General features: G+C 62.9%; 52 protein-coding genes and 1 pseudogene (1 of these 53 running past the window's edge). 24 read left to right on the top strand and 29 right to left on the bottom strand.

Annotated features, from left to right (window positions below; genetic code table 11):
* The first annotated feature begins 69 nt into the window (after nt 1-69).
* Nucleotides 70-1,287 carry an argininosuccinate synthase gene (locus tag KI242_RS24795; protein ID WP_011063107.1) on the top strand — a complete coding sequence of 406 codons (1,218 nt, stop codon included), beginning with the start codon at nt 70-72 and terminating at the stop codon, nt 1,285-1,287.
* Nucleotides 1,288-1,673: 386 nt separating this feature from the next.
* Entirely contained in the window at nt 1,674-2,300 is a 627-nt protein-coding gene (locus KI242_RS24790; protein WP_011063106.1) for a response regulator transcription factor, read from the top strand.
* 146 nt (nt 2,301-2,446) lie between these two features.
* On the opposite strand, the gene KI242_RS24785 is transcribed toward KI242_RS24790, so the two are convergent.
* The 8 genes from KI242_RS24785 to metG all read right to left on the bottom strand — a co-directional run bounded on the left by KI242_RS24785 (nt 2,447) and on the right by metG (nt 9,515).
* On the bottom strand, nt 2,447-2,626 hold the full coding sequence (locus KI242_RS24785; protein ID WP_011063105.1) for a hypothetical protein: 180 nt from the start codon (nt 2,624-2,626) through the stop codon (nt 2,447-2,449).
* Nucleotides 2,627-2,733: 107 nt separating this feature from the next.
* A complete protein-coding gene (gene nth / locus KI242_RS24780; protein ID WP_015636814.1) occupies nt 2,734-3,372 on the bottom strand; it encodes an endonuclease III in 639 nt (212 codons plus the stop codon).
* 7 nt (nt 3,373-3,379) lie between these two features.
* Nucleotides 3,380-3,976: an Rnf-Nqr domain containing protein gene (locus KI242_RS24775; protein ID WP_212805628.1), complete on the bottom strand. Its 597-nt coding sequence runs from the start codon at nt 3,974-3,976 to the stop codon at nt 3,380-3,382.
* The gene (locus tag KI242_RS24770) at nt 3,969-4,580 is read right to left on the bottom strand and encodes an RnfABCDGE type electron transport complex subunit G (RefSeq protein WP_194237120.1); all 612 of its coding nucleotides are present in this window, start codon (nt 4,578-4,580) and stop codon (nt 3,969-3,971) included. The genes KI242_RS24775 and KI242_RS24770 overlap by 8 nt, the downstream gene beginning before the upstream one ends.
* Nucleotides 4,577-5,569, bottom strand: coding sequence for an RnfABCDGE type electron transport complex subunit D (locus KI242_RS24765; protein WP_212805627.1), 993 nt, complete (start codon nt 5,567-5,569; stop codon nt 4,577-4,579). The genes KI242_RS24770 and KI242_RS24765 overlap by 4 nt, the downstream gene beginning before the upstream one ends.
* The gene (locus tag KI242_RS24760) at nt 5,556-6,761 is read right to left on the bottom strand and encodes an RnfABCDGE type electron transport complex subunit B (RefSeq protein ID WP_053159919.1); all 1,206 of its coding nucleotides are present in this window, start codon (nt 6,759-6,761) and stop codon (nt 5,556-5,558) included. The genes KI242_RS24765 and KI242_RS24760 overlap by 14 nt, the downstream gene beginning before the upstream one ends.
* A complete protein-coding gene (locus tag KI242_RS24755; protein ID WP_212806400.1) occupies nt 6,758-7,339 on the bottom strand; it encodes an Rnf-Nqr domain containing protein in 582 nt (193 codons plus the stop codon). The genes KI242_RS24760 and KI242_RS24755 overlap by 4 nt, the downstream gene beginning before the upstream one ends.
* Before the next feature lie 130 nt (nt 7,340-7,469).
* Nucleotides 7,470-9,515 carry a methionine--tRNA ligase gene (gene metG / locus KI242_RS24750; protein ID WP_212805626.1) on the bottom strand — a complete coding sequence of 682 codons (2,046 nt, stop codon included), beginning with the start codon at nt 9,513-9,515 and terminating at the stop codon, nt 7,470-7,472.
* A 162-nt stretch (nt 9,516-9,677) separates the two neighbouring features.
* Between metG and apbC the strand changes: the two genes are divergently transcribed.
* Nucleotides 9,678-10,772, top strand: coding sequence for an iron-sulfur cluster carrier protein ApbC (gene apbC / locus KI242_RS24745; protein ID WP_011063097.1), 1,095 nt, complete (start codon nt 9,678-9,680; stop codon nt 10,770-10,772).
* A gap of 101 nt (nt 10,773-10,873) precedes the next feature.
* Here apbC and KI242_RS24740 read toward each other — a convergent pair whose 3' ends face one another.
* Nucleotides 10,874-11,632 (bottom strand): SDR family oxidoreductase, encoded by a 759-nt coding sequence (locus KI242_RS24740; protein ID WP_011063096.1) that lies wholly within the window; start codon nt 11,630-11,632, stop codon nt 10,874-10,876.
* A gap of 164 nt (nt 11,633-11,796) precedes the next feature.
* Between KI242_RS24740 and KI242_RS24735 the strand changes: the two genes are divergently transcribed.
* The 4 genes from KI242_RS24735 (at nt 11,797) to groL (ending at nt 15,310) form a co-directional block, all read left to right on the top strand.
* Entirely contained in the window at nt 11,797-12,528 is a 732-nt protein-coding gene (locus tag KI242_RS24735; protein ID WP_015636806.1) for a HugZ family protein, read from the top strand.
* 66 nt (nt 12,529-12,594) lie between these two features.
* Nucleotides 12,595-13,071, top strand: a complete 477-nt coding sequence (locus KI242_RS24730; protein WP_011063094.1) for an FxsA family protein — start codon at nt 12,595-12,597, stop codon at nt 13,069-13,071.
* A gap of 252 nt (nt 13,072-13,323) precedes the next feature.
* A complete protein-coding gene (locus KI242_RS24725; protein WP_011063093.1) occupies nt 13,324-13,617 on the top strand; it encodes a co-chaperone GroES in 294 nt (97 codons plus the stop codon).
* Nucleotides 13,618-13,666: 49 nt separating this feature from the next.
* On the top strand, nt 13,667-15,310 hold the full coding sequence (gene groL, locus KI242_RS24720) for a chaperonin GroEL (protein WP_011063092.1): 1,644 nt from the start codon (nt 13,667-13,669) through the stop codon (nt 15,308-15,310).
* Nucleotides 15,311-15,451: 141 nt separating this feature from the next.
* On the opposite strand, the gene KI242_RS24715 is transcribed toward groL, so the two are convergent.
* Complete coding sequence (locus tag KI242_RS24715; protein WP_212805625.1) at nt 15,452-17,401, bottom strand: LTA synthase family protein; 1,950 nt, start codon at nt 17,399-17,401, stop codon at nt 15,452-15,454.
* A 204-nt stretch (nt 17,402-17,605) separates the two neighbouring features.
* Between KI242_RS24715 and colR the strand changes: the two genes are divergently transcribed.
* The 5 genes from colR (at nt 17,606) to KI242_RS24690 (ending at nt 21,383) form a co-directional block, all read left to right on the top strand.
* Nucleotides 17,606-18,289, top strand: coding sequence for a two-component system response regulator ColR (gene colR, locus KI242_RS24710; RefSeq protein WP_011063090.1), 684 nt, complete (start codon nt 17,606-17,608; stop codon nt 18,287-18,289).
* The gene (locus KI242_RS24705; protein WP_011063089.1) at nt 18,279-19,559 is read left to right on the top strand and encodes a HAMP domain-containing sensor histidine kinase; all 1,281 of its coding nucleotides are present in this window, start codon (nt 18,279-18,281) and stop codon (nt 19,557-19,559) included. The genes colR and KI242_RS24705 overlap by 11 nt, the downstream gene beginning before the upstream one ends.
* A gap of 195 nt (nt 19,560-19,754) precedes the next feature.
* Complete coding sequence (locus KI242_RS24700) at nt 19,755-20,438, top strand: class I SAM-dependent methyltransferase (protein ID WP_015636804.1); 684 nt, start codon at nt 19,755-19,757, stop codon at nt 20,436-20,438.
* 4 nt (nt 20,439-20,442) lie between these two features.
* Nucleotides 20,443-21,156 (top strand): lipopolysaccharide kinase InaA family protein, encoded by a 714-nt coding sequence (locus KI242_RS24695; protein WP_011063087.1) that lies wholly within the window; start codon nt 20,443-20,445, stop codon nt 21,154-21,156.
* Nucleotides 21,157-21,158: 2 nt separating this feature from the next.
* A complete protein-coding gene (locus tag KI242_RS24690) occupies nt 21,159-21,383 on the top strand; it encodes a hypothetical protein (RefSeq protein WP_041119677.1) in 225 nt (74 codons plus the stop codon).
* A gap of 62 nt (nt 21,384-21,445) precedes the next feature.
* Here KI242_RS24690 and KI242_RS24685 read toward each other — a convergent pair whose 3' ends face one another.
* The 8 genes from KI242_RS24685 to KI242_RS24650 all read right to left on the bottom strand — a co-directional run bounded on the left by KI242_RS24685 (nt 21,446) and on the right by KI242_RS24650 (nt 30,916).
* On the bottom strand, nt 21,446-22,543 hold the full coding sequence (locus tag KI242_RS24685; protein WP_053160069.1) for a DUF1513 domain-containing protein: 1,098 nt from the start codon (nt 22,541-22,543) through the stop codon (nt 21,446-21,448).
* Between the two features lie 2 nt (nt 22,544-22,545).
* On the bottom strand, nt 22,546-23,610 hold the full coding sequence (locus tag KI242_RS24680) for an imelysin family protein (RefSeq protein ID WP_123431357.1): 1,065 nt from the start codon (nt 23,608-23,610) through the stop codon (nt 22,546-22,548).
* A 43-nt stretch (nt 23,611-23,653) separates the two neighbouring features.
* Nucleotides 23,654-25,075 carry a di-heme oxidoredictase family protein gene (locus KI242_RS24675; protein WP_019092984.1) on the bottom strand — a complete coding sequence of 474 codons (1,422 nt, stop codon included), beginning with the start codon at nt 25,073-25,075 and terminating at the stop codon, nt 23,654-23,656.
* A gap of 200 nt (nt 25,076-25,275) precedes the next feature.
* Nucleotides 25,276-26,616, bottom strand: a complete 1,341-nt coding sequence (locus KI242_RS24670; RefSeq protein ID WP_011063082.1) for an imelysin family protein — start codon at nt 26,614-26,616, stop codon at nt 25,276-25,278.
* A 162-nt stretch (nt 26,617-26,778) separates the two neighbouring features.
* On the bottom strand, nt 26,779-28,830 hold the full coding sequence (locus KI242_RS24665) for a bifunctional diguanylate cyclase/phosphodiesterase (protein ID WP_011063081.1): 2,052 nt from the start codon (nt 28,828-28,830) through the stop codon (nt 26,779-26,781).
* A 303-nt stretch (nt 28,831-29,133) separates the two neighbouring features.
* Nucleotides 29,134-29,730: a Fe-Mn family superoxide dismutase gene (locus tag KI242_RS24660; RefSeq protein ID WP_011063080.1), complete on the bottom strand. Its 597-nt coding sequence runs from the start codon at nt 29,728-29,730 to the stop codon at nt 29,134-29,136.
* A 176-nt stretch (nt 29,731-29,906) separates the two neighbouring features.
* Nucleotides 29,907-30,509 carry a LysE/ArgO family amino acid transporter gene (locus KI242_RS24655; RefSeq protein ID WP_011063079.1) on the bottom strand — a complete coding sequence of 201 codons (603 nt, stop codon included), beginning with the start codon at nt 30,507-30,509 and terminating at the stop codon, nt 29,907-29,909.
* Between the two features lie 2 nt (nt 30,510-30,511).
* Nucleotides 30,512-30,916, bottom strand: a complete 405-nt coding sequence (locus KI242_RS24650) for an ACT domain-containing protein (protein ID WP_011063078.1) — start codon at nt 30,914-30,916, stop codon at nt 30,512-30,514.
* Nucleotides 30,917-31,026: 110 nt separating this feature from the next.
* Between KI242_RS24650 and KI242_RS24645 the strand changes: the two genes are divergently transcribed.
* The 4 genes from KI242_RS24645 to KI242_RS24630 all read left to right on the top strand — a co-directional run bounded on the left by KI242_RS24645 (nt 31,027) and on the right by KI242_RS24630 (nt 34,930).
* Nucleotides 31,027-31,926 (top strand): LysR family transcriptional regulator ArgP, encoded by a 900-nt coding sequence (locus tag KI242_RS24645; protein ID WP_123472907.1) that lies wholly within the window; start codon nt 31,027-31,029, stop codon nt 31,924-31,926.
* A 97-nt stretch (nt 31,927-32,023) separates the two neighbouring features.
* The gene (locus KI242_RS24640; protein WP_011063076.1) at nt 32,024-33,016 is read left to right on the top strand and encodes an NAD-dependent epimerase/dehydratase family protein; all 993 of its coding nucleotides are present in this window, start codon (nt 32,024-32,026) and stop codon (nt 33,014-33,016) included.
* Between the two features lie 106 nt (nt 33,017-33,122).
* On the top strand, nt 33,123-33,962 hold the full coding sequence (locus KI242_RS24635) for an ATPase (RefSeq protein WP_123472906.1): 840 nt from the start codon (nt 33,123-33,125) through the stop codon (nt 33,960-33,962).
* A gap of 122 nt (nt 33,963-34,084) precedes the next feature.
* Complete coding sequence (locus KI242_RS24630; RefSeq protein WP_015636798.1) at nt 34,085-34,930, top strand: cache domain-containing protein; 846 nt, start codon at nt 34,085-34,087, stop codon at nt 34,928-34,930.
* A gap of 87 nt (nt 34,931-35,017) precedes the next feature.
* Here the strand turns inward: KI242_RS24630 and KI242_RS24625 are convergent, their stop codons facing one another.
* Complete coding sequence (locus KI242_RS24625) at nt 35,018-36,535, bottom strand: MDR family MFS transporter (protein ID WP_212805624.1); 1,518 nt, start codon at nt 36,533-36,535, stop codon at nt 35,018-35,020.
* 396 nt (nt 36,536-36,931) lie between these two features.
* Between KI242_RS24625 and KI242_RS24620 the strand changes: the two genes are divergently transcribed.
* Nucleotides 36,932-37,846, top strand: a complete 915-nt coding sequence (locus tag KI242_RS24620; RefSeq protein WP_011063072.1) for a helix-turn-helix domain-containing protein — start codon at nt 36,932-36,934, stop codon at nt 37,844-37,846.
* Here the strand turns inward: KI242_RS24620 and KI242_RS24615 are convergent.
* On the bottom strand, nt 37,839-38,015 hold the full coding sequence (locus KI242_RS24615; protein ID WP_015636796.1) for a hypothetical protein: 177 nt from the start codon (nt 38,013-38,015) through the stop codon (nt 37,839-37,841). The two genes, KI242_RS24620 and KI242_RS24615, sit on opposite strands and share 8 nt — an antisense overlap.
* Before the next feature lie 141 nt (nt 38,016-38,156).
* On the bottom strand, nt 38,157-39,062 hold the full coding sequence (locus tag KI242_RS24610) for a LysR family transcriptional regulator (protein ID WP_011063070.1): 906 nt from the start codon (nt 39,060-39,062) through the stop codon (nt 38,157-38,159).
* A gap of 113 nt (nt 39,063-39,175) precedes the next feature.
* Here KI242_RS24610 and KI242_RS24605 point away from each other — a divergent pair, with 113 nt between their 5' ends.
* Together KI242_RS24605 and KI242_RS24600 are read left to right on the top strand one after the other, a co-directional pair.
* Nucleotides 39,176-40,060 (top strand): MBL fold metallo-hydrolase, encoded by an 885-nt coding sequence (locus tag KI242_RS24605; protein ID WP_053153498.1) that lies wholly within the window; start codon nt 39,176-39,178, stop codon nt 40,058-40,060.
* Nucleotides 40,061-40,129: 69 nt separating this feature from the next.
* The gene (locus tag KI242_RS24600) at nt 40,130-40,744 is read left to right on the top strand and encodes an NAD(P)-dependent oxidoreductase (RefSeq protein WP_015636794.1); all 615 of its coding nucleotides are present in this window, start codon (nt 40,130-40,132) and stop codon (nt 40,742-40,744) included.
* Nucleotides 40,745-40,848: 104 nt separating this feature from the next.
* Here KI242_RS24600 and KI242_RS24595 read toward each other — a convergent pair whose 3' ends face one another.
* On the bottom strand, nt 40,849-41,730 hold the full coding sequence (locus tag KI242_RS24595; protein WP_011063067.1) for a LysR substrate-binding domain-containing protein: 882 nt from the start codon (nt 41,728-41,730) through the stop codon (nt 40,849-40,851).
* A 159-nt stretch (nt 41,731-41,889) separates the two neighbouring features.
* Here KI242_RS24595 and KI242_RS24590 point away from each other — a divergent pair, with 159 nt between their 5' ends.
* Both KI242_RS24590 and KI242_RS24585 read left to right on the top strand, forming a co-directional pair.
* On the top strand, nt 41,890-43,527 hold the full coding sequence (locus KI242_RS24590) for a 5-guanidino-2-oxopentanoate decarboxylase (RefSeq protein ID WP_011063066.1): 1,638 nt from the start codon (nt 41,890-41,892) through the stop codon (nt 43,525-43,527).
* Entirely contained in the window at nt 43,524-44,972 is a 1,449-nt protein-coding gene (locus KI242_RS24585) for an aldehyde dehydrogenase family protein (RefSeq protein ID WP_015636792.1), read from the top strand. The genes KI242_RS24590 and KI242_RS24585 overlap by 4 nt, the downstream gene beginning before the upstream one ends.
* A gap of 7 nt (nt 44,973-44,979) precedes the next feature.
* On the opposite strand, the gene KI242_RS24580 is transcribed toward KI242_RS24585, so the two are convergent.
* Entirely contained in the window at nt 44,980-45,909 is a 930-nt protein-coding gene (locus tag KI242_RS24580; RefSeq protein WP_212805623.1) for an AraC family transcriptional regulator, read from the bottom strand.
* Nucleotides 45,910-46,239: 330 nt separating this feature from the next.
* On the opposite strand from KI242_RS24580, the gene KI242_RS24575 reads away from it, so the two are divergent.
* Together KI242_RS24575 and KI242_RS31920 are read left to right on the top strand one after the other, a co-directional pair.
* Complete coding sequence (locus KI242_RS24575) at nt 46,240-46,605, top strand: antibiotic biosynthesis monooxygenase family protein (RefSeq protein ID WP_011063063.1); 366 nt, start codon at nt 46,240-46,242, stop codon at nt 46,603-46,605.
* A gap of 9 nt (nt 46,606-46,614) precedes the next feature.
* Nucleotides 46,615-46,886 (top strand): annotated as a pseudogene (locus KI242_RS31920) (hypothetical protein).
* A 9-nt stretch (nt 46,887-46,895) separates the two neighbouring features.
* Here KI242_RS31920 and KI242_RS24570 read toward each other — a convergent pair.
* Nucleotides 46,896-47,525 carry a flavin reductase family protein gene (locus KI242_RS24570; protein WP_011063061.1) on the bottom strand — a complete coding sequence of 210 codons (630 nt, stop codon included), beginning with the start codon at nt 47,523-47,525 and terminating at the stop codon, nt 46,896-46,898.
* 164 nt (nt 47,526-47,689) lie between these two features.
* Entirely contained in the window at nt 47,690-48,103 is a 414-nt protein-coding gene (locus KI242_RS24565; protein WP_092137452.1) for a heme utilization protein, read from the bottom strand.
* 376 nt (nt 48,104-48,479) lie between these two features.
* On the opposite strand from KI242_RS24565, the gene KI242_RS24560 reads away from it, so the two are divergent.
* Nucleotides 48,480-49,235, top strand: coding sequence for a hypothetical protein (locus tag KI242_RS24560; protein WP_015636788.1), 756 nt, complete (start codon nt 48,480-48,482; stop codon nt 49,233-49,235).
* Between the two features lie 93 nt (nt 49,236-49,328).
* On the opposite strand, the gene KI242_RS24555 is transcribed toward KI242_RS24560, so the two are convergent.
* From KI242_RS24555 to KI242_RS24540, 4 genes are all read right to left on the bottom strand, one after another.
* Complete coding sequence (locus KI242_RS24555) at nt 49,329-50,651, bottom strand: MFS transporter (RefSeq protein WP_011063058.1); 1,323 nt, start codon at nt 50,649-50,651, stop codon at nt 49,329-49,331.
* A gap of 260 nt (nt 50,652-50,911) precedes the next feature.
* Nucleotides 50,912-52,246, bottom strand: coding sequence for a sigma-54 dependent transcriptional regulator (locus KI242_RS24550; protein WP_011063057.1), 1,335 nt, complete (start codon nt 52,244-52,246; stop codon nt 50,912-50,914).
* Nucleotides 52,240-54,006 (bottom strand): ATP-binding protein, encoded by a 1,767-nt coding sequence (locus KI242_RS24545; RefSeq protein WP_011063056.1) that lies wholly within the window; start codon nt 54,004-54,006, stop codon nt 52,240-52,242. The genes KI242_RS24550 and KI242_RS24545 overlap by 7 nt, the downstream gene beginning before the upstream one ends.
* A gap of 153 nt (nt 54,007-54,159) precedes the next feature.
* Nucleotides 54,160-55,272: the 3' portion of a fumarate hydratase gene (locus tag KI242_RS24540; protein ID WP_011063055.1), read on the bottom strand. It continues 411 nt past the right edge of the window; the window shows 1,113 of its 1,524 coding nt (coding positions 412-1,524); the start codon falls outside the window, past its right edge — the gene reads right to left on this strand; the stop codon is at nt 54,160-54,162.

Below are 55,272 nucleotides of genomic sequence, written 5' to 3'. Positions count from 1 at the left end.
GCCTCTGTAAATTATCCGCGTGGATCGGTAGACTTGACGGCTTTCCGTACAACCCCGTGGAGTGATGGCATGGCGGACGTTAACAAGGTCGTTCTGGCGTATTCGGGCGGCCTGGACACTTCGGTGATCCTCAAGTGGCTGCAGGATACTTACAACTGTGAAGTAGTGACTTTCACTGCTGACCTGGGCCAAGGCGAAGAGGTCGAGCCGGCCCGCGCCAAGGCGCAAGCCATGGGCGTCAAAGAGATCTACATCGACGATCTGCGCGAAGAGTTCGTGCGTGATTTCGTCTTCCCGATGTTCCGCGCCAACACCGTCTACGAAGGCGAGTACCTGCTGGGTACTTCCATCGCTCGTCCGTTGATCGCCAAGCGCCTGATCGAAATCGCCAATGAAACCGGCGCCGACGCCATTTCCCATGGCGCCACCGGCAAGGGCAACGATCAGGTGCGTTTCGAACTGGGCGCCTACGCCCTCAAGCCGGGTGTGAAGGTGATTGCCCCTTGGCGCGAGTGGGACCTGCTGTCCCGCGAGAAGCTGATGGACTACGCCGAGAAGCACGGGATCCCGATCGAGCGTCACGGCAAGAAGAAATCCCCGTACTCGATGGATGCCAACCTGCTGCACATCTCCTATGAAGGTGGCGTGCTGGAAGACACCTGGACCGAGCACGAAGAAGACATGTGGCGCTGGACTGTCTCCCCGGAGAAGGCCCCAGATACCCCGCAATACCTGGAACTGACCTACCGCAACGGCGATATCGTGGCACTGGACGGCGTCGAGATGACCCCGGCCACCGTGCTGGCGACCCTGAACCGCATTGGTGGCGAACACGGTATCGGTCGTCTGGACATCGTCGAGAACCGTTACGTGGGCATGAAGTCCCGCGGCTGCTACGAGACACCTGGCGGCACCATCATGCTGCGTGCTCACCGCGCCATCGAGTCCATCACCCTGGACCGCGAAGTGGCTCACCTCAAAGACGAGCTGATGCCCAAGTACGCCAGCCTGATCTACACCGGCTACTGGTGGAGCCCTGAGCGTCTGATGCTGCAACAGATGATCGACGCCTCCCAGGCCCACGTGAATGGCGTGGTACGCCTGAAGCTGTACAAGGGCAACGTGATCGTGACCGGTCGCAAGTCTGACGAGTCGCTGTTCGACGCCAACATCGCTACCTTCGAAGAGGACGGCGGTGCCTACAACCAGGCGGACGCAGCTGGCTTCATCAAGCTCAACGCCCTGCGCATGCGCATTGCCGCGAACAAGGGTCGTACCCTGGTCTGATGCTTTGAGTGGTTGAAGAAAGCCCCGCGATAAGCGGGGCTTTTTTTTGCCCTGGATAATTGCAGTGAGCGTCGGGGCCTAATTCAGATCAGCAAATGGCTGTTGGGCAAGGTAAGCCACTTCTTGATGGGCGAAGTACCAAGTACCGCTACTGAGAGTGCTTGTAGGTTGGAGTTTTATTAGTACGAAAAGTAGCTGATTTGACGATTGATCCTAGGCGGTTTGGATATTGAACCACTTTTATCTAGGTCGTTTTGTAAGGCAATTCGGTATTGTTTGTAAGGATCGTCCTCGTAAGGTCGTAGCCCTCTGTAGCACGGTGTCAGAGTCAATTCTCTGGGGTATTGTGCGGGCTCTAAAAAAACTCTCAGGACTGAGATGGACCTATGAAAAGAGTATTGATCGTGGATGATCACCCTGTTGTCCGTTTGGCTGTGCGCATGTTGATGGAGCGCCATGGCCTTGAAGTAGTAGCGGAAGCAGATAACGGCACGGATGCATTGAAGTTGGCTCTTGAATATGTTCCAGACATCTTGATTCTGGATATTGGAATTCCGCAACTTGATGGGCTCGAAGTTATAAACCGGCTGATGTCCAGAGGTATGTCGATCAAGATTCTGGTATTGACCCTGCAAGTTCCTGGGCCTTTCTCCATGCGCTGCATGCAGGCCGGTGCTGCCGGTTATGTGTGCAAGCAGCAGGACATCACCGAGCTGTTGAGTGCCGTGCGTGCGGTGCTTGCGGGATACAGCTACTTCCCCAATGAGGCCTTGCATACTTTTCGCTCAAGCCAGGGCATCAGCAGTGAGCAGCAGATGATCGAGCTGCTTTCAGGGCGCGAATTGATCGTATTGAAACAACTCACCAACGGCATGAGTAACAAGGAAATTGCCGAGGGGTTGTGCTTGAGCAACAAGACCATCAGTACCTACAAGCGCCGGTTGCTGGCCAAGCTCAATGCTCGTTCACTGGTTGATCTGATCGAGTTCGCTCAACGGCATCGGTTGATATGAGCCTTTAGAGCACGTGCGCATTGAGACGGTGTTGCTGGATGGGCTCGCTTGAGTGCCGACGCAGCCGGTCAGTGGGGGAGGCTGACCGGCCAGATTTGCGGCTGGGCACAGGTACAAAAAACCTCCATGGGGAGGTTCTTTTGTGACTAGAGGTCAAAGTCGTAATCGGCCAACTGTTTTTGCAGGCGCCGTTCCTCGAGGAGATTGTCGATGGTCCGGCGCTTGCTCAGATTGGTTTTCGCTACTTCGACCACCGGTTCTGCGTCATCTGTTTCAGCTGCGACGAAATCGTCTTCTACGTCCAGTTGTTCTTTGCCAGTACTCATAAGGTCGACTCCAGGCTAGGACTGCCATTGGCGCTCCTTATATCGATATTCTCCTGGCGGGTAAAAAAGATTTTTTCAATCGATCTATCGGCAAAATCAATGCTTGCTCAATCGTCGGAAGTCTTTTGCTTGTATTCGCACAGGTCTTCGATTCGACAGCTGCCACAGCGTGGCTTGCGTGCCAGGCAAACGTAGCGGCCGTGGAGGATCAGCCAGTGATGGGAGTCCAGCAGAAACTCCTTGGGCACGAACTTCATGAGTTTCTTTTCGACCTCGACCACGTTCTTTCCCGGGGCCAGCCCGGTTCGGTTGCTGACCCGGAAGATATGGGTGTCCACCGCCATGGTCAGTTGCCGGAAAGCGGTGTTGAGGACCACGTTGGCGGTCTTGCGGCCCACCCCGGGCAGAGCCTCCAGCTCTTCCCGGGTCTGTGGCACTTCGCTGTTATGGCGTTCCACCAGCAGGCGGCAGGTCTCGATGACGTTCTTGGCCTTGCTGTTGTACAGGCCGATGGTCTTGATGTATTCGGACAGGCCTTCGACACCCAGGGCGTAGATTGCCGCTGGGGTATTGGCTACGGGGAAGAGCCTGGCAGTTGCCTTGTTGACCCCGACGTCGGTCGATTGCGCCGAGAGAATCACCGCGATCAGCAGCTCGAACGGCGAGGAATAGGCCAGCTCGGTTTTCGGTTCGGGGTTGTCTTCGTGTAGCCGGCGAAAGATTTCCAGGCGTTTGGCGGCATTCATGGGTGATTCATTTCCTCGAAGGCGGTCGGTTTAAGGTCCAGGGGCCGGCCCAGGCCCGTTTTGCGGCCAGCAGCGCACCCAGCAGGATAAAACCGCCGGGGGCGAGGGTCAGCAGGCGTAGCCCCCCATATGGCAGCACGACCCAGCCGCTGCCTGCATCCGGCTGGCCGACAAGCCAGCCCAGATGGCTGCCCAGCGTACCAGCGCCCAGCAGCTCGCGCAGGGCACCCAGGCCGATCAGGGCCACACAGAAAGCGCCGGCCAGGCGCAGTCGGTTGCGGTGCTGGAAGAAACCCGCCTGTTCCAGTACCACGCATTGCAGGGGCAGCAGGCCCAGGTACAGGCTCAATTGCTGGTGCAGCTCATAACTCCAGGCCTGCAGCGCCAGCCACAGGCAACTGCCGAGGCTGGCGCTGAGCAGCAGGCTGGCCAGCCAGTGGTGGCGGGCCTCGATGGGCGGACGCAGCAAGCGCATGCCGGCGCCGTAGAGGCCGATCAGCAATACCCAGGCCAGGGCCAGGCCGATTGCCTTGACCCAGGAGTCCGTAGCCCCGATCAGGGTTGGCAGCATCAGCAGCCCCGGCAATGACAGCGGCTTATTCATGAGGCGTTCCAGGGAGCAGTTGTCCGCGGTGTTCGTCGAAGTAGCGCAAGGCATCATGCAAGGCACTGATCACCGCACGGGAAGTGATGGTGGCGCCGGCAATCTGATCGAACTGCCCGTTGTCCTTTTTCAAGGCCCAGGCGCTGTCGCCCGGATCATTGCGGGATTTTCCTGAAAACCCCTGGAGCCAGGCATTGGGCCAGCTGGCGATACGTGCTCCCAGCCCCGGAGTCTCATCCTGCCGGAGGGTCTTGCTGCCCAGCAGGCGCCCCTGGGGGTCGATAGCAATCAGCAACTCGATGGGGCCGGCGTAGCCTGTGACCTGGCTGCGCAGCAGCACGGCGCTGGGCCGGCCATTGCGGGTGGCCAGGTAGCCATCGAGCAGGCGACTGTTGCTCAGTTGCCCATCGGCCAAGGGCAATGGCTGGTCCAGGGGCTGGTTGTCATAGCTGCCGGCGGGCAGCACATCCAACAGCTTGCGTGCCTGCAAGGCCCGTTGTTCGGCTTCTATGCGTGGAGTGGCGGCATATTGCAGCCACAGGGTGGCACCGATGCCCAGGGAGCCGAGCAGCATCAGCAGCAACAGGCTGCTAGCCCCTTTCATGAGGGGCGCTCCAGCGGTTTTTCGGAGCTCAGGCGCTCCAGGGCCGGTACCGCCAGGTTCATCAGCAGCACGGCGAATGCGAGCCCGTCGGGGTAGCCACCCCAGGTGCGGATCAGGTAGGTGAGCAGGCCAACGCCAACGCCAAACAGCAGGCGGGCCTTGGCGGCCTTGGGGCCGGACACCGGCTCGGTGACGATAAAGAACGCACCGAGCATGCTGGCGCCGCTGAGCAGGTGGAACAGCGGCGAACCGTGGGAGTCGGAGCCGCTGCCGTTCCAGCACAGCAGGCTGATCAGCAGCAGGCTGCCAAGCATGCCCACGGGCGCTTGCCAGCCGATGACCCGCTGTTGCAGCAGAAACAGGCCGCCAGCGAGAAATCCGAGGTTGACCCACTCGGCACCACGGCCGCCGAAGTGACCGAAGGCGGGGTTGCCGGCAAAGAGTTCATCGACGGTCAGGCTCTTGTTGATCCGCAGGCTGTCCAGCGCCGTGGCCTGGGCCCAGGCGTCCGGGGGCGGGTTGCCTCCCAGGCCGAATACCTGTTGCAGCCCGCCGAGCAGATCCAGGGCATGGGGCGTGGGCCAGTGAGTCATGGATTGCGGGAAGCACAACAGGGCCAGCGCATAGCCCAGCATGGCCGGGTTGAAGGGGTTCTGGCCGACACCGCCATACACCTGCTTGCCCAAGAGCACGGCGCTGGCGGCAGCGCTCAGCGGCAGCCACCAGGGGCAATAGGGTGGCAGGGCCAGGGCCAGCAAGGTGGCACTGACCAGCGCACTGCCATCGCTGAGGGCAGGTTGCAGGTGACGCCGCCGCAGGAACAGCACCAAGGCTTCCATGGCCAGGGCCCCACTGGCTGCCAGCAGTAGATTCAGCAGTGGCCCCCAGGCATACAACCACAGCAGTACCAGCAGCCCCGGCAGCGTGGCCAGCAGCACGCGCTGCATGGCCTGGCGCAGGCGCGGGTCGACTGTTTCAGGGCACGTCATGGGCGTTTACCTGGCGCTCGGCTTCGCTCAGGCGGGCTTGGGCCTGGGCCAGTTGTTCGCGGCTGGTATCGGTCTGGCGTTGCAGTTTGCTCAGTTCGGCTCGGGCGTAGGCCAGTTCGGTCTTCAGTTGTCGCAGTTGTGGGGCGATCGGGCGTTTCTCGATCCGCTCCAGTACTGGTGCCGGTTTGCCACTGGCGTCTTCCGCGGCGTGCAGCGCCTGTTCGGCCGCCGCCAGGGCCGCGGCCAGGGTTTGCAGTTCGGCTTCGGGGGCTGCTGCGGCCTGGGCCTTTTTCAGTTCGGCGCGGCGCATCGCCAACTGGATCTTGGCTCGCTTGAGGTCGGCATCCCGGGCCACCGGCGCGGTCGGTGGAGGCGCCTGGGTTTCCAGTTGGGCCAGTGCCTGCTCGGCCACTTCGAACTGGCGCTGCAGGACGACCAACTGCGATTGCTGCTCGAAGGTCGGCGGATGACCGAAGGCCTTGAGGGATTTGTGCAATTGGGCGCGACTCATGGCCAGCTCGATCTTGGCCTTTTTCAAGGCGGCATCGGCCGCCGCGGCTTTCTGCGCGCGGACCCGCTCGATAGCCGACTGAACCGGGTCTTGGCTGGCGTCGCTGGCCTGGGTGGCGCGCTGGGCCCTGGCCTGACGTTCGGCCAGGCGCCGGGCCTCTTCGCGCTGCAAGCGATCATTGCGCTGCTCGAAGCGGCGCCGGGCGTGATCGCGTTTGGCGGCGCGAGCCTGCAACTGCTCGGCGCTGCTGGCCAGGCCGCCGACAATGGGCAGCACTCGGGCCATGGGCAACGGCAGCATGTCGATGCAATCCACCGGGCAGGGCGCCACACAGAGGTCGCAGCCGGTGCATTCGTCGATCAATACGCTGTGCATGAGCTTCGCCGCGCCGACGATGGCGTCTACCGGGCAGGCCTGGATGCACTTGGTGCAGCCGATGCATTCGGCCTCGCGGATATGGGCGATCTGCGCCGGGGCTTCGCCACGGCTGTGGTCCAGTTCTACCACCGGCAGCTGGAGCAGTTGTGCCAGGCCGGCGATGGTTTCCTGGCCCCCTGGCGGACACTTGTTGATGGCCTCGCCACTGGCGATGCCCTGGGCGTAGGGTTTGCATCCGGCGTGGCCGCACTTGCCGCATTGGGTCTGGGGCAGAAGGGCGTCGATGCGTTGAATCAGACTCATGTCTTGGGCAGTCCGTTGAAGCCGAAAAACGCCACTGCCAGCAGGCCGGCGCTGATCAGGTCGATCGGCAGGCCTTGCCAGGGCAGGGGAATATCGTTGGTGGAAATACGCTGGCGCAGGTCATTGAACAGGCTCAGTACCAACCAGAAGCCCAGCCCGGCACCCAGGCTCATGGCGCCGAGGGTCGCCAGCCCGAGGTTTTCCCCGCTGGCGATCAACAGCAGGCCGAGCATCCCGGCATTGGCCAGCAACAAGGGCCAGAGGCCATCGAATGGCAAACCGGGCAGGGCCCGGGGCAGCCAGTGTAGCGCCGGCCTGATCAGCAGCACACTCAGGGACAACCAGGCAAACAGCTGCAAGGACTGCAGCCCCCAGGGCACCAGCACGCCACGATAGAGGACATGGCCGAGTACGCAACTGACCAGCATCAAGACCGTCGTTGCCAGGCCCAGCGCATGGATCCGAAGCCGAGCGCTATCAGCTGAGGCCTGCAGCAGCGGGTCGACGCCCAGCGGCCACTGCAACACGAAGTTGTTGATCAGGGCAGTGCTGACAAGGGCGAGGAGGAAGTCGGTCATGGTCGGGGCCGGTACGGGCAGGCTGTCCTTCAAGAGTAGGCAAACTCCAGCGTCGGCGCAGGGCCCGCCAGATATGCAAATCCCCCCGCTGCGCCGGGCGCAACGGGGGGATGGGGTCCAGCCTGCAGCCTTACTTGATCCGCTGGCCGGGCTTGGCGCCGCTGTCCGGGCTCAGCAGGTAGATTTCTTCACCGCCAGGGCCGGCAGCCATCACCATGCCTTCGGAGATGCCGAACTTCATTTTCCGTGGCTTGAGGTTGGCGATCATCATGGTCAGGCGGCCATCGAGCTTGGACGGATCAGGGTAGGCGCTCTTGATGCCGGAGAACACGTTGCGCTGTTCGTCGCCGATATCCAGGGTCAGGCGCAGCAGCTTGTCGGCACCTTCCACGGCTTCGGCCTTGACGATCAGGGCGACACGCAGGTCGATGGCGGCAAAGGCATCGAAGTCGATTTCCGCGGACAGCGGGTCCTTCACCAGTTCACCGTTGCCTTTAGGGCCACCGGTGTCGGTCTGGCTGGCGGCCAGGTCTTCCTTGGAGGCATCGGTCATGGCTTGCACTTTTACCGGGTCGATCCGCGTCATGAGTGGCTTGAATTCGTTGAGCTGATGGTTGGCCAGCAGTTGCTGGTGGTCGTTCCAGGTCAGCGGGGCCACGTTGAGGAAGGCCTCGGCATCGGCAGCCAGCAGTGGCAGCACCGGTTTGAGGAAGATCACCAACTGGCGGAACAGGTTGATGCCAGTGGCGCAGATGGCCTGGACTTCATCCTGCTTGCCTTCCTGCTTGTTCAGCGACCATGGAGCCTTGTCGGCGATCCAGGCGTTGGCGCGGTCGGCCAGGCCCATGATCTCGCGCATGGCCCGGGCGAAGTCACGGGCTTCATAGGCGTCGGCGATGCTTGGCGCCGCGGCCAGGAAAGCCTCGGTCAGCTCGGGGGCGGCATTGCTGTCCACCATCACCCCGCCATTGCCCTTGTGGATGAAGCCGGCGCAACGGCTGGCGATGTTCACCACCTTGCCCACCAGGTCGGAGTTGACCTTCTGCACGAAGTCTTCGAGGTTCAGGTCCAGGTCGTCGACACCACGGCCCAGCTTGGACGCGTAGTAGTAGCGCAGGTATTCCGGCGACAGGTGCTCCAGGTAGGTGCGGGCCTTGATGAAGGTGCCACGGGACTTGGACATCTTCTGGCCATTGACCGTCAGGTAGCCGTGGACGTTGATGCCGGTCGGCTTGCGATAGCCGGCGCCTTCGAGCATGGCGGGCCAGAACAGGGCGTGGAAGTTGACGATGTCCTTGCCGATGAAGTGATACAGCTCGGCGGTGGAGTCCTTGCCCCAGAAGGCGTCGAAATCCAGTTCCGGACGACGGCTGCAGAGGTTCTTGAAGCTGGCCATGTAGCCGATCGGCGCGTCCAGCCACACATAGAAGTACTTGCCCGGCTCATCCGGGATCTCGAAGCCGAAGTACGGTGCATCGCGGGAGATGTCCCACTGCTGCAGGCCGGCGTCCAGCCACTCGGCGATCTTGTTGGCCACGGCGTCCTGCAGGGTGCCGCTGCGGGTCCAGCTCTGCAGCATCTGCTGGAAGTCCGGCAGCTTGAAGAAGAAGTGCTGGGAGTCCTTGAGCACCGGAGTGGCGCCGGAGATCGCCGACTTAGGATCCTTCAGGTCGGTCGGGGCATAGGTGGCACCGCATTTTTCGCAGTTGTCGCCGTACTGGTCCTCGGTGCCGCATTTCGGGCAGGTGCCCTTGATGAAGCGGTCGGCCAGGAACATTTTCTTTTCCGGGTCGAAATACTGGGTGATGGAGCGCGTGGCGATGTGCCCGGCGTCCCGCAGCTTGAGGTAGATCTGGCTCGACAGCTCACGGTTTTCTTCAGCGTGAGTGGAGTGGAAGTTGTCGAAATCCACCAGGAACTCGGCAAAGTCGGCGCAGTGTTCAGCCTGCACGTTGGCGATCAACTGCTCCGGGGTGATGCCTTCCTTCTCCGCGCGCAACATGATGGCCGAGCCGTGTGCGTCGTCCGCGCAGACATAGATGCATTGGTTGCCGCGTAGCTTCTGGAAGCGCACCCACATGTCGGTCTGGATGTACTCAAGCATGTGGCCAAGGTGGATGGAACCATTGGCATAGGGCAGGGCGCTGGTGACGAGGATCTTGCGTGGCTCGGACATGGGGCTCGGCTACTTGATGAAACGGAGGTCGGCCACTATAAAGCGCCGGAGCGGAATTTTCACCCTTCCAGGCACATTGTGCGCAGCAAGCTTTCTCGCCACGAAGGAGTCGGCGGCGTAGGATAGCCGGCTGATTTTCCTGTCTTGTTATCGGAGTTGCCCATGAGCGCCGTCAATCGCGCAGCGGTGGAAGCCGTCCTTCGTCAATACACCGACCCTTACCTGAACCAGGACCCGGTCAGCGCCGGCTGCGTGCGGGACATCGAGGTCCAGGGCGACCGGGTCACGGTCCGCATGGAACTGGGTTATGCCGCCGGCCTGTTCAAGAGTGGCTGGGCGCAGATGCTGCAACTGGCCATCGAGGGCCTGGACGGCGTGAGCTCGGCCAAGGTCGAGATCAGCAGCGTCATTGCCGCGCACAAGGCCCAGGCGCAGATCCCGGGCCTGGCCAACGTCAAGAACGTGGTGGCGGTGGCTTCCGGCAAGGGCGGTGTGGGCAAGTCCACCACCGCGGCCAACCTGGCCCTGGCCCTGGCCCGCGAAGGCGCCAAGGTGGGGATTCTCGACGCCGATATCTATGGTCCGAGCCAGGGCATCATGTTCGGCATCGCCGAAGGCACCCGTCCGAAGATCAAGGACCAGAAGTGGTTCGTGCCGATCGAGTCCCACGGCGTGGAGGTCATGTCCATGGCCTTCCTCACCGATGACAACACGCCGATGGTCTGGCGCGGTCCTATGGTCTCCGGGGCCTTGCTGCAACTGGTGACCCAGACCGACTGGGGCAACCTGGACTACCTGGTGATCGACATGCCGCCAGGCACCGGCGACATCCAGCTGACCCTGGCGCAGAAAGTCCCGGTGGCCGGTGCGGTGATCGTCACCACGCCCCAGGACCTGGCTCTGCTGGATGCGCGCAAGGGCGTGGAGATGTTCCGCAAGGTCAACATCCCGGTGCTGGGCGTGGTGGAGAACATGGCGGTGCACATCTGCTCCAACTGTGGCCATGCCGAGCACCTGTTTGGCGAAGGCGGCGGCGAGAAGCTGGCCAGCCAGTACGACGTCGAGCTGCTGGCCTCGCTACCGCTGTCGATGCTGATCCGCGAGCAGGCCGACGGCGGCAAGCCGACGGTGATCGCCGAGCCGGAAAGCCAGATTGCCATGGTCTACCAGGAGTTGGCGCGGCATGTGGGCGCGCGCATTGTCTTGCAAGAAGCGGCCGCCCCGGCGATGCCCAATATCACCATCAGCGACGACTGAAGCCCCAGGCGGGTGAGTCATGTAGGAGCCGGCTTGCCGGCGAAGGCGTCCTCAAGATCGCTTTCGCCGGCAAGCCGGCTCCTACCGTTGCGACGGCAGGATCAGACCCGCAGGCCGCCGTCCATTTCCAGGATGCGCCCGGTGTAGTAGTCGTTCTCGAAGATATAGGCCGCCGAGTGGGCGATCTCTTCCGGCTTGCCCATGCGCTTGAGGGGAATACCGGCAGTCATCTTCTCCAGGGCCTCGGGTTTCATGCCCAGGGTCATCTCGGTTTCGATAAAGCCCGGGGCAATGCCCGCCACGCGGATGCCGTAACGCGCGAGCTCCTTGGCCCAGGTGACCGTGGCTGCCGCGACCCCGGCCTTGGCTGCGGAATAGTTGGTCTGGCCGATATTGCCGGCGCGGGAGATCGAAGAAATGTTGATGATCGCGCCGTTGTTTCCGAGCTCGATCATCTTCGCCGCCACTTCCCGGGTACAGAGGAAGACCCCGGTCAGGTTGACGTCGATCACCGCCTGCCACTGGGCCAGGCTCATCTTGGTCATCTGGCCGTCCTTGACCTTGACCAGCAGGCCGTCGCGCAGGATCCCGGCGTTGTTGATCAGGCCATGGATGGCGCCAAAGTCCTCGGCGACCTGGGCCACCATGTGGTTCACCTGCTCTTCATCGGCGACGTTGCACAGATAGGCACGGGCTTCGACGCCGTGGGTCTTGCACGCCGCGACAGCCTGGTCGAGCTTTTCCTGGTTCAGATCGACCAACGCCAGGCGCGCGCCCCTGGCTGCGAAATACTCGGCCATGGAGCGGCCCAGACCTTGGCAACCGCCGGTGATAATGATTACTTTGTCAGTGAGTTGCATTCGCATGTCCCGCTAGCTGGTCTTGAGGGGAGTCCTTTTCGGGAACCCTCGCTCGGCGGCCGGACCTGGCCTGGCTGCAGATGAGAATTGCCCTGTTGGCGTAGCTGGAACAATGCTCCAGGCGCCCGTCCGTTTTCGACGGATTCTACATAAGGAGTCATAAAGTGAGCGTTGAAGCTGCCAAGAATGCACGAGAACTGCTGCTCAAGGAATATCGTGGGGTGCTGTCCACTCACTCCAAGGCCATGCCGGGATTTCCCTTCGGGTCCGTGGTGCCCTATTGCCTGGACGCCGAGGGCCGGCCGCTGATCCTGATCAGCCGTATCGCCCAGCACACCCACAACCTGCAGAAGGATCCCAAGTGCTCGCTGCTGGTGGGTGAGCGCGATGCCGATGACGTGCAGGCAGTCGGTCGCCTGACCTACCTGGCCGAGGCTGAGAAGCTCGAGGATGAGGCTGCCATCGAAGCCGCAGCCGAGCGTTACTACCGTTACTTTCCCGAGTCACAGAACTACCACAAGGCCCATGACTTCGATTTCTGGGTGCTCAAGCCGGTACGCCACCGCTACATCGGCGGCTTCGGGGCGATCCACTGGGTCGACCAACTGACCCTGGCCAACCCCTTCGCCGGAAAGGCCGAACTGAGCATGGTGGAACACATGAACAGCGACCATGCCAAGGCCATTGCCCACTATGTCCAGTTGACCGGGTTGCCGGACAACGCGCCGGCGCAGATGGCCGGGATCGATACCGAAGGCATGCACCTGCGCATCGGCCAGGCGTTGTATTGGCTGCCCTTCCAGGCGCCTTGCAATACGCCGACACAAGTACGCGAGGCCCTGGTTTTCCTGGCCCGAGCTGATCAATGGCCGAAAAATCCGCCCCTGGGTGCTTGAATTCACGAATTGGCGACGTCATTTACGGTCTACTGGAAGGCATTCTTCCGCAGAGGAAACCATTTGATGCGCCCTTTTCTGTTGCTCTTTTTACTTTTCCCGGTGCTCGAGCTGTTCGTCTTCGTCAAGGTCAGCGCGGCCATCGGGTTTTTCCCGGCGCTGCTGCTGATCATTCTCGGTTCGATGCTCGGTGTGCTGGTGTTGCGCGTGGCCGGTCTGGCCACGGCACTGCGTGCCCGTGAAAGCCTCAATCGCGGTGAGCTGCCGGCCCAGCAAATGCTCGAGGGCCTGATGCTGGCCCTGGGTGGCGGTTTGCTGATCCTGCCGGGTTTCATCAGCGATGTGTTCGGCCTGCTGATGCTATTGCCGATCAGCCGTCGCCTGCTGGCCAATAAAATGCGCCAGCGTGCCGAGGAGCAGGCCCTGCGCCAGCGCGCCTTTGCCGACGACATGCGTGCCGCCCGTGGCGGCCCTGCGCCCCAGCAGCCGCTGGGCCGCGAGCCCAACGTGATCGAAGGCGAATTCGAGCACCGCGACTCCTGAGTCAGAAGCTCACGTCTCACGGCACCTTCGGGTGCCGTGTTCGTTTTGGCGCCAGCGATGTAAAAAATTTCATCGGCCAGCCCTTGTAATAACCTTATGCGCCCTTATGTAACGGTCACCGCAAGGTTTCTGGTGCTGACACCAGACAGACTTCCGCGGCTCGCTTGTCGAGCCGCACCCGGCAAAGCCGGATTTGCTAACCCGCCGGTATCGACACCGGCCGTTGAAAACCACAATTAGGAGAGATCGACAATGAAGCTTCGTCCTCTGCATGACCGCGTCGTCATCCGTCGCAGCGAAGAAGAATCGAAAACTGCCGGCGGTATCGTTCTGCCTGGTTCGGCTGCTGAAAAACCTAACCGTGGCGAAATCGTCGCTGTAGGTACCGGCCGTGTGCTGGACAACGGTGAAGTACGTGCGCTGGCCGTGAAAGTGGGTGACAAAGTGGTGTTTGGCCCGTACTCCGGCAGCAACACCGTGAAAGTCGATGGCGAAGATCTGCTGGTAATGGCCGAGAACGAGATTCTCGCTGTTATCGAAGGCTGATTTCCCGCGTATTTTCCCGCTACTACACAGTATTTAAGGAATATCGATCATGGCTGCTAAAGAAGTTAAATTCGGCGATTCCGCCCGCAAGAAAATGCTCACTGGTGTCAACGTTCTGGCTGACGCAGTAAAAGCGACCCTGGGCCCGAAAGGCCGTAACGTGATCATCGAGAAGAGCTTCGGCGCTCCGACCATCACCAAGGACGGCGTTTCCGTTGCCAAAGAAATCGAGCTGAAAGATCGCTTCGAAAACATGGGCGCGCAGCTGGTCAAAGACGTTGCCTCCCGTGCCAACGATGACGCTGGCGACGGCACCACCACCGCTACCGTTCTGGCTCAGTCGATCGTCAACGAAGGCCTGAAAGCCGTCGCTGCCGGCATGAACCCGATGGACCTGAAACGCGGTATCGACAAGGCGACCATCGCCATCGTCAAAGAACTGAAGGGTCTGTCCAAGCCATGCGCTGACTCCAAGGCCATCGCTCAGGTCGGCACCATCTCCGCCAACTCCGACAACTCCATCGGCGACATCATTGCCGAAGCCATGGAAAAAGTTGGTAAAGAAGGCGTGATCACCGTTGAAGAAGGCTCGGGCCTGGAAAACGAACTGTCTGTCGTAGAAGGCATGCAATTCGACCGCGGCTACCTGTCCCCTTACTTCATCAACAAGCCGGACACCATGGTCGCCGAACTCGACGGCCCGCTGATCCTGCTGGTGGACAAGAAGATCTCCAACATCCGCGAAATGCTGCCAGTGCTGGAAGCCGTTGCCAAAGCCGGCCGCCCACTGCTGATCGTGGCTGAAGACGTTGAAGGCGAAGCCCTGGCGACTCTGGTTGTGAACAACATGCGTGGCATCGTCAAAGTCGCTGCCGTCAAGGCACCTGGCTTCGGCGACCGTCGCAAGGCCATGCTGCAGGACATCGCCGTTCTGACCGGCGGTACCGTCATCTCCGAAGAGATCGGCCTGAGCCTGGAAAGCACCACCCTGGAGCACCTGGGTAACGCCAAGCGCGTGATCCTGTCCAAAGAAAACACCACCATCATCGACGGTGCTGGCGTTGAAGCGGACATCCAGGCTCGTGTGACTCAGATCCGTCAACAAGTCGCCGACACTTCGTCCGACTACGACCGTGAAAAACTGCAAGAGCGTCTGGCCAAGCTGTCCGGCGGCGTTGCAGTGATCAAGGTTGGCGCTGGTTCCGAAGTTGAAATGAAAGAGAAGAAGGCCCGCGTTGAAGACGCCCTGCACGCTACCCGTGCAGCCGTTGAAGAAGGCGTGGTACCTGGCGGTGGCGTAGCCCTGATCCGTGCTCTGCAAGGCATCAACGACCTGAAAGGCGACAACGCCGACCAGGACGTGGGTATCGCTGTACTGCGTCGCGCTATCGAAGCTCCACTGCGCCAGATCGTTGCCAACTCCGGTGACGAGCCAAGCGTTGTCGTGGACAAGGTCAAGCAGGGTGCCGGCAACTTCGGCTACAACGCTGCTACCAGCGAATACGGCGACATGATCGAAATGGGCATCCTGGATCCAACCAAGGTAACCCGTTCCGCGCTGCAAGCAGCTTCGTCCATCGGCGGTCTGATCCTGACCACCGAAGCCGCTGTTGCTGAAATCGTGGAAGACAAGCCTGCAGCTGGCGGCATGCCAGACATGGGCGGCATGGGTGGCATGGGCGGCATGATGTAAGCCAGCCTTACCCCTGTACTGAAAAAGCCCCGCCGGTGAAAGCCGGCGGGGCTTTTTTATGCCCCGGATATGGGGGGCGCCTGGATCTTCGCGGGCAAGCCTGCTCCACTTCTGCAGGAGCGGGCTTGCCCGCGAACGACTTCAGCGCTGGCTCAGTTCATTCGCCGCTGCCTTCGGCGCCTTCCAGCCCAGCAATTGCTGCTTGAAGCCATAACTGGCGCTCTGGTAGTAGCTGATGCCGCGCTGGATCAACGGATCGCTGTCCGCTACCCGGGATTCCTGGCTGGCGCCCAGGGCCTGGTCATGCCGGCGCAACCCCTGGCGCGGGCTGAGAATCGCCAGGTCCTGGCCGTCGAACAGGCCCAGGTGCTGATAGTTGCCCACCAGCACCCGGGGAGGCAGAGGGTTGTCCTGCAGCAGGTTGCGTCCGAAGAAGGTCGACTCGTAGTCCAGGTTCAACAGGCCCAGCAGGGTTGGCGCCAGGTCGATCTGGCTGGCCAGCTGTGCATTCTCCCGCGCCGGAATCAGCTTGGGCGCATAGATGAACAACGGAATCTGATAGTTGCTGATGGGCAGGTCTTCCTTGCCCGCGCTGCCTGCGGTGTGGTCGGCGACAAACACGAAAATGGTGTTGTCGAACCAGGGCTTCTGGCGGGCGGCCTTGAGGAACTCGCCAATGGCGTAGTCGGTGTATTTGACCGCGCCGTCCCGGCCCTTGCCGGACTTGATGTCGATCCGGCCATCGGGATAGGTGTAAGGGCGATGGTTGGAGGTGGTCATCAGTTGCAACAGGAAGGGCCGCTGCTGTGCGTAGTCGGCGTCCGCCAGCTTCAGGGTCTGGGTGTAAAGGTCTTCGTCGGCCATGCCCCAGGCGTTCTTGAAGTGGATCTCGGATTCCTCGACGCTGCTCTGGTCCACCACGCGGTAGCCGTTGCCGCTGAAGAAGGCATTCATGTTGTCGAAGTAACCTCGGCCGCCATAGACAAACACACTGTCGTAACCCACGGCCCGCAGTTGCTGGCCAAGGCTGGCGAAACCACTTTCACGACCGATGCGCTTGACGATGGAGCGCCCCGGGGTGGGGGGAATCGCCAGGGTGATGGCTTCCAGGCCGCGGTCGGTGCGGGTGCCGGTGGCGTAGAAGTTGTTGAAGTACAGGCTCTGTGCGCGCAACGCATCCAGGTTCGGGGTCAGGTTGCGGTCGTCGCCGTTGCTGCCCATGTATTTGGCGCTGAAGCTTTCTATGGTCACCAGGACGATGTTGGGGGTGCGTGGAGCCCCCGGGTTGTCGATGGCGCGCCGGATATCCAGCGGGTCCTTGCCGATGAAGCGGGCATTGGGTTCATTCAGTTCGGCGCGCATCTGGCGGGCCACCACATCGGCGGGCAGGCTGCGATAGAACTGCTGGTAGTCCAGCTCGTTGTTGCGAAAGGCGGCAAAGAACTGATAGGGGCCGTTGCTCGCCAGTTCGTTCTGATAGGCGTTGCCGCCTTGGCTGCGCGGGCTGTCCTGGCTGAGCAGTTGCAGGCTGGCGCCGACCACCAGCAGCAGGCCGAGGGCACTGAGCAGGCGGCCACGCAGAGGCGGCAAGGGCGCATCCAGCGCAGCCTTCAGGGGCTTGCGCAGGGCCAGGCTCAGGGCGATTGCCGTCAGGGCCAGCAGGCTCATGTACAGGCCGATCGGGTAGGACTCGAGAATGTTGTTGAGAACCTCGTCGGAGTACACCAGGTAATCGACGGCGATGAAGTTGAAGCGCACGCCGAACTCATCCCAGAACAGCCACTCCGCCACGGCCGTGAACAGCATGGCGAACAGGCTCAGGCTGAACAGGCCCTGCAACAGCCAGCGGTGGCCGCGCCGACGCCACAGGGCGGGTGGGCAGAGCACCAGGTACAGGCCCAGGGGCAGGGCGGCATAGGCCAGGAAACCCAGGTCGTAGAGCAGGCCGACGCCAAACAGCGGCAGCCAGCCGCTACCGGCTTCGTCGAGGTGGGTGAGCAGCAAAATGCCGCGGGTCAGCAGGAAAATCGCCAGCCAGGTGCTGGTCAGCAGCAGCACGAATCGCGCCGGAGCTGTCTTGAGAAGATCCATCAGAGGGTGTTCCTTGGGGGCAAATGGCCCGCAGTCTGGGGTTGTCCCTGTAGTCAGCTTGTGAACCGCTGGTGAAAATATTGTTAAGCCCCCAGGCTCGGGAAAACTCTGCCAGGCACCGGCCGACAAGGCTGGCGGCGAGCCGGACTTGGCCTTAAGCTGCGCGAGCCAAGATGGCCGTAACCCTGTACGGAGAGAGTGCCGATGCGAATTCTACTGGTTGAAGACAACCGCGATATTCTCGCCAACCTGGCTGACTACCTGGGGCTCAAGGGCTATACCGTGGATTGCGCCCAGGATGGCCTGTCCGGGTTGCACCTGGCGGCCACTGAGCATTACGACCTGATCGTGCTCGATATCATGCTGCCGGGAATCGATGGCTATACCCTGTGCAAGCGCCTGCGCGAAGACGCCCGGCGTGATACTCCGGTGATCATGCTCACCGCCCGCGACCAGCTCGACGACCGCCTTCAGGGCTTCAAGTCCGGGGCGGATGACTACCTGCTCAAACCCTTCGCTCTCTCGGAACTGGCGGCGCGTATCGAGGCGGTGATGCGCCGTTCCCAGGGTGGTGGCCGTCGGTCGCTGCAGGTTGGCGACCTGAGCTACGACCTCGATACCCTGGAGGTCACCCGCGAAGGCCGCTTGCTCAAGCTCAACCCCGTGGGCCTCAAGCTGCTGGCGGTGCTGATGCAGAAAAGCCCCCATGTGCTGCGTCGGGAGATCCTCGAAGAAGCCCTGTGGGGCGACGATTGCCCGGACAGCGACAGCCTGCGCAGCCACGTTCACCAATTGCGCCAGGTGATCGACAAGCCGTTCGCCAAGCCGCTGCTGCACACCGTGCACGGTGTCGGGTACCGCCTGGCCGAGGGCCGAGATGGAGTTTAAGCAGAGCCTTGCCCAGCGCATCATCATCGCCTTTGCGTTGATGAGCGCACTGGTGGCGGGGGCGTTCGCCATGGGTATCGTGGCGACGGTGCACCTGGTGGAGGAGAAGCTCATCTCCGCAGGCCTGGGCGGTGACCTGCAACGCCTGTTGCTGATGGATAACGTCGGCGACTGGAGCCACCGTCCCGAGCCCGACCAGTTGTTCTACTACAGTGGCGGGCGCGGCGACTTCGAGCTGCCCAAGGATTTGCGCCATCTGGATCCGGGTTTCCACGAGGTGTTCCGCGAGGAGTTGTCCTATCACGCCATGGTCGAGGTGGTGGACGGTCGGCGCTATGTGCTGCTGCAGGACCAGAGCGATTTCGAAGAGCGCGAGCGAGTGCTGTTCGCCGTGGTGCTGGTAGGTTTTGTCCTGAGCCTGGCGCTGGCGGTGTTTCTCGGCTGGATCCTGGCTCGCCGGGTGATGGCGCCGGTGGTCCGCCTGGCCCGCCAGGTACGTCACCGGGACCAGTTGCTGGGGCTGGCCCCGCCCTTGGCGCCGGATTATGCCGCGGACGAGGTCGGCGAACTGGCCATCGCCTTTGACGCAACCCTGGGGCGCTTGCGCCAGGCCTTGAGCCGCGAGCGGCTGTTCACCAGTGACGTCAGTCATGAGCTGCGCACGCCATTGATGGTTCTGGCCACCTCCTGCGAGCTGCTGCTGGAGAATCCACGGCTGGACCCCCGTGGGCGAGCCCAGGTCGAACGCATCGCTCGCGCTTGCGACGAGATGCGCGAGCTGGTGCAGACCTTCCTGATGCTGGCCCGAGCCCAGCGTGAAGATGCCAGCATGTCGCCGCAGCTGAGCCTGAGCCAGGCGGCCAGTGACTTGACCGGTATCTGGCGCGAAGCCATCGAGGCCAAGGGGCTCGAGCTGATCTTCGAGCCCGGAACCCCAGGTGACAATCGCTACAACGCCACCTTCCTGCATGCGGTGATGGGCAACCTGCTGCGCAACGCCTTGCACTACACCGAACAGGGTTTCATCCGCCTGAGCCTGGTGCCCGATGGATTCGTGGTGGAGGACAGCGGCGTGGGCATTCCCGAGGAGAAGCGCGAGGCAATGTTCCAGCCGTTTGTGCGGGGCGATGAAAAGCGTGGGGAAGGCCTGGGGCTGGGGCTGTCCCTGGTGCAGCGGATCTGCGAGAACCAGGGCTGGACTGTCAGCCTCACTACCATGACGCCCAATGGCTGTCGTTTTTTCGTTCAGCTGAACTCGGCCAAGGCCTGATTGTTCTTTCCCGGCCCTGTTTTACGGGGCCGGTCACTTGTCGTTTTTTCCTCTTAAGTGGCCCCAGGCCACTGTCCTCAGCCTGTAAAACCCTGAAATATTTCCTCGTTGGACGGTACGAAGTTTTCACAAAGGGATGACCTGTCGCTGACACGTCGCTGCTTAAGGTGGCGCCATCAGTTGCAGGAGACTTTGATGATGGCTACGCCGATCAAGCTGGAATTTTCCGAAAAATACGATGCCCAACACGCCCAGGAATACCTGCTCAAGCACCAGGATGGTCTGGCGCGGCAGTTGTCCCACAAGCGTGACGAACAATTGGCCCGTACTGCGCTGGCCCTGGCGGGAGAGCCCGGGCTGGTACTGGACCTGCCCTGCGGTGCCGGTCGTTTCTGGCCGCTGCTGGCAGAAAAAACCAATCGAGTGATCATTGGCGCTGACAATTCAGCAGCTATGCTGAGTACCGCCACGGTGGCCCAGCCGGCCGACGTGGTAAAACGGGTACGGCCCTTGCAGACCTCTGCGTTTGCCATTGATTTGCCGGACAACGCCGTGGACTGCATTTTCTCCATGCGTTTATTGCACCACATAGGCCAAGCGGAGCACCGCATGGCGCTGCTACGGGAGTTTCAGCGGGTCAGCCGTGACAGCGTGATCATCTCGTTGTGGGTCGATGGCAACTTCAAGGCCTGGAAACGCAAGCGCATGGAGCGCAAGCGCCAGGCTGAAGTTGGGCAGGAGGGTTACCAGAATCGTTTTGTGTTACCGGCGGCCACGGTCGAAGAAGAATTCAGGCAAGCCGGCTTTCGTGTCCAGGAGCACCTGGACTTCTTTCCGCTCTACGCCATGTGGCGGGTCTACGTATTACGCAAGAGGTAAGAGGATGGCTGTTGAATGTGCTTCGGAACTGGATGCCGCGCCCACAGATTGCTTCGAATACTTCTGGAATAAACAAGGTGAATGGGTCGAGGAACCCAATCAGCGTCGAGGCGGCGAGAGCGGCGTCCAACGCATTCAAAGCAGTAGCGGCGGCCTGCTCTATGCCAAGCGGCAGATCGGGCACATTCATCGCAGTTGGTTGCACCCTTTCGGGCGACCGACGGTCCTGCGTGAGCGCGAGGCTCTGCAAGGCCTGCGCCTGCTGGACGTAGAGGTCCCGGAACTGGTGTTCTGCGGGGCCCGGCGTGGCCCGGAGCGACAATGGCAGGCGTTGCTGGTCACCGCAGCGCTGGAGGGCTTCATGGAGGTCGACAACTGGTATGCCGCCGGTGGGCGCGAGCGCCATGGTGAAGCCTTTCATGATCGTTTGTTGCAGGCAGTGGCTGCGACCCTGGCGCGCATGCACAAAGGGCGCTGGCAACATGGTTGCCTGTACGCCAAGCACGTTTTCGTACGGGTGGACGGCGAGGGCGAGCAGGCTCAGGTGCGAGTCGCACTGCTGGATTTCGAGAAATGCCGCCAGCGCTTGAGCAGCCGCCGGGCCGCAGCCCATGACCTCAAGCAACTGCGTCGCCATTCGTCGTGGAATGACGCGGACTGGCAAAAGCTCTACTACTTTTACAAGACGGTGTTTGGCAGCCCCATCAAAGGTTTATAGCGATGAAGCTAGAAATTGCACGAGGTTTGTTTCTGGCAGGAGCCTTGGCAGTCGCTTCTTTGGCCGTAGCTGCCTGGGAGCAGCCGCGCACGCAGGTCCTGAGCGCCCAGGGAGACGCCCATTGCCCGTTGCCGCGGGTGGCCAAAGCCTCTGTGGCGGTCAAGCCCGATCATGACCTGTTGCTGTTCATGTTCGGCATGGCTCAAGGATTGAAACCCCAGAGTTGAAGCTTGTTCAGCCCCTAGAAAAAGGCCTCGCAATGCGAGGCCTTTTGTTTGCCCGGAAATGATCAGATCAGATGCAGGTGGTTGTCCCACAGGCCCGCTGGAAGGTCCAGGGGCTTGGCCACGATTTGCGTCTGGCGGCAGTCGTAGAAGCGGCAGCGACCTTGTCCCGAGGTCACCACGAAGCCATCGGCTACCGCTCCGACACCGGCGCAATCGGGCAGCGGGGCGTCGACCCGCACGGCACCGCTGTCCAGGTCCCAGATAAAGAAGCGGTTGCCCCGGGGAGCGGTCAGGGCCACCAGCCGCAGGTCGCTGTGCACTGCCACGCTGGCGGTGTAGTGCCCCATGGCCTGCAATTGTTCCTGGGCTACCGGGAAGGGGGCGAAAGGCTGGCCGGGACGCTTGATCGCCAACAGTTCCGAGGATTCGTGGGCAGCGCCCATGAACTGCTGGCCGGTGACTATGGTGCCGTCGCCGGCAATGCCCATGTGGCGCACGCTATTCATCTGCTGGGCCAGGGTTTCCTTGCTCAGCAGCGTGCCATCGCGCTGCATCAGGACCAGGCTCGGTTCCATGGCGTCAAGGTTCATCTCCACCCGGCTTTCGGCTTCGGTACGGATACCGCCGTTGGCCACCACCAGGGTTTCCCCGTCGGGCATCCATGACACCTGGTGGGGGCCGATGCCATGGGTGGACAGCTCGCTGTTGTGCACCAGGCGCTCACCCTCGAAGCGGTAGACACCCAGCAAGCCCCGGCCCGGGTCCCGGGTATCGTTCTCGGTGGCGTACAGCCATTCGCCGCTCTTGTGGATCACCGCATGTCCGTAGAAATGCCGGTCCGGTTGCGCGGTCAGGGTCTGCAGGAGCGCGCCGTTGCGCAGGTCGATCAGGTAGCTTTCGGTGCCCGGGCGCCGCGCCACGAACAGGGCGATGGGCAGTTGCGGGTGGTTGATGATGTCATGGCAACGTTGGCCGACCTGGGTGGCAAACACCTGTTTACCGTCCAGTTGATAACCGACGGCGTAATGCTTGCCGTCACCATCGTCCCTGGCCGAAAGCAGCAGGGGCTGCTTGCCCTTTTGCTTGAACAGCGTCCAGCCGCCCAAGGTCACCGCACTGAGCAGCAGGCTGCCCAGCGCCAAAGCCTGACGTCGCAGCATCATCAGTCACCGTCGTTGGCGTTGAAGCCCAGTTGGATCCCCAGCGCCTTGGCCAATTCGCCTTCATGCAGGCGGTGGACCACGTTGAGGCTGTCATACAGGTCGTTGAGTTGCTGGCGGCCAGCGTCGTCACTGAGCATTTCGGTCAGCGAGCGCTGGGTGCTGGCGAAGAGTTTCAGCGAGGCGGCGTAGGCGGCGTCGATCTTGTCGGCCAGAGGCTTCTGATCGGCAGGCAACAGGCCGCGCAGGCCCTTGTTGTCGACCCCGGCCCAGACTGTCTGGGCAGCGCTGAGGCTGGCTTCCAGGCCCTGCAGGGACGACTGGCTGCGCCAGGCATCGGCCTGGAACGGCTGCGGGATGCCCTTGGTCTGGCGGCCCATCGGCGTGCCGAGCTTCTTCTTCAGGGTATCCAGAGCCGTGACCTGGACCCGCAGCAGGTCGGCGATGGCCTCGTGGGAATCGGCGTACCGCTGGTTGGGGAACTTGCTCATCTGCGCGAGCATGCCGTCGTTGGTGTTCCAGCTCGACAGGATTTCTTCGGCCAGTTGTTTCTGGCGCTCACCAATGGCAGTCAGCAGCGGGCAGTAGCGGGCTTTCTGCGTGCTGTCGGCCATGTCGATCTTGCTGTCGAAGAGGATGTATTCGTAGGCCGACAGCCCCTGCACCACGACGCTGGACTTGGCCAGGGCGGCGGCATCGATCTGCGGGTTGGCGGTGACCAGTTGCTCCACCTGACGGCCCACCAGGTTCTTCTTGTCCGGCCAGAACTGGACCTGCCAGGAGCGGTTGCCCTCGGCCAGTGGGCCGATCAGCAACGGCTGGAGCTCGGCCCAGGCTTTTTGCGCATGGAGGAAGTCGGCCCGGGCGGTGTCCAGGCTTTCCTTGCCTTCACAGAAGGCCAGGGCACTAATGGCCAGCTGGCGGTCGGCGTCGACCCAGCGACTGTAGGTCGGCAGGATGACCTGCTTGGCGATGGCCGCCGAGGTGACGGCTTGTGGGTCCTGGGGCGAGCAGGCGCCCAGGGCGAGTGCGGCAAGGCTGGTGAACAGCAGTTTGGGGCGGAACATGTTCGGGCTCCCTTTATTGTGGAGAAAACGTGTGAGTCGAGCGTTACAGAGAATTCAGGAATGCCAGCAACGCGGCGCGCTGCTGGGCATTGAAGGTCAAGACCTGTTGTTTCGCGCCTTCGGCTTCGCCGCCGTGCCAGAGCACCGCCTCCATCAGGTTGCGGGCGCGGCCGTCATGCAGGAACTGGGTGTGGCCGCTGACGGTTTCGGTAAGGCCGATGCCCCACAGCGGCGCGGTGCGCCAGTCGCGGCCACTGGCCTTGAACTCCGTGCGGTGGTCCGCCAGGCCTTCGCCCATGTCATGCAGCAGCAGGTCGCTGTAGGGGCGTATCACCTGGTTGGCCAGCTCGGGTTCGGCGGCGTTAGCCGCGGTGGTGAAACTTGGGGTATGGCAGGACTGGCAGCCGGCCTGGAAGAACAGGTTCTTGCCGGCCAGGACCTGGGGCGAGTCGACATCGCGACGTGCCGGCACCGCCAGGTTGCGGGTATAGAACAGCACCAGGCGCAGGATGTTGTCGCTGACCTCCGGCTCGCCATCCGGGCCGTTGCCATTGGGGGCCTGCTTGCAGGCGGTTTGCGCGTCGGTGCAGTCATCGAAGGGTCTCAGGCGGGTGGTCAGGCCCATATCACCAGAAAACGCGTGAACATTTTGTTGATTGAGGTTGGGTTGCCCGGCTTTCCAGCCAAAACGCCCGAGTACGGTCTTTTGCAGGGCGTCATCCCAGACCCAGTTGGGCCGGCCGGCGATGGCATTTTTATTCGCCGGCCTGGCATTGGCCAGGATCGCCTCTTCGGGAATGGCTTCCAGCAGCCCCAGGCCGATCATCGGTGGCGCCACCCGGGCGGAAAAACGCGTGTCCGGGTGCATAGGCCCGTAGCCCAGGTCGGTGATCTGCAGCTTGGGTTTGCGCAGCTCCACTTGGGTGCCGTCCTGGAAGCGTACCGGCAGGGGATCGTAGTCCACCCGTACCCGGCCTTCCGGAGCGACCCCGGGAATGGCCATGTCCTGCAGCTGGCCGCCGTACACCGGCTCCGGAACGATGCCTGCCTGTTCGATGAGCCTGGCAAAGGCCGGATCGTCGGGGATCGACAGGCGCACCAGCATTGACACCGCGTTCAGCGCATCCGGCGCCGGGGGATGGCCGCGCCCGTCCTTGACGTGGCAGTTCTGGCAGGCGTTGGTGTTGAACAACGGGCCGAGGCCGTCGCGGGCGGTGGTGGTGGAGGGGGCGATGACCCAGGGGCTGCGGAAGAAACTGTTGCCGACGCTGAAGTCCAGGCGCCGGGTGGGTGGCAGGTTGGCCGACGGCAGGGAGAAGGCATTGCGATCGCTCTTGTTGACCGTGGTCGCGCCGCCTGCCCGGGCTTCTCCAGGTTCGGCCTGGGTAAAGCGCGGCGCGTCATCGCAGGCACTCAGGCTCAGGGCCATGAACAGAGCGGACCAGCGAAGCGGCAACGAGGGCATCGGACATCCTGCAAGACGAGCAAAACAAGGGCGCAAAGTCTAACAGGGCGGCCTGGATTGAATAAGAGGAATTATCGTTTGGTTTGACCCAGGACAAGCTGGACGGGGCGCAGGCAACGATGTTGCAGGTTGTGCAAACGGCTGCGGCGGGCACAAAAAAGGCGACCCGAGGGTCGCCTTTCTGCCTGGCGCAATGCTGATCAGAATTCGTGATCGGCGTTGTCCGGGTTCAGGTCGCTGATGCCCAGCTTGCCGGCGGCCTGCTCGATCGAGCCGGTCTGCTTGACCAGGGCGGCGATGGCGTCACGCACGATCTGGTTGCCGGACTCGTTGCCCGCCGCAATCAGCTGGTCGTAGTGCTCGCCCTTGTTGGCGTGGTCGACCATGACCTGGATCTTGGCTTCGGTGGCCGCCAGGTCGGCTTTCAGGGCCGCGTCGGCGGCCGGGTCGGCCTTGGCCACCAGGGACGACAGGCTGGCGCCGCTCATCTTGGTGCCGTCGGTACGGGTGTACTCGCCCAGGTAGACGTTGCGGATGCCCTTGGCGTCGTAGAAGTGCGAGTTGTGGGTGTTGTCGCTGAAGCAGTCCTGCTCGTCTTCAGGGGAGTTGGCTTCCAGGGAAACCTTCATCCGCTCGCCGGCCAGTTCACCCAGGGACAGGCTGCCCATGCCGAACAGCATCTTGCGCAGGCCGGTCTCGGCCGGCTCGGCTTCCAGGGTGGCGCGGTAGTTGTCGGCCACGTCCGGCTTCCAGTTGCCGACCATTTCTTCCAGGTCGTTGACCAGCAGTTGGGTCACGGCCTTCAGGTAGGCACGACGACGATCGTTATGGCCACCGGTGGCACCGGCACCTTCCAGGTAGTCCGAAGCAGGGCGGGCGCCGGCGCCAGGGCCGGTACCGTTGAGGTCCTGGCCCCAGAGCAGGAATTCGATGGCGTGGTAGCCTGTGGCGACGTTGGCCTCGGCACCGCCCAGCTCGTTCAGGCTGGCGAGTTTTTCCGGGGTGATGTCTTTCACGTCGACCTTGTCTTCGCCGACCTGGATCTCGGTGTTGGCGATGATGTTGGCGGTGGCACCTGGGTTGCCCAGTGCGTGCTCGTAGCTCTTGTCGACGTAGTCGATCAGGCCTTCGTCCAGGGGCCAGGCGTTCACCTGACCTTCCCAGTCATCGATGATGGTGTTGCCGAAGCGGAACACTTCGCTCTGCAGGTAAGGCACGCGAGCGGCGACCCAGGCAGCCTTGGCGGCTTTCAGGGTGTCGTCGTTGGGCTTGGCGAGGAAGGCATCGATGGCGGTCTGCAGGGTTTTCGCGGTGGATTCGGAGTCGCTGTATACGGCGAAGACCATGTCGGCGTAATGCGCGACCACGGCCTTGGCAGCCGCTTCGTCGACCTTGCCGGCTGCATCGGCCGCTGGGGTGGCAGTGCTGGTGGCCGGGGTCGGCGCTTGGGCGGCAGCCTTGTCGTCTTTGCCTTCGCCGCAGCCGGCGAGGGAAATTGCGATGGCCAACAGACTGGCGGTAGCCAGAGGCATACGAATCATGGCGAACATCCTGCTTCGAGAGGGGAGTGGACGGCGCGGGGGCGCGCAAAAGCTGCGACATAATGCGAAAGATTTGCATTATGTGTAAAGGGTTGTGCCTGGAAATATTTCTTATTCAACAGGGGATTGCGCTGGGTCAGGTTCGCCAGCGCCGTGCCTGGCTCAGAGGATTGCCGCATTGCTGCGCTGGGCCTGTTTCAGGTAGGCCCCCAGCTCCCGGGCGGGCAGGGGTTTGCTGTAGTGGTAGCCCTGACCTTCGTGGCAGCCTTCGGAGATGATGTAGGCCTCCTGCTCGGCAGTTTCCACGCCCTCGGCGATCACCTGCATGCCCAGGCTCTTACCCAGCTGGATGATCGCGCGCACGATGGTGGCATCGTCGTCGTCATCCAGCAGGTCCTGGACGAAGCTCTTGTCGATCTTGATCTTGTCCAGGGGCAGGCTCTTGAGGTAGCTCAGGGACGAGTAGCCAGTACCGAAGTCGTCGATGGCAATCAGGGCGCCGGAGCGGCGCAGGCTCAGCAGGTGTTGGGCGGCGGTGCTGATGTCTTCCATCAGGCCGGTTTCGGTGACTTCCAGCTCCAGGCTGCGGGGCGGCAGGCGGTAGATCTGCAACAGATTGTTGACCACCCGTGGCAACTCGGCGTGGTGCAGTTGCACGGTGGACAGGTTGACCGCCATGCGCAGGTCGCTGAAGCCCATGTCGTGCCATTCCCGCAGCTGGCGACAGGCCTGGTCCAGCACCCATTCGCCGATGGCGATGATGGTGCCGTTCTGTTCCGCCAGGGGAATGAACAGGTCTGGCGGCACCAGGCCATGCTCGGGGTGCTGCCAGCGGATCAGCGCTTCGACGCCCACCACACGGTGGTCGCGATAGCTGATCTGCGGTTGGTAGACGAGGAAGAACTGATCCCGGGCCAGGGCCTCGCGCAGGTCTTTTTCCAGCTCGCGGCGGCGACGCATCTCGCTGTCGACGCTGGCGATATAGAACTGATACCGATTGCGTGACCGGGTCTTGGCCAGGGTCATGGTCTGTTCGGCTTTTTGCAGGAGCTTTTCCGTGCTGTCGCCGTCTTCCGGGAACAGGGTGATACCAATGGTGGCACGCAGGCGGATTTCCTGGTGATCCAGGGCGAAGGTGGCCTCCAGGTCATCGAGGATGCTCTGGGCCAGTTCCGCAGCTTCGTAAGGCTGTTCGATATCGGCCTGGACCAGGGCGAACTGATCGCCCCCCAAGCGCGCCAGGGCGCCAAGCCGGCCGCTGTGGCCGCGCAGGCGGTCGGCCAGGGCCAGCAACAGCTGGTCGCCGGTCTGGTAGCTGAACTGTTCGTTGATGCCCTTGAAATCATCCAGGCCGACACAGAGCACCGCCACCCGGCGTTGCAGGCGCCCGGCGTCCACCAGGATCTTGTCCAGTTGCTGTTGCAACTGCTGGCGGTTTGGCAAGCCGGTGAGGAAGTCGTACTGGGCCATGCGCAACAGGCTGTTTTCCGCCTCGTGACGCAAGTGGGTGTTGCGTTCGATGGAGGCCAGCAACTGGTTGGCGGTATTGATCCAGATACCCAGCTCGTTCTTCTCGTGGCCCTTGAGCAGGGGCAACTGGTGTTCGCTGGGGCGGTCGGGGTTGATGGTGGTCAGGTGCTCGATGATTCGCGACAGCGGCTTGGTCAGCAGCCAGTGATAGACCAGGTACAGCACCAGGCCCATGGCCAGGGCCCGCAGGACTCCGGAAATGAAGATGATCACCGAACTGACGATGAAGCCCTGGCCATAAGTGGCGGTGTCGAGGGTGATGCTCAGGTCGCCGTAATATTCGCTGTAGGGGCCACGGCCCACCAATTGCGTAGTGAAGGTGCGTTCCTGACCGAGGATCAGGTCGGTCAGCCAGCGGCTGGAGGATTTCTGCAGGTCGCGGGATTTCTCCGCGAGCATGGTCTCGTTCGGGTGGCCAATGGAGGCCATGCGCACAGCGTCATCCTGGAACAGGCCTTCAATGACTTGCATGCCCATTTCCCGATCCAGGCTGTAGACCGCCTGTGTCGATGGGTCGCGAAACATGTCGAGAATGCGCTGGGCATCGCTAGCTACCGCCTGCCGAGTCTTGTAGGCATCGAAGACGATCTGGGCGCAGCTCAGGACTACGCCCACTATGAGTGCCGACAGCAGCACAACCCGGAGCAACTTCACCGACAAGCTGTTTTTGAGTTCCAGCTTCAAAGGGCTATTCCTTGTTCCGTGCGTGTAGCGTCAAGTTGCCATGAGTATTGGCAATCCCGTGATGGCCGTCAAAGTGACATTAGTGCCGAGAACAGGATGTCTGCGGGCCAGACCCGGGTGATCAGAATCAGGATTGCTCGTGCTGTGGATAGTGTGTCGGTAGCGACGCCTTGCAACTTGAGGGGCGGCGTTGTTTTTTACCTGCCATGAATCTTAGCGCTTCAGGTGGGCGGGACAAGATCCCGGCTTTGCCACAGGCAAAAAAAACCCGGCCAGGCCGGGTTTTTTACACTGCAAACGGACTTAAGCGACGAAGTTCTTGCCTTCGAACTGCTCAGCCACGAATTTCCAGTTGACCAGGTTCCAGAACGCTTCGACGTATTTTGGACGAACGTTGCGGTAGTCGATGTAGTAGGCGTGTTCCCAGACGTCGCAGGTCAGCAGCGGGGTGTCGCCGCTGGTCAGCGGGTTGCCGGCGCCGATGGTGCTGGCCAGGGCCAGGGAACCGTCAGCCTTTTTCACCAGCCAGCCCCAGCCGGAACCGAAGGTGCCAACCGAAGTCTTGGTGAATTCCTCTTTGAACTTGTCGAACGAACCGAACGCAGCGTTGATGGCTTCAGCCAGGGCTCCGGTAGGTTGGCCGCCGGCGTTTGGCGCCAGGCAGTTCCAGTAGAAAGTGTGGTTCCAGACCTGGGCTGCGTTGTTGAAGATGCCGCCCGAAGAGGTTTTGACGATCTCTTCCAGAGTCTTGCCTTCGAACTCGGTGCCTGGCACCAGGTTGTTCAGGTTCACGACGTAGGTGTTGTGGTGCTTGTCGTGGTGGTATTCCAGGGTTTCCTTGGAAATGTGCGGCTGCAGAGCGTCGTGTGCATAGGGCAGCGGCGGCAATTCGAAAGCCATGATGATTCTCCTAATCAGGTCAGTTGCGGTGAGCGCAAGGCCGATCACGGGCGGCCAGACAAGCGCCGGGGAGTTTGTACTCTTTGCGGCGCAGGGTTCGGATCATAGCACCGGGGGTGCGGCTTAACCACGCAACAACTGTGTGGGATAGAGGTTCCAGAGCCTTTTGGAATAAGTCACGCGGCGCTGATCAACTGCAGGGCGACGCTGAACATCATCACCGCCACCAGCAGGTCGAGTATCCTCCAGGTGCTCGGGCGCGCCAGCCACGGAGCCAGCCAGGCGGCGCCCAGCGCCAGGGTGAAGAACCACAGCAGCGAAGCGCTCGCGGCCCCCACCACATAGGCGCCCGGCTCGGTCTGCTGGGCCCCCAGCGAGCCGATCAGCAGCACCGTGTCCAGGTACACGTGGGGGTTGAGCAGGGTCACCGCCAGGGCGCTCAGCATCACCGCCCGCAGCGAACGCACGGTCTGTCCTTCGCCCTGCTGCAGGCTCTGTTTCGAGCAGGCACGGCGCAATGCCTGGGCGCCATACCAGATCAGGAATGCCGCGCCGCCCCAGCGTGCCACCGCCAGCAGCATCGGGCTCTGGGTGAGCACGGTGGCCAGGCCGAACACCCCGGCCGCCACCAGTAGCGCATCACAGGTGACGCACAGTGCCGCCACCGGCAGGTGGTGCTCGCGGCGCAGGCTCTGGGCCAGGACGAAAGCGTTCTGAGTACCGATGGCCATGATCAGGCCGAAGGCCACCAACAGGCCATTCACATAGCTTTGCCACATGGTTATTGCTCCTCGCCGGCGGCCAGTTGTTGCAATACCTGCATGGCCCGCCCGGCATCCGCCTGGCCGACAAACAAGTGGTCGTGGTAGTAGCCGGCGATCACGTTGCAACTGATCCCGGCCTTGCCCAGGGCCCCGGCGAAGGCAGCGGTCAGGCCCACGGCTTCGAGCGCCGAATGCACGTTGAGGGTGATCCAGGCGGCTACATAGTCGAAGCCCAGGCCCAGGCGCTCGGCCTGCTGGCGCGGGAGAATCACGGTCAGGCCTTCGCGCTCGCGAAAACTGCCCAGCACTTCGCAGTCCTGCAGCAGGCTGCGGTCGGGGAGGGAGCAGAACACGTACTCGCCGTCATTGAGCTGCGGGCTCATGCTGCGCAGCAGGGTTGCGAGGGAGGTTTCACCGGCCATGAACGGAATCCTTGAACGAAGAGGCATTGCTGAGGCTTTACGCTGGCTATTTTCCCGGCCCGGGTTGTATAAGAAAAACCAATATTACTGATCTCTCATTAGGAAAACTGATGTTCGACTACAAGTTGCTCTCGGCCTTGGCCGCAGTGATCGAGCAGGCAGGGTTCGAGCGGGCGGCCCAGGTGCTGGGTTTGTCACAGTCGGCGATTTCCCAGCGGATCAAACTGCTGGAGGCCCGGGTCGGCCAGCCAGTGCTGGTGCGGGTGACGCCGCCGGCGCCGACGGAAATCGGCCGGCGCCTGCTCAACCATGTGCAGCAGGTGCGCCTGCTGGAGCGCGACCTGCAAAGCCTGGTGCCGGCCCTGGACGAGGAGGGCCTGCCGGAGCGCTTGCGCATCGCCCTCAACGCCGACAGCCTGGCCACCTGGTGGGCGGGCGCAGTGGGCGATTTTTGCGCCGAGCACCATCTGCTCCTGGACCTGGTGGTGGAAGACCAGACCGTCGGCCTCAAGCGCATGCGCGCCGGGGAAGTGGCGGCCTGCGTCTGTGCCAGCGAGCGCCCGGTGGCCGGGGCCCGCAGCCTGCTGCTGGGGGCCATGCGCTACCGGGCCATGGCCAGCCCGGAATTCATCGCTCGGCATTTTCCCCTGGGCGTGCGTGCCGAGCAGTTGCCGCGCACACCGGCGCTGGTGTTTGGCCCCGACGATTTCCTGCAGCATCGCTACCTGGCTTCCCTGGGCGTGGACGGTGCTTTCGAGCATCATCTGTGCCCGTCTTCCGAGGGCTTCATTCGCCTGACCGAGGCCGGCCTGGGCTGGGGGCTGGTGCCCGAGTTGCAGGTCCGCGAGCAGCTCGAGCGGGGCCTGCTGTTGGAACTGTTGCCGGATAAACCCATCGATGTGCCGCTGTACTGGCATCATTGGCGCAACGGCGGCCAATTGCTGGGGCTGCTCACCGAGCACCTGGCACGTTTGTCGGCACAATGGCTGGTGCCCTGGGAGCAGCCGTAAGCGTCAAGCGACAAGCTGCAAGTAGACAGCTTGCGCACTGATTTTTAACTTGCAGCTTGTAGCTCGTAGCTCGTCACTGCTTTCTTAGGAATATTTCATGAAGATTCTGGTTACCGGCGCAAGCGGCTTCATCGGCGGGCGCTTCGCCCGCTTTGCCCTTGAGCAGGGCCTGGAGGTGCGGGTCAATGGCCGTCGCGCCGAAGCCGTGGAGCATCTGGTGCGCCGTGGCGCTGAGTTCGTCCAGGGTGACCTGAGCGATGCCGATCTGGTGCGCGAGCTGTGCCGTGACGTCGACAGCGTGGTGCATTGCGCCGGTGCCGTGGGCTTGTGGGGGCGCTACCAGGACTTCCACCAGGGCAATGTGCTGGTCACCGAGAACGTGGTCGAAGCCTGCCTCAAGCAGCGGGTGCAGCGGCTGGTGCACCTGTCTTCGCCCTCGATCTACTTCGACGGCCGGGATCACCTGGGGTTGACCGAGGAACAAGTGCCCAAGCGCTTCCGGCATCCTTATGCGGCCACCAAGTACCTGGCCGAGCAAAAGGTCTTCGGCGCCCAGGAGTTCGGCCTTGAAGTGCTTGCCCTGCGCCCGCGCTTCGTCACCGGCGCCGGCGACATGAGCATCTTCCCGCGGCTGTTGAAGATGCAGCGCAAGGGCCGCCTGGCCATTGTCGGCAACGGCCTGAACAAGGTCGATTTCACCAGTGTGCACAACCTCAACGAGGCGTTGTTCAGCAGCCTGCACGCCAGCGGCTCGGCCTTGGGCAAGGCCTACAACATTAGCAACGGCACACCGGTGCCTTTGTGGGATGTGGTCAATTATGTGATGCGCCAGATGCAGGTGCCGCAAGTCACCCGTTATCGCTCCTTCGGCCTGGCTTATGGCGTGGCGGCGCTCAACGAAGGTTTCTGCAAGCTCTGGCCGGGGCGGCCGGAGCCGACTCTGTCGCGCCTGGGAATGCAGGTCATGAACAAGAATTTCACCCTGGATATCAGCCGTGCCCGGCATTATCTCGGCTATGAGCCCAAGGTCAGCCTGTGGGCGGCCCTGGATGAGTTCTGCGCCTGGTGGAAAGCCCAGGACATAAGCTGAAACCAAAGACTGAACCGAGTTTGCCCGGCCCGGTCCATTGGCCGGGCGAATTAGCGGTTTATACTCGCCGCACTCAGCCACCACCGCGTTTCACAAAGGTTGCCCCATGCGTAACGATGCAAACGATGACTTCGACGACGTTCCCAGTCTGCGCGCCGATCCTCTCGACGACGATGTCTTCCCCACCACCAGCGCTGCCCGCGAGCGTACCTCCGTGCATTCGCGCGGCACGCCGGTAGTCAAGGTCAAGAGCCCCAGCACCGGCCCGCTCTGGGCATTGGTGGGCGCCTTGTTCTTTGCCTTCATCGGCCTTGCCTGGTGGAGCTTCCAGCAGATTTCGCTGATGGAACAGCAATTGGTGGCGACCCAGGAAAGCTTCGCCAGGATCAGTGAGGAAGCGGCCGGACGCCTGCAGGACATCTCCGGCAAGGTGGTGGCCAGCCAGACCAATGTCACCACGGACAGTGAAGCGCTGAAGCTGCAGATCAAGCAACTGGAGAGCCGCCTGCAGGACCAGAGCCGACAGCAGCAGGGCGTGGCGGGGCAGGCCACCGATCTGGACAAGCGCCTGGCGCAGATGAGCGCGCAGAACGCCGAACAGCAAGCAGCCAACAGCCAGTTGCAGGCTCAGGTGAAAGCCTTGAGCGGTGAACTGGCGAGCCTGAAAAGCGCCCAGACCGACAATGGCAAGGTCGATGCCCAGCTCAAGAGCCTGGGCGCCGACCTGGCCACGCTGAAGAAACAGGGCAATCCGAGCGCCGCCATCGAGCGTCTGGAACAGGACCTGATCGTGCTCAAGAGCCAGCAGGACAACCGTCCCGCCGCTGCGCAAAACGGTGCCAGCACTGCCGAGTTCGACGCCTTTCGCGGCCAGGTGACCCGCAACATCAACACGCTGCAAAGCCAGATCCAGAACCTGCAGCAGCAGATCAACACCCGCCCTTGATGGGGGCCGTCTTCCCACGCCAGGCGTGGGAAGGCGTCGGTTCCCCCCCGTGTGCTGAATGTTTCCGCATATCCTGCAGCCGTCTACGCTCTTCGAACGCCAACACGAACGAGGAGCGGGCGATGAGACTGTGGCTTGGAAATACCTGGGTGGGCTGGCTGCTGCTGTTGTGCTTGGGCCCGCTGCAGGCGGCGCCGTCGGTGGATGATGGCGCGGCGGCCCGGGCGCTGCTGGAAAAGGCCCTGGGCTACTACCACGATCAGGGCGACAAGGCATTCGCTGCCTTCAGCCGCCAGGGCGAGTTCGTCGACCACGACCGCTATGTGTTCGTGGTGGATACCCAAGGCGTGATGCTGGCCAGTGGCGGTCCCTCGTCGGCGTTGATTGGCCGTGATGTGTCGCAAGTCCTGGGGCCGGACCTGCGCAAGGCGTTCAAGCAAGCGTTGAAGACGCCCGAGGGCAATGGCATCCAGCAGGCCGAGTACCGCTGGCAGAACTGGGCCGACGGCAAGATCGAGCGCAAGCATGTGTATTTCCAGCGGGTCGGCGAACGCATCCTGGCGGTGGGTTACTACCAGCCCCGGGCGTCGGCCGAGCAGGCCAGGGCATTGCTGGAGAGGGCAGCCACGGCCCTGAGCACGGACCGCAACGGCACGCTCAAGGCGATCAACCAGTTGCAGGGCGGTTTTCTTGAAGACGATCTGTACGTGTTCGTGGTGGACATGGACAGCCGGCGCTACCTGGCCCATGGCACCAACCTGCGTTTGCTCAACACCGACTTCGCCAAGATCAGGGATCCCGAAGGCAAGCCGGTGGGCGAGCCGATGCTGGCGCTCATGGCTCGCGAGGATCAGGGCGAATACCAATACCGCTGGAAGAACCCGGTGACCGGCAAGGTGGAGGACAAGCACGCCTACCTGCGCAAAGTAGGGAATCTGCTCGTTGCGGTGGGCTACTACAGCCCTTGATCATGCTGCCCTGCAGCCGCTGCCGCAGGCTGCTTCAGCAAAGGCTGGAGCGCTTCGACCAAAGCGGCTACAGGAGCTCGGGGCGGGTTAACGCGCCTTGTCTTCACGACCGCGCAGCAGGCGATTGGGCATGGCGATCGCCGCTGCCAGCCCCAGCAGGGATACCCCGGCACTGACCAGCAACAGATGCTTGAAGGTCGTCAGCAACTCGGCTCGCAAGGCGTCCCGCGCCGGGCCGGGGGCGGCGTTCAGGCCTTCCAGCAGGGCATTGCCGGAGTGCCCTTCAACCATCAGCCCGGCGCCACAGAGATGGGCCAGGCTGGAATCCTGGAGCAAGGCCAGCAGCAACGCCGACATCAGCGCCACGCCCACCGCCCCGCCGAGGGCGCGGAACAGGTTGGTGGTGCTGGTGGCCACGCCGATATCCCGTTGCTCCACCGAGTTCTGCGTGCCCACCAGGGAGGTGGGGAACTGCATGCCGCCGGCGATCCCGCAGAGCAGCATGAACAGGCCGCTGAGCAGCTCCGACTGCGGCGGCACCAGGGCCATGCCGAGGATCGACAGCGGCATCAGCAGCGCGCCACTGAGGATCATCGGCTTGTAGCGCCCGGTGACCGAGGTCAGGCGCCCGGCACAATAGGCGCCCATTGGCAGACCCATGGCCAGCGGCAGCAGGTGCAGGGCGGCACTGTCGGCCCCGGCGCCGGTGATGCTCTGGAAGCGCAGCGGCATCAGCACGATCAGGGAAATGGCCTGGAAGCTGGTGAAGAAGATCGTGCACCAGCACAGCAGCGCGTTGCGGTTGGTGAACAGGTGCATCGGCAGCAGGGGTTCCCGGGCCCGGCGCTCATGCCAGACGAACAGTGCCAGGACGATGACCGCGATGGCCAGCAGATCGAGCACTTCGGCGCTGCGCCAGGAATAGCCCTGGCCTACCTGGGTGATACCCAGCAGCAGGGCGGTCAGGCCGATGATCATCAGCACGGTACCGAGGTAGTCGATGATCGGCTTGCGCTGGGGCACCGGCAGCCCGATCAGAGTGCGATGCGCCACCCACCAGGCGCCCAGGCCCAGAGGCAGGTTGATCAGGAACACCCAGCGCCAGGAAAGGAATTCGGTCATGTAGCCGCCCAGCACCGGGCCGGCGACGCTGGCCACTGCGTACATGCTGCTGAAGTAGCCCTGGTAGCGACCGCGCTCCCGAGGCGGAACTATGTCGCCAATAATGGCCTGGCTCACGGAGATCATGCCGCCGGCGCCGATACCCTGAAAAATCCGCGCCAGTACCAGTTGCTCCATGTTCTGTGCCAGGCCGCAGAACAGCGAGGCCAGGGTGAACAGCCCCATGCCGAACAGCATCAAGCGGCGGCGGCCGTAGAGGTCGCCGAGCTTGCCGTAGATGGGCACTGCCACGGTCATCGCCACCATGTAGCCGGAGATCACCCAGGCCAGCAGGCCGACGTCCTTGAACTGGGCGGAAATGGCCGGCATGGAGACGGCGACGATGGTCTGGTCCAGGGCGCCGAGAAAGATCGCCAGCATCAGGGCGATCAGCACGCTGCGAATGGCCGGTTTGGGCGAGACGGGCTGTTGGAAGTGGGTCACGAAAGAACCTGCGGGCAGAGATTGACCCGGCGGAGCAAGGCCGGTGGAAGTGCGCTTCAGTGTACTAGATAGGAGCCTACTAGATAGCCATACAAGGAAGTCTCCGGGGATTTTTCATCTGGGCTTAACTGATGGGAACGATGCTCTGTGAAGACCTGGGCGGTCAGACGAAAACGCAGATTATTTGGCGGTAATTAGCTGGTAATGGGACGCATTCTGTATAGTGCCCGGCACTGGGCTGGTGCTCTGAACGCCGGCCCGGTCAATGTCCATTGATGTTGCTGTTGCTTGCATTTCGCCCGGGCGTATTCGTTTATCGAAGAGCCCCGGCGGTTGTCTGATGGTTCGCCCGCTGGCGCCCCCGTCGCCCGTCACACTGAGGCCTGGACTGTAGTGATGAACAAGCCTGCCCTTGCGTCGATTCCGGTGTTCAAGCTCTATGGCGAGAGCCTGGACTGGCCTACCCCGGACCTGCTTCATTGCGAGCCCATCAGCCAGCGCAGCCGCGAGCACCATTGGGAAATCAAGCCCCATCGGCATGCAGACCTCTGCCAGTTGCTGTTTGTATACCGTGGGCAGGCGGAACTGGAGATCGAAGGCCAGCGTACCCTCCTGGACAAATCGATGGTCCAGGTCCTGCCGCCGCTGTCGGTCCATGGCTTCCGGTTTTCCGAAGACATAGAAGGTTATGTGGTGACGCTGGCAGCGCCGCTGGTAAGCCATCTGCAAACCCAACTGGGGCAGGGGCAAAATACCCTGGCCAGGCCCGAGGGATATCCGACGGGGGCAGACGAGGCGTACCTGAACGGTTTGTTCGCCGCCTTGCAGCAGGAGTACCAGGGGCAGCAGCCGGCTCGGGAAATGCTCATGCATGCGCTGGTCAGCATGATTGTGGTCTGGGTCGGGCGCCAGGCGTTGCAGCGCAGCAGTGCCAGCCGGCGTCCCCAGCGGGCCCGTGAGTATTTCAATGGCTTCATCCAGTTGGTGGAAGCCCATTACCGCGAGCATGTGAAGGTCGAGGACCTGGCCCACAAGCTGGGCATTTCCGTGTCGCACCTCAACGGCACCTGCCGTGAACTGGCAGGGCAGCCCGCGCTGCAGATCATGCACGAACGCCAGCTACTGGAAGCCAAGCGGCTGCTGACCTACACCGGGATGACCATCTACGAGATTTCCGCGGACCTGGGGTTTTCCGACCCCACCAACTTCACCCGGCTGTTCCGGCGCCGGGAGGGGATCTCGCCCAAGGTATTTCGCGACCGCCTGAAGGCCGATCAGGCTGGGGACGCCGATTCGCTGACGCTCACCTGAGGGCGTTCAAGGTGGCGTTGTGGGGCATGCAGCGTTCCAGGTTGCAACTGGCGTAGTTGCGCGGTTGCATGCGCGCCTGCTCCACGCGATAAGCGGCAGTACCGTATAGCGCCAGGGTCACGGTGCAGGTCATGAAGATGGCCAGGTACCTTCTTGTCTTGACGTTCATGGCAACGACCTCTGAACCCATACCCCTTTGGTTTAAAGGGGTACTGTTATCAGCATAGGTCAGTTGCGGGGGCTTGCCCGGCCTGTTTGGCAGGGTATTCAGCAGTTGGATCGAGCAGCCCGGCCAGCGCCGTGCATCTATCTACAAACCTTCGTCCCAGAGCGGTTGCTGGGGAAACCTGAGGACCAGGAAGTCGAGCATGCTGCGCAAGGTCGCCGGCATGTGCTTGCGCGAGGCATAGACCGCGTACATGTTCATCGTGCGCGGTTCGGCGTGGGGCAGCAGGCGTACCAGCTCTCCACGCTTGATGTACTCACCGGCCTGGTAGCTGGGCAGCATGGCGATCCCGGCGCCGGCCATGGTGGTGCGCAGCAGCGTGCTGGCCTCGTTGGCGCTGATGTTGCCCTGCACCGGCACCGATACCTGTTCGCCATCCTGTTCGAAATGCCACAGGCTCTTGCCGAAGTAGGAGTGGGTCAGGCAGTTGTGCCGGTTCAGTTCCTCCACCCGCTGGGGCGCGGGGTGCTCTCGCAGATAGGCCGGCGAGGCGCAGATCACCGAGCGGCAGACCGTCAGGCGCCGGGCGATCAGGTTCGGGTCCAGGTCATTGCTGGTACGGATCGCCAGGTCAATGCGTTCATCCACCAGGTTCACCGTGCGATCGAGCATCTGCAGGTCGATGCTGACCCCCGGGTAGCGCTTGACGTAGTCGGCCACGGCATCCGCCAGTTGCGACTGGCCGAACGAGGTACTGACGCTGATGCGCAGCAGACCGCGGGGTGCATCGTCCGGCTCGCCGACCGCGGCCTGCATGTCGCTGGACAGCTCCAGCATCTGCCGGCAGCGGGGCAGAATCTCACCGCCGGCGGCGGTCAGGCTGAGCTTGCGCGTGGTTCGGTGCATCAGCCGGGCGCCGACCCAGTCCTCCAATTCCGCCAGATAACGTGACACCACCGGACGCGACAGGTCCAGGTGATCGGCGGCGGCCGACTGGCTGCCCAGGTCGACGACGGTGACGAAGACCCGCATTGCTTGGAGACGATCCATGATTTGCCCGCTTTCAGAAACAAACTATGTTCAAGCATCGCATTTTTTGTAACGAGTCTGGCAACTAAGCTCTGTCCATCCCAACCCAGCCAACAGATGCCGGAGCTGCCCTCATGATCGGATTCACTTCACTCAAACGCTTGCTGCTGGCCACTGCCACCCTGGGCTTTGCCGCCCATGCCGCGGCCGCCGAGCCGCCCCTGAGCCTGGATGTCTACAACCCGGGCGCCAACGCAATCTTCCCGGTGACCTCGGTGCTGGTCAGCGGCAAGAAGGACGCGATCCTGGTGGACGCCCAGTTCGGCAAGTCCCAGGCACAGCAACTGGTGGACAAGATCCGCGCCAGCGGCAAGCACTTGACCACCATCTACATCAGCCATGGTGACCCGGACTACTACTTCGGCCTCGACACCCTGACCGCCGCCTTCCCCGACGCCAAGGTGGTGGCTTCGCAGCCGACCGTGGATCACATCAAGGCCACGGTGGACGGCAAGCTGGCGTTCTGGGGCCCGAAAATGGGCACCGACGTACCGGCCAAGACCATCGTGCCGGGCGTGCTCAAGGGCCACAGCCTGACCCTGGAAGGGCAGAAGCTCGACGTCATTGGCCTGGACGGCAAGCAGCCGGACCGCAGCTTTGTGTGGATCCCGTCGATCAAGGCGGTGGTCGGTGGCGTGGTGGTCGCGGAAAACATCCACGTGTGGATGGCCGACACCCAGACCCCGCAGTCCCATGCGGACTGGCTGGCTACCCTCAAGACCATCGACAGCCTGCAACCCAAGACCGTGATCCCCGGGCACTTCCTCGGTGACAGCGCGCGTTCCCTGGCCCCGGTGCACTTCACCGCGGACTACATCAAGGCCTTCGACGAGGAAACCGCCAAGGCCAAGGATTCCGCCGAGCTGATCGCGGCCATGAAAAAGCGTTACCCGGACCTGGGCGAGGACAGCTCCCTGGAGCTGAGCGCCAAGGTCGCCAAGGGCGAAATGAAGTGGTGAAAACGGTTTGACCCGCTCCCTTGTGGGGGCGGATGCCTCTGTACTCTCTTAGCCAACTGGAGACATGTCATGAGCAAGATCGCAATCATTGGTGCCACCGGCCGTGCCGGTAGCCAACTGCTGGAAGAAGCCCTGCGTCGCGGCCACAGCGTGACCGCCATCGCCCGCAACACGGCGAAGATCGGTCCGCGTGCCGGCGTGGTCAGCCGCGATGTGGATGTGGCCGACAGTGCCGCGCTGCAAGCGGCGGTGGCCGGTCACGATGTGGTGATCAGCGCGGCGCATTTTTCCAGCATCGCTGCCAATGCCATCATCGACCCGGTGAAAAAGGCCGGGGTCAAGCGCCTGCTGGTGGTAGGCGGTGCCGGTTCGCTGTTGCTGCCGGGTGGCAGCAAGGTCATCGATAGCCCGGGCTTCCCGGAGGAATACAAGGCCGAAGCCAGCGCCGGCGGGGTGTACCTGGAGACCCTGCGCAAGGAGCAGGACCTGGACTGGACCTTCCTTTCGCCATCGGCGGAGTTCGTCGAGGGTGAGCGTACCGGGCACTTCCGCCTGGGCCAGGACGACCTGCTGGTCAGCGCAGAGGGCCGTAGCTGGATCACTTTTGCCGACTACGCCATCGCCATGCTCGACGAGGTGGAAAAGCCGGCTCATAGCCGTCAGCGTTTCACCGTCGGCTACTGATCATTGACCGATTGACCCGTTAGCCGCCTGCAGCAGGCGGTTACCGGGTTGTTCCGGCAAGCGTTGAAGGCCCCTCGCGGGGCTTTTCGCTGTCTGTCGGTATTTCAGCGCTGCCGGGCCTGTTCCACCAGCCAGTCCAGCAGTTCCTGCAGGGCCGGCGAAGGCCCCGGGCGCTCCGGGTACACCAGGTAATACGCCTGCCCTGTAGGTACCTTCAATTCAAAGGGCATGACCAGCCGTCCGGCACTCAGGTCATCGCCAATCAATGCCCAGTCGCCAATCGCCACACCTGTGCCCTGGGAGGCCACGGACATCGCCAGGTCCAGGGTCTCGAAGTGCTGGCCCTTGCCCAGGGTGTCCAGGGGTGTGCCAGCGGCCTTGAGCCAGGTTTGCCAGTCCCGCTGATCATGGGAGGGGTGCAGCAGCAGGTGCTGTTGCAGGTCTCTGGGGCTCGTCAGCGGCACCGGGCCTTCCAGCAGGGGCCGGGAACAGACCGGAGTCAGCTGTTCATTGAACAGGTGTCGCGAGCCCAGGGTCGGTGCCGGTGGTGCGCCGTACATGACCGCGGCGTCGAACGGCTCGCGGCCGAAATCCACACCATGGGCAATGGTGGTGGTCAGCTGCACCGGTACATCGGGGCGCTCCTTCTGCCACTGCAGCAACCGCGGCAGCAGCCAGCGCATCACGCAGGTCGGGGCCTTGAGCCGCAGGTTGCGCTTCTGGCCGCCGATCTCGTCCACCGCGCCATTGATCATTTCGAACACCTGCTGCACCCGTGGCAGCCATTCCAGCCCCTCCGCGGTGAGGCTCAGGCCCCGGGCCTGGCGCAGGAACAACGGATAGCCCAGGTGACTTTCCAGCCCGGCGATCTGCCGGCTCACCGCTCCCTGGGTGATGTGCAACTGCTCGGCGGCGCGAGTGAAGTTGCAGCACTGGGCGGTGATCAGAAAAGTGTGCAGCGCGGGCAAGGGAGGAAGGCGTTTCATGGCTGGCCGAGGCATGACGTGGGGACATGGCTAGTATGACTTTTTATCCATTGTTGCGGCTACAGGCCCACCGTTCCAATAGCCCCTCTATCGGCGCCCGCAGGCGTTTTCCAGCCTGTGGCCGACGTGCGGTTTTCCTCCAATAAGAAGGGCGATGAGATGGCGACGTGCGGTGAAGTACTGGTCAAGCTACTGGAAGGTTATGGCGTCGAGCAGGTGTTCGGCATTCCCGGGGTACATACTGTGGAGCTGTATCGCGGCCTGGCCCGTTCGCCCATCCATCATGTGACTCCGCGCCATGAGCAAGGCGCCGGCTTCATGGCCGACGGCTACGCCCGAACCAGCGGCAAGCCCGGTGTGTGTTTCATCATCACCGGCCCCGGCATGACCAACATCACCACCGCCATGGGCCAGGCCTACGCCGATTCGATTCCCATGCTGGTGATCTCCAGCGTGCAGGCCCGCAGCCAGTTGGGGGGCGGGCGCGGCAAGCTCCACGAGCTGCCCAACCAGAGTGCGCTGGTCAGTGGCGTGGCGGCGTTTTCCCACACCCTGATGTGTGCCGACGAGTTGCCAGCGGTGCTGGCCCGGGCCTTTGCCCTGTTCCAGGCCGGGCGCCCACGCCCCGTGCATATCGAGATTCCCCTCGATGTGCTGGTCCAGGACGCCGACCACCTGTTGACCAGCGAGCCGGTGCAGATCGCCCGCGCCGGCGCCGCCCCGGCCGCTGTCGCGCAGATGAGCCAACTGCTGGCCAGTGCCAAGCGGCCGCTGATTCTCGCGGGCGGGGGCGCCATCGATGCCGCCCCGGCCCTGACCCGCCTGGCCGAGCTGTTGCAAGCGCCGGTGGCCCTGACCATCAATGCCAAGGGCATGCTGCCTTCGGCGCATCCGCTGCTGATCGGTTCCACCCAGTCCATGGTGGCGACCCGGGCCCTGGTGGCCGAGGCCGATGTGGTCTTGGCCATTGGCACCGAGCTGGCGGAAACCGATTACGACGTGACCTTCGCCGGTGGTTTCGAGATTCCCGCTACCCTGCTGCGTATCGATATCGATGCCGACCAGACCGTGCGCAACTATCCGCCGAAAGTGGCACTGGTGGCCGACGCCCGGATCGCTGCCGAAGCGCTGCTGGCGCAACTTGCCGGGCTGGAATTGGCAGCGCGTCGCAGCGACTGGGGCCAGGTCCGCGCCGCCGCCTTGCGCAGTGAGCTGAGCCAGCTCTGGGACGGCCCGACCCAGGCCCAGACCCTGTTTCTGCAGACCGTGGTCCAGGAACTGCCGGAGATTGTCCTGGTGGGCGACTCCACCCAGCCGGTGTACAGCGGCAACCTGACCTTCAACCCCGAGCAGCCACGACGCTGGTTCAACTCCTCCACCGGGTATGGCACCCTGGGTTATGCCTTGCCGGCGGCCATTGGCGCCTGGCTCGGCGGCGGTTCGCACGCCAGCCAGCGACGGCCGGTGGCCTGCCTGATCGGCGATGGCGGCTTGCAGTTCACCCTTTCGGAACTGGCCTGCGCGGTGGAGGCTCGCACCCCGATCATCGTCCTGCTGTGGAATAACCAGGGCTACGAAGAGATCAAGAAATACATGGTCAACCGCGCCATCGAGCCGGTGGGCGTCGACATCTACACCCCGGATTTCATTGCCGTGGCCAAGGGCCTGGGCTGCGCCGCCGAGCGCATCGACAGCGTCGAGCAACTGCGCGCGGCGCTGCGCTCGGCGGCGGATCGCCAGGGCCCGACCCTGATAGAGGTCGATCAGAACCGCTGGACCCAAGGAGTACAGGCATGAGCGCGCACCCCCTGTTGAACGGGCTGTACATCGACGGCCAATGGTTGGCGGGCAGCGAGCATCTGCAGGTGATCAACCCCAGCACCGAGGGCGTACTGGCCCAGGTTGCCGGTGGCGGTCCCGAGGCCGTGGAGCAGGCGCTGTGCGCTGCCAGCGCTGGCCTTGCGCGTTGGTCGCACAGCGGCGGGGCTGAACGTGCCGCGGTCCTGCGACGGATTGCGGCCGGGGTGGCCGAACGCCGGGAGCAACTGATGCACCTGCAGTCGAGCAACAACGGCAAGCCGCAATTCGAGGCCGCCATGGATGTGGACGATGTGATTGCCACCTTCGAGTACTACGCCGGGCTGGCCGAAGGCCTGGATGCCGCTCAGGACGCCAATGTGGCTCTGCCCAGCGAGGCCTTCAGTGCCCGCCTGCGCCGCGAGCCCTGTGGCATCGTCGGGCTGATCGTGCCGTGGAACTTCCCCATGGTCACCACCGCCTGGAAGCTCGCTCCGGCCCTGGCCGCCGGTTGCAGCGTGGTGCTCAAGCCTTCCGAAGTCACCCCGTTGCCGGAGCTGGAACTGGCGGCAATCATCGCCGGCAGCGGCTTGCCCCGGGGCGTGTTCAATCTGGTCTGCGGCACCGGCCTGGCGGTGGGCGCGCCCCTGGCAGCCGACCCGCGAGTGGCGAAAATCTCCTTCACCGGCAGCAACGCCGTGGGGGTCCAGGTGATGCAACGCGCGGCGGAAACCGTCAAGGGCGTGAGCCTGGAGCTGGGGGGCAAGTCGTCGTTGCTGGTGCTGGCGGATGCCGATCTGGATCTGGCGGTGGAGCTGGCCTGTGGCGGCGGCTTCTTCAACGCCGGGCAGATGTGCTCGGCCACCAGCCGGGTGCTGGTGGCCGATGAGTTGGCCGATGAGTTCCTGTTGCGCCTCAAGGCCCGGGCCGAAGCCATTCGTGTGGCCGACCCGTTCGACCCCGAGGTGGAAATGGGCGCGCTGGTCAATCAGGTGCAATACCGGCGGGTGCAGGCCCATATCGAGGAAGGTTTGAATGTGGGGGCCAAGCTGGTCTGCGGCGGTGGCCGCCCGGCCGGCTTGCAGCAGGGGTATTTCATCCAGCCCACGGTGTTCACCGAGGTGCCGCTGGACAGTGCGCTATGGCGTGAGGAGATCTTTGGCCCGGTGCTCTGCGTGCGCAGTTTCAGCAACGAGCAGCAGGCCATCGAAATGGCCAATGACAGCGAGTTCGGCCTGGTGGCCAGCGTAGTGGGAGCGGATGCAGCGCATGCCGAGCAAGTGGCCAATGCCCTGCAGGCCGGTCTGGTGTGGATCAATGCGCCACAGGTGATCTTTCCCCAGACGGCGTGGGGCGGCTACAAGCAGAGCAGCATCGGTCGTGAACTGGGGCCCTGGGGGCTACAGGCCTTTCAGGAAATCAAGCATGTGATCCGCGCTCGTTAGGCAGGCCTCAGTTGCTCACCCGCAGGCGCGCCATATCCCGCAACGGCGGCGCGCCGAACAAGCGGCTGTACTCGCGGCTGAACTGCGACGGGCTTTCATAACCCACCCGATAGCCCGCCACCGAAGCCTCCAGCCCCTCGGCCAGCATCAGCCGCCGGGCTTCTTGCAGGCGCAACTGTTTCTGGTACTGCAGCGGGCTCATGGCGGTCATGGCCTTGAAACGGTGGTGCAGGGTCGAGACGCTCAGGTTCACCTCCCGGGCCAGATCATCGATGCGCAACGGGTGCACGAAATTGCCGTTGAGCCACTTGATGGCCTGGTTGACCCGGTGGCCCTGGCTGTTGGCAGTGGCGATCTCATACAGGCGGTGGCCCTGGGGGCTGCGCAGCAGGCGATAGAGAATTTCCCGGCGTACCAGCGGCGCGAGCATGGCGATGTCTTTCGGGGTGTCCAGCAGGCGGGTCAGGCGCAGCACCGCGTCGAGCATCGCCGGGTCCAGGCGTTCCACGTACAGGCCGCGCCCGGTAGGCCGGGCGGGTGCGCCGATGGGGCCGGCATCGGCAATCAATGCATTGATTTCCCCGGGGTCGATGTCCAGGCGCAGGGCCAGGATCGGCTCCTCTGGTGAAACGATCGCCACCTTGCCGCTCAGGGGGACGGAAACCGAGACCACCAGGTAATTCAAGGGGTCGTAGTTGTAGCTTTCATCGGCCAGGCGTACTTCCTTGCGGCCCTGGGCCATGATGCACAGCGCCGGCTGTGCCAGCACCGAACCGAATTGATGAGAGCTGCTGTGGCGCGAGACGAACAACGAGTCGATGGCCGTGGCGTAGCTGCCGTCCTCGGCGGTGTTGCGTGCAATGATCGCGGCCAGTTCCACGCGCTGCCGTTCCATCTCCGGGGCCAGGGGCGGTGGCGGGGTTTCCAGTGATGGCATGGGGCAGCCTCCGAGTGTTTGCAGTCGGCACAGCTTAAGTTTGTGCAAGAAGCGCGGGTAGGCGAATCCTGCGTAAAACTTGCCTGATCCTGCTGCTTGCGCGCGCGATAGGCAAGATCAGCCGATGCTCCTGAGCTTCACTTGCTTGAAACACCGTTGTCATGCTTTTGCCCAATGGCGCGGAGTCGGGGAGGGAGCAAAGGGCTTGTCGCAGGATTGGGCAAATCAACGGCAGAAATCGACTAACGCGCGCGAGGGCCTGCCCCGTATCGTTGATCCTGTCGCAGCCCGTCCCATGGCTGCCTCGACAACACCCTGGGAGGGTCGCACATGTCCACGCATATTCCCGTCAGTCACATGGCCTTTGTCCGAGCCCGGGCCGGGCGTTCCAAGGAGCTGGGTGCGCGCTTGAGCAGCCTGATCGAACCGTCCCGCCAGGCCTGTGGTTGCCTGCATTTTGCCCTGCAGCATTCGCAGTGCGATGCCGACCTGTGGCTGGTGTCCGGTTTCTGGAGCAGCCAGCAGGCGATGACGGCCTATTTCAATTCCCCGGCCATGGCGATCTTTGCCGAGCTGGTGCAGGACCTGGTGGTCAACAGCCTGGATTTTCATACCTTCAGTACCGTGTCGGCGCTGCAAGCCCATGGCGAATATCCGCAACTACAGCAGGCGCCGGTGCACAAGCTGGCCAGTTGAAGGTTTAGAATGGCCGACTTTTCATTGGCCAGGACTCGCAACATGGCACGCAAAGAGTTTGCACACTACGAAGCAGTTTCCGCTGTGGTTCCAGGGGAGGGGGATACAGCGCCGCCATCGCCGTCAAGGCTCTCGGCGCATCAAGCGCACCACGCTTTCATAAAGTCCTGGATGAGCAGAAATTCAAGACGGCGCATGACGCCGACCAAGCTGCCGCACAACAACTCGAACAGTTGGCCGACGTCGATCAGGACGGCGAGTTGAGCTGGAAGAGCTACTGAGTCCAAGCGCTATTTGACTGCCCCCGGGCGGTGCATCCTGAACAGAGCCTCTGGCCCCAGTTGGAAGTAATCCGCCGGCCCGCCGCCGCGCAGAATCGGCTCTGCCGCGGCGGTGTCGTAGATCCCGTCCTTGAGTAGCCACTTGGCGATATGCACGGCGACCACTTCGCCGAGGATCAGCCAGCTCGGCACCAGTTCCTTGTCCGCCCGCTGCAATTGAATGATCTGGGTGACCTTGCACTCGAAGGACACCGGGCTCTCGGCTACCCGGGGCACGCTGATGACTTTCGACGCCACGGGGGTCAGGCCGGCCAGTTCGAACTCGTTTACCTCGGCCGGGACTGCGGCGCAGCTCTGGTTCATCTGCTCGGCCAGAGGTCGGGTGGCCAGGTTCCAGGCGAACTCGCCGGTCTGCTCGATATTGTTCAGGCTGTCTTTGCGCCCGACGCTGGAGAAACCGATGATCGGTGGAATGTAGTTGAAGGCGTTGAAGAAGCTGTAGGGCGCCAGGTTCAGGCGCCCCTCGCGATCCTGGGAAGAGATCCAGCCGATGGGGCGCGGGCCGACGATGGCATTGAACGGGTCGTGGGGCAGGCCGTGGCCCAGGGCAGGTTGGTAAAAGTGGATATCGTCGGGCATGGCTCAAGGTTCCTGCTTGGGGCGAGTTAAGGGCGTCATAGTGCAGTGCGCAATCGCCCAATTCCAGCGTCCTGGCCCTTGAGCGTTCCACGCTGTGGGTGTTTTCCCCTGGCCAGAAACGACTAAGCCCGGCCAAGGCCGGGCTGTGGTGTCAGGTGCATCAATCAGCTGATGCTGGCGGAACCGGTGCGGTCGTAGCCATCGGCAGCGAAGGTAGCGGAACCGGTGCGGTCGTAGCCATCGGCAGCGAAGGTAGCAGAACCGGTGCGGTCGTAGCCATCGGCAGCGAAGGTAGCAGAACCGGTGCGGTCGTAGCCATCGGCAGCGAAGGTAGCGGACCCGGTGCGGTCGTAGCCATCAGCGGCGAAGGTAGCGGACCCGGTGCGGTCGTAGCCATCGGCAGCGAAGGTAGCGGACCCGGTGCGGTCGTAGCCGTCGGCAGCGAAGGTAGCGGAACCGGTGCGGTCGTAGCCATCAGCGGCGAAGGTGGCGGAGCCGGTGCGATCGTAGCCATCGGCGGCGAAGGTGTTGGCAGCCAGTACCGAGAGGGTCAGGGCGAGGATCAGTTTGCTTTTCATGATGGTGACTCCGGGTTCGTTGAGATGAATGCGTTGGGCTTGGTATGAATCCTACTCCGGTAAAGTTGATATAAAAGCGCAAATTAATGCTTATAAATATCTGCTTTATCGATATTTATTAGGTCGGCCCTCGCCGCCAAATACCGCGTTCAAGCCTCACTGCATAGAAGAGCCAAGTACCCACTTGGATTCATTAGCAGGCTATGCATCCAGCATTAACTGATCATTAATTGAGCAGATTGCTTGTAAGAAAATATTTCAACGATTTTTTCATCCGCGCCTTACCTGTTTTTCACCCCTTGACGTTCAGCCTCCGCGCAGGCCTGCAGTCCATAGACAGGCCGCCTTGAATGCGACCTTTGGAGCACCTTTGCGAATGAACAAGCTACCCCAGATCACCCTGGCCTTCTGGGTCATGAAAATCTGCGCGACCACCCTCGGCGAAACAGCGGGGGACCTGCTGTCGATGACCCTGAATGTGGGTTATGCCATCAGCTCGATGATTCTGATCAGTGTGTTCCTGCTGACCCTGGTCACCCAGCTGTGGTCCAAGACCTACAACCCGGTGCTGTACTGGATCGTGATCCTCTCCACCAGTACCGCCGGCACCACCATGTCGGATTTCATGGACCGCACCCTGGGCCTGGGCTATGCCAGTGGCTCGTTGATCCTGATCGGTATTCTGCTGGCGATCTTCGCGCTCTGGCGTCTGAGTGGCGACTCGCTGAACGTCAACAAGATCCAGACCTTTCGCGGCGAGATGTTCTATTGGATGGCGATCCTGTTTTCCAACACCCTGGGCACCGCCCTCGGCGACTACCTGGCGGACGATTCGGGGCTGGGCTTTGCCGGCGGGGCGCTGTTGATCGGCTTGACCATCGCCGTGGTGGTGCTGCTCAAGTACTTCACCAGGCTCTCGTCGGTGCTGTTGTTCTGGGTCGCTTTCGTATTGACCCGGCCGTTCGGCGCAACCTTGGGCGACTTCCTCACCAAACCCCACGAAAAAGGCGGCCTGGATTTCGGCACCATCGGCTCGTCGGCGGTATTGGCGGGAATCCTGCTGGTGATGATCGTGGGGGCGGCCTGGGCCCAGAACCGCGATGGGCGCCAGGGCGCAGCCGAACTTTCCTGACCTGTACAGCCTCTGTAGGAGCCGGCTTGCCGGCGAAAGCTTCCCCACAGATCGCGAAAAGCGCCCGGGCCTTGCACCCGGGCGTTGTTGTTTTCAGTCAGTCTCGATCCGCGAATGCTTGCGGGTGTCTTTCATGGTCGCGTAGACCAGCAGCGAACAGGCGATGCAGGCGGTGACGTACCAGTAGTAGCCGGTTTCCATGCCGATGCTCTTGAACCACAGGGCGATGTATTCGGCGGTACCGCCGAAGATCGACACGGTCAGTGCGTACGGCAGGCCCACGCCCAGGGCGCGGATTTCCGTAGGGAACAGCTCGGCCTTGACCACCGCGTTGATCGAGGTGTAGCCGCTGACGATGATCAGCGCCGCCATGATCAGGAAGAACGCGCCCCACCAGGTCTGGATGGTGTGCAGGGTGGTGAGGATCGGCACGGTGAACAGGGTGCCGAGGATACCGAAGGCAATCAGGATCGGGCGCCGGCCAACCTTGTCCGAGAGAGCACCGATCACCGGTTGCAGGCACATGAACAGGAACAGCGTGGCGGCGGAAATGGTGGTGGAGTCGGAGATGCTCATGCCGACAGTGTTCACCAGGTATTTCTGCATGTAGGTGGTGTAGGTATAGAAGGCCAGGGTGCCGCCCATGGTCAGGCCGACCACGGTCATCAACTCCTTGGGATGACGCATCAGGGTGCGCATCAGGCTTTCCTTGGGCTTTTCCTTCTTCTTGGTGAAGGACTCGGTTTCTTCCATGCCGCGACGCAGGTACAGGGCTACCACGGCGCAGAGGGCACCGATGCCGAACGGAATCCGCCAGCCCCAGGACTGCAGTTCCTCGGTGGTCAGAATGTTCTGCAGCACGATCAGCACCGCCAGGGCGATGAGCTGGCCGGAGATCAGGGTCACGTACTGGAAGCTGGAGAAGAAGCCACGACGTTCCTTGGTCGCCATCTCGCTGAGGTAGGTGGCCGAGGTACCGTATTCACCGCCTACCGACAGGCCCTGCATCAGGCGCGCCAGCACCAGCAGGATGGGGGCGCCGACGCCGATGGTTTCGTAACCCGGGGTCAGGGCGATGATCAGCGAGCCGAAGCACATCAGCAGCACCGAGGCCATCAAGGCGGCCTTACGCCCTTTGCGGTCGGCATACAGCCCCATCAGCCAGCCACCGATCGGGCGCATCAGGAAGCCCACGGCGAAGATCGCGGCGGTGTTCAGCAGTTGGGCAGTGGTGTCGCCCTTGGGGAAGAAGACTTTGGCGAAGTACAGCGAGAAGGCGGCGTAGACGTACCAGTCGTACCACTCGACCATGTTGCCCACGGAACCGCTGAAGATCGACTTAAGGCGGCTGGCGGTGGTCTTTTCTGTGGCGGGCGCAGCCGCCGACCCGGCAGGCAGGGTATTAGAGATATCCATGAAGGACCCTTCTATTCATTGTTTTTGTGGAGTGCGCGCGAGCGCAGCCTGCTGGGGCTATAGCAGGACCTGTGCCAAGGGCGAGAAGCCCGGGCTAGAGGGGGGGAGGCGGGAGTGATGAGCGGAAATCCGCCTATCGGCACCTTGCGGGTAAGCGGGAAATTGCCGAAAGCGGCCGTGCCCCTGGGCATGTGGGCGAAGGCGTCGATGGGGGGCCGGGCTTGAGGGCTGATTCTCCGGCAAGCCGGGTCCTATAGGGGTTACTCCTCCTTGAGGAACTGTTCCCTGGTCAGTCCATGGCGCTGCATCTTTTCGTTAAGAGTCCGGCGGGGCAGTTGCAGCTCGTTGAGCACCGCCTTGATATCACCCTTGTGCCGGCTCAGGGCCGCGCGCAGGCATTGGGCCTCGAAGGCTTCCTGCTGCGCCGCCAGGGACTGGCCGGGTTCGATGGCGTCGGGTTCCGGCTCGCCCAGGCCCAGCACCTGGCGCTCGGCGGCGTTGGCCAGCTCGCGCACGTTGCCCGGCCAGTCGTGGCTGAGCAGGCGGCTCAGTTGCGCGCCGCTCAAGGGCGCGACGCTGCGCCCCAGGCGTTCCCCGGCATTCTGGGCAAAGTGCTCGTAGAGCAGTGGGATGTCCTCGCGGCGCTCGCGCAATGGTGGCAGGCGCAGTTCAGCCACGGTCAGGCGGTAGGCCAGGTCTTCACGGAAACGCCCGGCACGGGCCTCGTCCAGCAGGTCGGGCTTGGTGGCGGCGATGATCCGCAGGTCGACCTTGATGCTCTGGTTGGAACCCAGGCGTTCCAGCTTCTGCTCCTGCAACACCCGCAGCAGCTTGACCTGCTGGGCCAGGGGCATGCTTTCGATCTCGTCGAGAAACAGCGTGCCGCCGTCGGCGTATTCCAGCTTGCCGATGCGTTTGCCCTGGGCGCCGGTGAAGGCGCCGCTTTCATGGCCGAACAGCTCGGCCTCGAACAACTGCTCGGGGATCGCCGCGCAGTTCAGGGCGACGAAGGGCTTGCCGGCCCGCGGGCCGAAGTCGTGCAGGCAGCGGGCAATCAGTTCTTTGCCGCTGCCGGTCTCGCCGCGGATCAGCACGTTGACCGGCAGGGCTGCCAGTTCCAGTACCTGGCGGCGCAGGGTCTGCAAGGCCCTGGAGACCCCCAGCAAGGTGGCGTCGAGCTTGGCCCGGCTGTCGGCCTGTTGGTGCAGGCGGCGGTTTTCCAGGACCAGGCGGCGCTTGTCCAGGGCCCGGCGCAGGCTGCTGAGCAGGGTGTCGGGGCTGAAGGGTTTTTCCAGGAAGTCGTAGGCCCCGTCGCGCATGGCTTCCACCGCCATGGGCACATCGCCGTGGCCTGTGAGCAGGATGATCGGCAGGTCCGGGTCCAGGCGCTGGACCTGGGCCAGCAGTTCCAGGCCACTGATGCCGGGCATGCGCACATCACTGAGGATCACCCCGGGAAAGTTCTTCGGCAGTTGCGCCAGACAGTCCTCGGCCCGGCTGAACAGCTGGACCTCGAAGCCCGACAGGCTCAGCCACTGCTCGACGGCGGTACGGATGCTGGCTTCGTCGTCCACCACGATCACTGAGTTCAGCATTGGATATGGGCCTCCAGGTCGATGGGCAGGCTCAGGGTGAACACCGCCCCTTGCTCCTGGTTGGCCACGCTCAGGCGGCCACCCAGCTCGTGGACTATGGCATAGGACACCGCCAGCCCCAGCCCCAGGCCATCACCCACCGGTTTGGTGGTGAAGAATGGATCGAAGACGCTCAGCAAGTGTTCCTCGGCAATGCCGCCGCCGTTGTCGGCCACCCGCAGTTGCCAGAGCTGGTCTTCGGCTTCGAGACTGATCTCCAGGCGCTTGTGCGGTTTGTCCTGCATGGCGTCCAGGGCATTGCGCAGCAGGTTGATCAGCACCTGTTCCAGGCGGATGGCGTCGCCCCGGACCCAGGCTGGGCGGGTCAGTTGCAGCACCACTTCGACGTCTTCAGCACGCAGCCGGGCTTCCAGCAAGTGCAGCGACTGGTCCACCACAGCGGTCAGGTCCAGGCGTTCTCGCAGGCCACTGGGGCTCTTGCGGGCGAAGGTCTTGAGATGGCTGGTGAGGGCGGCCATGCGGGTCAGCATGTCGTCCAGTGGGCGCAGGGCTTTGTAGGCTTCGTCCACCCTGCCGTGATCCAGCAACAGCCTGAGGGTTGCCAGCTGCATGCGCTGGGTGGTCAGGGGCTGGTTGATTTCGTGGGCCAGGGCGGCGGACATCTGCCCCAGGGCCGCGAGCTTGGCCGATTGCACCAGGCCTTCCTGGGCGGTGCGCAGATCGCGGGTACGTTCCTCCACCAGTTGCTCCAGCTCCTGGCGATTGCGCTGGCGGACTTTCCCCAGGCGCCAGCGCTGGTTGAGGAACAGCAGCAGGAACACCAGGGTCAGCCAGGCACCGGCGGCGGCAAGCCCGGCATTGCGGGTTTCCTCGAAGGCATTCGGCGGTTTGCGCAGCAGGTGCAGGGTCCAGCCTTCGGCGGCCAACGGCAGGGACTCCCAGAGGTAGCTGGCGCGGCCCTCGGGGCCTTCGACCCGGGCCAGGCTGCTGTTGTCGTCAAAGCGTTGCAGCGTCTGGTGCTGCAGCGGGGTCAGGGGCTGTTTGTCGTACTGGCGGGTGAGCTTGATTTCTTCCAGGTCGTTGCTCGACAGCGGCTGCAAGTGCCGGTAGCGCCAGCCTGGCTGGTTGGCGATGAACACAATGCCCCGGGCATCGCTGACCAGCAGGGTGTCGTTGCCCTGGCTCCATTCATGTTCCAGCTCGGGGAATTCCAGCTTCACCACCATGGCCCCGAGGAAGTCCTGGTTGTCGGCCTTGACTGCGCTGGCCAGGAAATACCCCGGGATGCCGCTGGTCACGCCCACCGCGTAGAAGCGCCCGCTGCCCTGGCTGCGGGTCTGCTTGAAGTAGGGGCGAAAGCCGTAGTTGTGGCCCACGTAGCTGCTGGGCAGGCGCCAGTTGCTGGCGGCCACGGCCAGGCCCTCATGGTTCAGCAGCTCCAGGGTCGAGGAGCGGGCCGCGCCATTGATCTTTTCCAGCTTGCGGTTCAATGCGTCCTGGGTTTCGGTGGCCACCGGCCCCTGCAGCGCCGCGCGCAGTTCCGGGTCCAGGGCCAGGACCGCCGGCAGGGCGCGATAGCGTTCGATCAGGGTATGCAGCGAGTTGGCATACAGCCCCAACTGCTCATTGGCACGGGCGGCTTCCTCCACCAGCGTCTGCCGTTCTGCATGGCGCATGGCCAGGCCGGCGCTGAGCACGGTGCCAGCAAGAATCACCAGGATATAGAACGTCAAGCGGAGGGGGCGAGAGATCTGGGCCATGAGTCGGGGCAGGCTGCAATGGGGGCGGGAACGATAGCATGAGCGCCGGGGCTAACGTTGATCGCGGACAGTGTCGGGAAAGGGCGGTGCATAAAAAAAGCGGCGGGCCATTCAATGAACAGCACCGCCGCCTGGGCCGAACGGAGGAAGGGCTTACTGCACTTCTACCGCCAGGCTGTCACTGATCTTCTTCTGCCAGATGGCGGGACCTGTGATGTGCACCGACTCGCCCTTGCTGTCGACGGCGACGGTCACCGGCATGTCCTTGACCTCGAATTCGTAGATCGCTTCCATGCCCAGTTCGGCAAAGGCCAGGACCTTGGACTTCTTGATCGCCTGGGCTACCAGGTAGGCAGCACCGCCGACGGCCATCAGGTACACGGCCTTGTTGTCCTTGATCGCTTCGATCGCGGTCGGGCCGCGCTCGGACTTGCCGATCATGCCCAGCAGGCCGGTCTGCTCGAGGATCTGGCGGGTGAACTTGTCCATCCGCGTGGCGGTGGTCGGGCCAGCCGGGCCGACCACTTCGTCACCGACCGGATCGACCGGGCCGACGTAGTAGATGAAGCGACCCTTGAGGTCCACCGGCAGGGTTTCGCCTTTGTTCAGCATCTCGACCATGCGTTTGTGCGCAGCGTCGCGGCCGGTGAGCATCTTGCCGTTGAGCAGTACGGTTTCGCCCGGCTTCCAGCTTTGCACTTCTTCCGGGGTCAGGGTGTCGAGGTTGACCCGACGGGCCGACGGGCCGGCTTCCCAGACGATTTCCGGGTAGGCGTCCAGCGGTGGCGCTTCCAGGCTCGCCGGGCCGGAGCCATCCAGTACGAAGTGCGCGTGACGGGTGGCGGCGCAGTTGGGGATCATGCACACCGGCAGGGAAGCGGCGTGGGTCGGGTAGTCCATGATCTTCACGTCGAGCACGGTGGTCAGGCCACCGAGGCCCTGGGCGCCGATGCCCAGCTGGTTGACCTTCTCGAACAGCTCCAGGCGGATCTCTTCGATGCGGTTCTGCGGGCCACGGGCTTTGAGCTCGTGGATGTCGATGGATTCCATCAACACTTCCTTGGCCATCACTGCCGCTTTCTCGGCGGTGCCGCCGATACCGATGCCTAGCATGCCCGGTGGGCACCAGCCGGCGCCCATGGTCGGAACGGTCTTGAGTACCCAGTCGACGATCGAGTCGGACGGGTTGAGCATGGCCATCTTCGATTTGTTCTCGGAGCCGCCGCCCTTGGCCGCCACGTCCACTTCCACGGTGTTGCCCGGGAC

It is taken from the genome of Pseudomonas sp. Eqa60 (assembly GCF_018326405.1).
Lineage (GTDB): Bacteria > Pseudomonadota > Gammaproteobacteria > Pseudomonadales > Pseudomonadaceae > Aquipseudomonas > Aquipseudomonas protegens.
The sequence above is the reverse complement of the archived record's forward strand: the minus strand, read 5'-3'. Positions and strand labels throughout refer to the sequence as shown.

What these genes read in the sequence shown, in the direction of transcription:
- metG (WP_212805626.1), bottom strand. Translation starts at nt 9,515, where the DNA reads ATGTCCGAGCCACGCAAGATCCTCGTCACCAGCGCCCTGCCCTATGCC.
- KI242_RS24680 (WP_123431357.1), bottom strand. Translation starts at nt 23,610, where the DNA reads ATGTTCCGCCCCAAACTGCTGTTCACCAGCCTTGCCGCACTCGCCCTG.
- KI242_RS24650 (WP_011063078.1), bottom strand. Translation starts at nt 30,916, where the DNA reads ATGGCCGGTGAAACCTCCCTCGCAACCCTGCTGCGCAGCATGAGCCCG.
- KI242_RS24580 (WP_212805623.1), bottom strand. Translation starts at nt 45,909, where the DNA reads ATGCCATCACTGGAAACCCCGCCACCGCCCCTGGCCCCGGAGATGGAA.
- KI242_RS24755 (WP_212806400.1), bottom strand. Translation starts at nt 7,339, where the DNA reads ATGACCGACTTCCTCCTCGCCCTTGTCAGCACTGCCCTGATCAACAAC.
- KI242_RS24640 (WP_011063076.1), top strand. Translation starts at nt 32,024, where the DNA reads ATGAAGATTCTGGTTACCGGCGCAAGCGGCTTCATCGGCGGGCGCTTC.
- KI242_RS24685 (WP_053160069.1), bottom strand. Translation starts at nt 22,543, where the DNA reads ATGCTGCGACGTCAGGCTTTGGCGCTGGGCAGCCTGCTGCTCAGTGCG.
- KI242_RS24655 (WP_011063079.1), bottom strand. Translation starts at nt 30,509, where the DNA reads ATGTGGCAAAGCTATGTGAATGGCCTGTTGGTGGCCTTCGGCCTGATC.
- KI242_RS24725 (WP_011063093.1), top strand. Translation starts at nt 13,324, where the DNA reads ATGAAGCTTCGTCCTCTGCATGACCGCGTCGTCATCCGTCGCAGCGAA.
- KI242_RS24770 (WP_194237120.1), bottom strand. Translation starts at nt 4,580, where the DNA reads ATGAAAGGGGCTAGCAGCCTGTTGCTGCTGATGCTGCTCGGCTCCCTG.
- KI242_RS24765 (WP_212805627.1), bottom strand. Translation starts at nt 5,569, where the DNA reads ATGACGTGCCCTGAAACAGTCGACCCGCGCCTGCGCCAGGCCATGCAG.
- KI242_RS24615 (WP_015636796.1), bottom strand. Translation starts at nt 38,015, where the DNA reads ATGAACGTCAAGACAAGAAGGTACCTGGCCATCTTCATGACCTGCACC.
- KI242_RS24670 (WP_011063082.1), bottom strand. Translation starts at nt 26,616, where the DNA reads ATGATTCGTATGCCTCTGGCTACCGCCAGTCTGTTGGCCATCGCAATT.
- KI242_RS24675 (WP_019092984.1), bottom strand. Translation starts at nt 25,075, where the DNA reads ATGCCCTCGTTGCCGCTTCGCTGGTCCGCTCTGTTCATGGCCCTGAGC.
- KI242_RS24740 (WP_011063096.1), bottom strand. Translation starts at nt 11,632, where the DNA reads ATGCAACTCACTGACAAAGTAATCATTATCACCGGCGGTTGCCAAGGT.
- KI242_RS24620 (WP_011063072.1), top strand. Translation starts at nt 36,932, where the DNA reads ATGAACAAGCCTGCCCTTGCGTCGATTCCGGTGTTCAAGCTCTATGGC.
- KI242_RS24705 (WP_011063089.1), top strand. Translation starts at nt 18,279, where the DNA reads ATGGAGTTTAAGCAGAGCCTTGCCCAGCGCATCATCATCGCCTTTGCG.
- KI242_RS24645 (WP_123472907.1), top strand. Translation starts at nt 31,027, where the DNA reads ATGTTCGACTACAAGTTGCTCTCGGCCTTGGCCGCAGTGATCGAGCAG.
- KI242_RS24565 (WP_092137452.1), bottom strand. Translation starts at nt 48,103, where the DNA reads ATGAAAAGCAAACTGATCCTCGCCCTGACCCTCTCGGTACTGGCTGCC.
- KI242_RS24730 (WP_011063094.1), top strand. Translation starts at nt 12,595, where the DNA reads ATGCGCCCTTTTCTGTTGCTCTTTTTACTTTTCCCGGTGCTCGAGCTG.
- KI242_RS24595 (WP_011063067.1), bottom strand. Translation starts at nt 41,730, where the DNA reads ATGAAACGCCTTCCTCCCTTGCCCGCGCTGCACACTTTTCTGATCACC.
- KI242_RS24630 (WP_015636798.1), top strand. Translation starts at nt 34,085, where the DNA reads ATGAGACTGTGGCTTGGAAATACCTGGGTGGGCTGGCTGCTGCTGTTG.
- KI242_RS24600 (WP_015636794.1), top strand. Translation starts at nt 40,130, where the DNA reads ATGAGCAAGATCGCAATCATTGGTGCCACCGGCCGTGCCGGTAGCCAA.
- colR (WP_011063090.1), top strand. Translation starts at nt 17,606, where the DNA reads ATGCGAATTCTACTGGTTGAAGACAACCGCGATATTCTCGCCAACCTG.
- KI242_RS24715 (WP_212805625.1), bottom strand. Translation starts at nt 17,401, where the DNA reads ATGGATCTTCTCAAGACAGCTCCGGCGCGATTCGTGCTGCTGCTGACC.
- KI242_RS24690 (WP_041119677.1), top strand. Translation starts at nt 21,159, where the DNA reads ATGAAGCTAGAAATTGCACGAGGTTTGTTTCTGGCAGGAGCCTTGGCA.
- KI242_RS24545 (WP_011063056.1), bottom strand. Translation starts at nt 54,006, where the DNA reads ATGGCCCAGATCTCTCGCCCCCTCCGCTTGACGTTCTATATCCTGGTG.
- KI242_RS24605 (WP_053153498.1), top strand. Translation starts at nt 39,176, where the DNA reads ATGATCGGATTCACTTCACTCAAACGCTTGCTGCTGGCCACTGCCACC.
- KI242_RS24560 (WP_015636788.1), top strand. Translation starts at nt 48,480, where the DNA reads ATGAACAAGCTACCCCAGATCACCCTGGCCTTCTGGGTCATGAAAATC.
- KI242_RS24610 (WP_011063070.1), bottom strand. Translation starts at nt 39,062, where the DNA reads ATGGATCGTCTCCAAGCAATGCGGGTCTTCGTCACCGTCGTCGACCTG.
- KI242_RS24585 (WP_015636792.1), top strand. Translation starts at nt 43,524, where the DNA reads ATGAGCGCGCACCCCCTGTTGAACGGGCTGTACATCGACGGCCAATGG.
- KI242_RS24760 (WP_053159919.1), bottom strand. Translation starts at nt 6,761, where the DNA reads ATGAGTCTGATTCAACGCATCGACGCCCTTCTGCCCCAGACCCAATGC.
- apbC (WP_011063097.1), top strand. Translation starts at nt 9,678, where the DNA reads ATGAGCGCCGTCAATCGCGCAGCGGTGGAAGCCGTCCTTCGTCAATAC.
- KI242_RS24635 (WP_123472906.1), top strand. Translation starts at nt 33,123, where the DNA reads ATGCGTAACGATGCAAACGATGACTTCGACGACGTTCCCAGTCTGCGC.
- KI242_RS24550 (WP_011063057.1), bottom strand. Translation starts at nt 52,246, where the DNA reads ATGCTGAACTCAGTGATCGTGGTGGACGACGAAGCCAGCATCCGTACC.
- KI242_RS24775 (WP_212805628.1), bottom strand. Translation starts at nt 3,976, where the DNA reads ATGAATAAGCCGCTGTCATTGCCGGGGCTGCTGATGCTGCCAACCCTG.
- KI242_RS24660 (WP_011063080.1), bottom strand. Translation starts at nt 29,730, where the DNA reads ATGGCTTTCGAATTGCCGCCGCTGCCCTATGCACACGACGCTCTGCAG.
- KI242_RS24590 (WP_011063066.1), top strand. Translation starts at nt 41,890, where the DNA reads ATGGCGACGTGCGGTGAAGTACTGGTCAAGCTACTGGAAGGTTATGGC.
- KI242_RS24575 (WP_011063063.1), top strand. Translation starts at nt 46,240, where the DNA reads ATGTCCACGCATATTCCCGTCAGTCACATGGCCTTTGTCCGAGCCCGG.
- KI242_RS24785 (WP_011063105.1), bottom strand. Translation starts at nt 2,626, where the DNA reads ATGAGTACTGGCAAAGAACAACTGGACGTAGAAGACGATTTCGTCGCA.
- KI242_RS24700 (WP_015636804.1), top strand. Translation starts at nt 19,755, where the DNA reads ATGATGGCTACGCCGATCAAGCTGGAATTTTCCGAAAAATACGATGCC.
- KI242_RS24570 (WP_011063061.1), bottom strand. Translation starts at nt 47,525, where the DNA reads ATGCCCGACGATATCCACTTTTACCAACCTGCCCTGGGCCACGGCCTG.
- KI242_RS24795 (WP_011063107.1), top strand. Translation starts at nt 70, where the DNA reads ATGGCGGACGTTAACAAGGTCGTTCTGGCGTATTCGGGCGGCCTGGAC.
- groL (WP_011063092.1), top strand. Translation starts at nt 13,667, where the DNA reads ATGGCTGCTAAAGAAGTTAAATTCGGCGATTCCGCCCGCAAGAAAATG.
- KI242_RS24790 (WP_011063106.1), top strand. Translation starts at nt 1,674, where the DNA reads ATGAAAAGAGTATTGATCGTGGATGATCACCCTGTTGTCCGTTTGGCT.
- nth (WP_015636814.1), bottom strand. Translation starts at nt 3,372, where the DNA reads ATGAATGCCGCCAAACGCCTGGAAATCTTTCGCCGGCTACACGAAGAC.
- KI242_RS24695 (WP_011063087.1), top strand. Translation starts at nt 20,443, where the DNA reads ATGGCTGTTGAATGTGCTTCGGAACTGGATGCCGCGCCCACAGATTGC.
- KI242_RS24555 (WP_011063058.1), bottom strand. Translation starts at nt 50,651, where the DNA reads ATGGATATCTCTAATACCCTGCCTGCCGGGTCGGCGGCTGCGCCCGCC.